This window comes from Enterobacter sp. 18A13, from assembly GCF_007035975.1.
GTDB lineage: Bacteria > Pseudomonadota > Gammaproteobacteria > Enterobacterales > Enterobacteriaceae > Enterobacter > Enterobacter vonholyi.
The window spans coordinates 2856039-2911479 of the sequence record NZ_AP019634.1 but is presented as its reverse complement, the minus strand read 5'-3'; the positions used below and the strand labels follow the sequence as shown (position 1 = coordinate 2911479).

General features: G+C 53.7%; 58 protein-coding genes, 3 tRNA genes and 2 pseudogenes (1 of these 63 running past the window's edge). 33 read left to right on the top strand and 30 right to left on the bottom strand.

All coding sequences use genetic code 11. From position 1 onward, the window contains the following. Window positions 1-40: 40 nt before the first annotated feature. Window positions 41-904, top strand: coding sequence for an N-acetylmuramic acid 6-phosphate etherase (locus tag FOY93_RS14205; RefSeq protein ID WP_136195812.1), 864 nt, complete (start codon window positions 41-43; stop codon window positions 902-904). Between the two features lie 53 nt (window positions 905-957). Here the strand turns inward: FOY93_RS14205 and ompC are convergent, their stop codons facing one another. Next, on the bottom strand, window positions 958-2064 hold the full coding sequence (gene ompC, locus FOY93_RS14200) for a porin OmpC (RefSeq protein WP_136195811.1): 1107 nt from the start codon (window positions 2062-2064) through the stop codon (window positions 958-960). A 284-nt stretch (window positions 2065-2348) separates the two neighbouring features. Between ompC and FOY93_RS14195 the strand changes: the two genes are divergently transcribed. From FOY93_RS14195 to FOY93_RS14185, 3 genes are all read left to right on the top strand, one after another. Further along, window positions 2349-3050 carry a phosphohydrolase gene (locus tag FOY93_RS14195; RefSeq protein WP_133294730.1) on the top strand — a complete coding sequence of 234 codons (702 nt, stop codon included), beginning with the start codon at window positions 2349-2351 and terminating at the stop codon, window positions 3048-3050. Window positions 3051-3111: 61 nt separating this feature from the next. After that, on the top strand, window positions 3112-4527 hold the full coding sequence (locus FOY93_RS14190) for a DNA cytosine methyltransferase (protein WP_136195809.1): 1416 nt from the start codon (window positions 3112-3114) through the stop codon (window positions 4525-4527). Next, window positions 4508-4999: a very short patch repair endonuclease gene (locus FOY93_RS14185; protein WP_127731524.1), complete on the top strand. Its 492-nt coding sequence runs from the start codon at window positions 4508-4510 to the stop codon at window positions 4997-4999. Before FOY93_RS14190 ends, FOY93_RS14185 begins: the two co-directional genes overlap by 20 nt. Here FOY93_RS14185 and yedA read toward each other — a convergent pair. Continuing rightward, window positions 4971-5885: a drug/metabolite exporter YedA gene (gene yedA, locus FOY93_RS14180; protein ID WP_136195807.1), complete on the bottom strand. Its 915-nt coding sequence runs from the start codon at window positions 5883-5885 to the stop codon at window positions 4971-4973. The two genes, FOY93_RS14185 and yedA, sit on opposite strands and share 29 nt — an antisense overlap. A 178-nt stretch (window positions 5886-6063) precedes the next feature. Between yedA and FOY93_RS14175 the strand changes: the two genes are divergently transcribed. The 3 genes from FOY93_RS14175 (at window position 6064) to dgcQ (ending at window position 9010) form a co-directional block, all read left to right on the top strand. Further along, window positions 6064-6975, top strand: a complete 912-nt coding sequence (locus tag FOY93_RS14175) for a DUF808 domain-containing protein (protein ID WP_008500306.1) — start codon at window positions 6064-6066, stop codon at window positions 6973-6975. Window positions 6976-7053: 78 nt separating this feature from the next. Next, on the top strand, window positions 7054-7236 hold the full coding sequence (locus FOY93_RS14170) for a YodC family protein (protein WP_008500307.1): 183 nt from the start codon (window positions 7054-7056) through the stop codon (window positions 7234-7236). A 73-nt stretch (window positions 7237-7309) separates the two neighbouring features. Then, window positions 7310-9010: a cellulose biosynthesis regulator diguanylate cyclase DgcQ gene (gene dgcQ / locus FOY93_RS14165; protein ID WP_143345277.1), complete on the top strand. Its 1701-nt coding sequence runs from the start codon at window positions 7310-7312 to the stop codon at window positions 9008-9010. On the opposite strand, the gene FOY93_RS14160 is transcribed toward dgcQ, so the two are convergent. Both FOY93_RS14160 and yodD read right to left on the bottom strand, forming a co-directional pair. Next, on the bottom strand, window positions 8995-9795 hold the full coding sequence (locus FOY93_RS14160) for a mannosyl-3-phosphoglycerate phosphatase-related protein (protein WP_133294725.1): 801 nt from the start codon (window positions 9793-9795) through the stop codon (window positions 8995-8997). The two genes, dgcQ and FOY93_RS14160, sit on opposite strands and share 16 nt — an antisense overlap. A gap of 301 nt (window positions 9796-10096) precedes the next feature. After that, window positions 10097-10324, bottom strand: a complete 228-nt coding sequence (gene yodD, locus FOY93_RS14155; protein WP_008500310.1) for a YodD family peroxide/acid resistance protein — start codon at window positions 10322-10324, stop codon at window positions 10097-10099. A gap of 136 nt (window positions 10325-10460) precedes the next feature. Here yodD and dsrB point away from each other — a divergent pair, with 136 nt between their 5' ends. Then, on the top strand, window positions 10461-10649 hold the full coding sequence (gene dsrB, locus FOY93_RS23550) for a protein DsrB (protein WP_008500312.1): 189 nt from the start codon (window positions 10461-10463) through the stop codon (window positions 10647-10649). Window positions 10650-10750: 101 nt separating this feature from the next. On the opposite strand, the gene rcsA is transcribed toward dsrB, so the two are convergent. From rcsA to fliF, 14 genes and pseudogenes are all read right to left on the bottom strand, one after another. Beyond that, window positions 10751-11374, bottom strand: a complete 624-nt coding sequence (gene rcsA, locus FOY93_RS14145) for a transcriptional regulator RcsA (protein WP_143345276.1) — start codon at window positions 11372-11374, stop codon at window positions 10751-10753. Window positions 11375-11661: 287 nt separating this feature from the next. Beyond that, a pseudogene (gene fliR, locus FOY93_RS14140) lies at window positions 11662-12454 on the bottom strand (flagellar biosynthetic protein FliR); the annotation flags it as partial. Between the two features lie 7 nt (window positions 12455-12461). Next, the gene (gene fliQ, locus FOY93_RS14135) at window positions 12462-12731 is read right to left on the bottom strand and encodes a flagellar biosynthesis protein FliQ (protein ID WP_008500315.1); all 270 of its coding nucleotides are present in this window, start codon (window positions 12729-12731) and stop codon (window positions 12462-12464) included. Between the two features lie 9 nt (window positions 12732-12740). Further along, complete coding sequence (gene fliP, locus FOY93_RS14130; RefSeq protein ID WP_023619313.1) at window positions 12741-13478, bottom strand: flagellar type III secretion system pore protein FliP; 738 nt, start codon at window positions 13476-13478, stop codon at window positions 12741-12743. Continuing rightward, window positions 13478-13852 (bottom strand): flagellar biosynthetic protein FliO, encoded by a 375-nt coding sequence (gene fliO, locus FOY93_RS14125; protein ID WP_032658659.1) that lies wholly within the window; start codon window positions 13850-13852, stop codon window positions 13478-13480. Before fliO ends, fliP begins: the two co-directional genes overlap by 1 nt. A 2-nt stretch (window positions 13853-13854) precedes the next feature. Then, window positions 13855-14268: a flagellar motor switch protein FliN gene (gene fliN, locus FOY93_RS14120; protein WP_008500318.1), complete on the bottom strand. Its 414-nt coding sequence runs from the start codon at window positions 14266-14268 to the stop codon at window positions 13855-13857. Further along, window positions 14265-15269 carry a flagellar motor switch protein FliM gene (fliM, locus tag FOY93_RS14115; protein WP_008500320.1) on the bottom strand — a complete coding sequence of 335 codons (1005 nt, stop codon included), beginning with the start codon at window positions 15267-15269 and terminating at the stop codon, window positions 14265-14267. Before fliM ends, fliN begins: the two co-directional genes overlap by 4 nt. Before the next feature lie 4 nt (window positions 15270-15273). After that, on the bottom strand, window positions 15274-15744 hold the full coding sequence (fliL, locus tag FOY93_RS14110; protein WP_023312306.1) for a flagellar basal body-associated protein FliL: 471 nt from the start codon (window positions 15742-15744) through the stop codon (window positions 15274-15276). Between the two features lie 106 nt (window positions 15745-15850). Continuing rightward, window positions 15851-17083: a flagellar hook length control protein FliK gene (fliK, locus tag FOY93_RS14105; RefSeq protein WP_143345275.1), complete on the bottom strand. Its 1233-nt coding sequence runs from the start codon at window positions 17081-17083 to the stop codon at window positions 15851-15853. Next, window positions 17080-17523: a flagellar export protein FliJ gene (gene fliJ, locus FOY93_RS14100; RefSeq protein WP_023312304.1), complete on the bottom strand. Its 444-nt coding sequence runs from the start codon at window positions 17521-17523 to the stop codon at window positions 17080-17082. The genes fliK and fliJ overlap by 4 nt, the downstream gene beginning before the upstream one ends. 21 nt (window positions 17524-17544) lie before the next feature. Continuing rightward, the gene (fliI, locus tag FOY93_RS14095; protein ID WP_023336182.1) at window positions 17545-18915 is read right to left on the bottom strand and encodes a flagellar protein export ATPase FliI; all 1371 of its coding nucleotides are present in this window, start codon (window positions 18913-18915) and stop codon (window positions 17545-17547) included. Continuing rightward, window positions 18915-19622, bottom strand: a complete 708-nt coding sequence (gene fliH, locus FOY93_RS14090; RefSeq protein ID WP_111964865.1) for a flagellar assembly protein FliH — start codon at window positions 19620-19622, stop codon at window positions 18915-18917. Before fliH ends, fliI begins: the two co-directional genes overlap by 1 nt. Beyond that, a complete protein-coding gene (gene fliG, locus FOY93_RS14085) occupies window positions 19615-20613 on the bottom strand; it encodes a flagellar motor switch protein FliG (RefSeq protein WP_059346984.1) in 999 nt (332 codons plus the stop codon). Before fliG ends, fliH begins: the two co-directional genes overlap by 8 nt. Further along, window positions 20606-22285, bottom strand: coding sequence for a flagellar basal-body MS-ring/collar protein FliF (gene fliF / locus FOY93_RS14080; protein WP_143345274.1), 1680 nt, complete (start codon window positions 22283-22285; stop codon window positions 20606-20608). The genes fliG and fliF overlap by 8 nt, the downstream gene beginning before the upstream one ends. A 228-nt stretch (window positions 22286-22513) precedes the next feature. Here fliF and fliE point away from each other — a divergent pair, with 228 nt between their 5' ends. Together fliE and yedD are read left to right on the top strand one after the other, a co-directional pair. After that, the gene (gene fliE, locus FOY93_RS14075) at window positions 22514-22828 is read left to right on the top strand and encodes a flagellar hook-basal body complex protein FliE (RefSeq protein WP_008500329.1); all 315 of its coding nucleotides are present in this window, start codon (window positions 22514-22516) and stop codon (window positions 22826-22828) included. Window positions 22829-22902: 74 nt separating this feature from the next. Next, on the top strand, window positions 22903-23316 hold the full coding sequence (gene yedD / locus FOY93_RS14070; RefSeq protein WP_143345731.1) for a lipoprotein YedD: 414 nt from the start codon (window positions 22903-22905) through the stop codon (window positions 23314-23316). 102 nt (window positions 23317-23418) lie between these two features. Here yedD and amyA read toward each other — a convergent pair whose 3' ends face one another. The 4 genes from amyA to fliD are packed head-to-tail and all read right to left on the bottom strand — an operon-like array spanning window position 23419 to window position 27188. Continuing rightward, a complete protein-coding gene (amyA, locus tag FOY93_RS14065) occupies window positions 23419-24906 on the bottom strand; it encodes an alpha-amylase (protein ID WP_133295442.1) in 1488 nt (495 codons plus the stop codon). A gap of 51 nt (window positions 24907-24957) precedes the next feature. Then, window positions 24958-25332 (bottom strand): flagella biosynthesis regulatory protein FliT, encoded by a 375-nt coding sequence (gene fliT / locus FOY93_RS14060; protein WP_033145899.1) that lies wholly within the window; start codon window positions 25330-25332, stop codon window positions 24958-24960. A gap of 5 nt (window positions 25333-25337) precedes the next feature. Next, on the bottom strand, window positions 25338-25742 hold the full coding sequence (gene fliS, locus FOY93_RS14055) for a flagellar export chaperone FliS (protein ID WP_033145898.1): 405 nt from the start codon (window positions 25740-25742) through the stop codon (window positions 25338-25340). Window positions 25743-25763: 21 nt separating this feature from the next. Next, complete coding sequence (gene fliD / locus FOY93_RS14050; protein WP_133294722.1) at window positions 25764-27188, bottom strand: flagellar filament capping protein FliD; 1425 nt, start codon at window positions 27186-27188, stop codon at window positions 25764-25766. Between the two features lie 401 nt (window positions 27189-27589). Here fliD and FOY93_RS14045 point away from each other — a divergent pair, with 401 nt between their 5' ends. The 9 genes from FOY93_RS14045 (at window position 27590) to sdiA (ending at window position 35500) form a co-directional block, all read left to right on the top strand. Beyond that, complete coding sequence (locus FOY93_RS14045) at window positions 27590-28414, top strand: flagellin N-terminal helical domain-containing protein (protein WP_088544828.1); 825 nt, start codon at window positions 27590-27592, stop codon at window positions 28412-28414. Between the two features lie 62 nt (window positions 28415-28476). After that, on the top strand, window positions 28477-29682 hold the full coding sequence (gene fliB / locus FOY93_RS14040) for a flagellin lysine-N-methylase (protein ID WP_143345273.1): 1206 nt from the start codon (window positions 28477-28479) through the stop codon (window positions 29680-29682). A 129-nt stretch (window positions 29683-29811) separates the two neighbouring features. Beyond that, a complete protein-coding gene (locus tag FOY93_RS14035) occupies window positions 29812-30531 on the top strand; it encodes an RNA polymerase sigma factor FliA (protein ID WP_014170714.1) in 720 nt (239 codons plus the stop codon). A 54-nt stretch (window positions 30532-30585) separates the two neighbouring features. Then, window positions 30586-31137, top strand: coding sequence for a flagella biosynthesis regulatory protein FliZ (gene fliZ / locus FOY93_RS14030; RefSeq protein WP_008500339.1), 552 nt, complete (start codon window positions 30586-30588; stop codon window positions 31135-31137). Between the two features lie 86 nt (window positions 31138-31223). Continuing rightward, window positions 31224-32024, top strand: coding sequence for a cystine ABC transporter substrate-binding protein (gene tcyJ, locus FOY93_RS14025; RefSeq protein WP_133294720.1), 801 nt, complete (start codon window positions 31224-31226; stop codon window positions 32022-32024). Between the two features lie 106 nt (window positions 32025-32130). Beyond that, a complete protein-coding gene (gene dcyD / locus FOY93_RS14020) occupies window positions 32131-33117 on the top strand; it encodes a D-cysteine desulfhydrase (RefSeq protein WP_133294719.1) in 987 nt (328 codons plus the stop codon). 21 nt (window positions 33118-33138) lie between these two features. Continuing rightward, window positions 33139-33807 (top strand): cystine ABC transporter permease, encoded by a 669-nt coding sequence (gene tcyL / locus FOY93_RS14015; RefSeq protein WP_028013677.1) that lies wholly within the window; start codon window positions 33139-33141, stop codon window positions 33805-33807. Next, entirely contained in the window at window positions 33804-34556 is a 753-nt protein-coding gene (gene tcyN, locus FOY93_RS14010) for an L-cystine ABC transporter ATP-binding protein TcyN (protein WP_008500343.1), read from the top strand. Before tcyL ends, tcyN begins: the two co-directional genes overlap by 4 nt. Before the next feature lie 221 nt (window positions 34557-34777). Next, window positions 34778-35500, top strand: coding sequence for a quorum-sensing transcriptional regulator SdiA (gene sdiA / locus FOY93_RS14005; protein ID WP_133294718.1), 723 nt, complete (start codon window positions 34778-34780; stop codon window positions 35498-35500). Between the two features lie 66 nt (window positions 35501-35566). Here sdiA and FOY93_RS14000 read toward each other — a convergent pair whose 3' ends face one another. After that, window positions 35567-35791: a DUF2594 family protein gene (locus FOY93_RS14000; protein ID WP_008500345.1), complete on the bottom strand. Its 225-nt coding sequence runs from the start codon at window positions 35789-35791 to the stop codon at window positions 35567-35569. A gap of 25 nt (window positions 35792-35816) precedes the next feature. After that, window positions 35817-35885 (bottom strand): annotated as a pseudogene (locus FOY93_RS24070) (hypothetical protein); the annotation flags it as partial. 372 nt (window positions 35886-36257) lie between these two features. Between FOY93_RS24070 and uvrY the strand changes: the two are divergent. From uvrY to FOY93_RS13970, 6 genes are all read left to right on the top strand, one after another. Next, window positions 36258-36914 carry a UvrY/SirA/GacA family response regulator transcription factor gene (uvrY, locus tag FOY93_RS13995; RefSeq protein WP_111964857.1) on the top strand — a complete coding sequence of 219 codons (657 nt, stop codon included), beginning with the start codon at window positions 36258-36260 and terminating at the stop codon, window positions 36912-36914. Further along, window positions 36911-38743: an excinuclease ABC subunit UvrC gene (uvrC, locus tag FOY93_RS13990; protein WP_133294717.1), complete on the top strand. Its 1833-nt coding sequence runs from the start codon at window positions 36911-36913 to the stop codon at window positions 38741-38743. Before uvrY ends, uvrC begins: the two co-directional genes overlap by 4 nt. Before the next feature lie 56 nt (window positions 38744-38799). Continuing rightward, window positions 38800-39348 (top strand): CDP-diacylglycerol--glycerol-3-phosphate 3-phosphatidyltransferase, encoded by a 549-nt coding sequence (pgsA, locus tag FOY93_RS13985; RefSeq protein ID WP_008500348.1) that lies wholly within the window; start codon window positions 38800-38802, stop codon window positions 39346-39348. Between the two features lie 152 nt (window positions 39349-39500). Further along, window positions 39501-39576: transfer RNA gene (locus FOY93_RS13980), tRNA-Gly, on the top strand. Window positions 39577-39622: 46 nt separating this feature from the next. Continuing rightward, window positions 39623-39696 (top strand) — tRNA-Cys (locus FOY93_RS13975). An 11-nt stretch (window positions 39697-39707) separates the two neighbouring features. Continuing rightward, a tRNA-Leu gene (locus tag FOY93_RS13970) sits at window positions 39708-39794 on the top strand. A 494-nt stretch (window positions 39795-40288) separates the two neighbouring features. Here FOY93_RS13970 and FOY93_RS13965 read toward each other — a convergent pair. After that, window positions 40289-40744 carry a hypothetical protein gene (locus FOY93_RS13965; protein WP_232057351.1) on the bottom strand — a complete coding sequence of 152 codons (456 nt, stop codon included), beginning with the start codon at window positions 40742-40744 and terminating at the stop codon, window positions 40289-40291. 273 nt (window positions 40745-41017) lie between these two features. Between FOY93_RS13965 and FOY93_RS13960 the strand changes: the two genes are divergently transcribed. Next, on the top strand, window positions 41018-41695 hold the full coding sequence (locus FOY93_RS13960; protein WP_136195799.1) for a DUF2076 domain-containing protein: 678 nt from the start codon (window positions 41018-41020) through the stop codon (window positions 41693-41695). A 280-nt stretch (window positions 41696-41975) separates the two neighbouring features. Here FOY93_RS13960 and FOY93_RS13955 read toward each other — a convergent pair whose 3' ends face one another. The 5 genes from FOY93_RS13955 to FOY93_RS13935 form a co-directional block, all read right to left on the bottom strand. Next, window positions 41976-42692 (bottom strand): ABC transporter ATP-binding protein, encoded by a 717-nt coding sequence (locus FOY93_RS13955; protein WP_111964853.1) that lies wholly within the window; start codon window positions 42690-42692, stop codon window positions 41976-41978. Then, window positions 42689-43564, bottom strand: a complete 876-nt coding sequence (locus FOY93_RS13950) for an ATP-binding cassette domain-containing protein (protein WP_133294714.1) — start codon at window positions 43562-43564, stop codon at window positions 42689-42691. The genes FOY93_RS13955 and FOY93_RS13950 overlap by 4 nt, the downstream gene beginning before the upstream one ends. Continuing rightward, window positions 43561-44835 carry a high-affinity branched-chain amino acid ABC transporter permease LivM gene (gene livM, locus FOY93_RS13945; protein WP_133295441.1) on the bottom strand — a complete coding sequence of 425 codons (1275 nt, stop codon included), beginning with the start codon at window positions 44833-44835 and terminating at the stop codon, window positions 43561-43563. The genes FOY93_RS13950 and livM overlap by 4 nt, the downstream gene beginning before the upstream one ends. Before the next feature lie 11 nt (window positions 44836-44846). Continuing rightward, window positions 44847-45761: an ABC transporter permease subunit gene (locus FOY93_RS13940; protein WP_111964850.1), complete on the bottom strand. Its 915-nt coding sequence runs from the start codon at window positions 45759-45761 to the stop codon at window positions 44847-44849. 99 nt (window positions 45762-45860) lie between these two features. Next, window positions 45861-46982 carry a branched-chain amino acid ABC transporter substrate-binding protein gene (locus tag FOY93_RS13935; protein WP_133294713.1) on the bottom strand — a complete coding sequence of 374 codons (1122 nt, stop codon included), beginning with the start codon at window positions 46980-46982 and terminating at the stop codon, window positions 45861-45863. Between the two features lie 425 nt (window positions 46983-47407). Here FOY93_RS13935 and FOY93_RS13930 point away from each other — a divergent pair, with 425 nt between their 5' ends. The 7 genes from FOY93_RS13930 to FOY93_RS13900 all read left to right on the top strand — a co-directional run. After that, complete coding sequence (locus FOY93_RS13930) at window positions 47408-48076, top strand: YecA/YgfB family protein (protein ID WP_133294712.1); 669 nt, start codon at window positions 47408-47410, stop codon at window positions 48074-48076. Window positions 48077-48453: 377 nt separating this feature from the next. Continuing rightward, on the top strand, window positions 48454-50964 hold the full coding sequence (locus FOY93_RS13925; protein WP_143345272.1) for a type VI secretion system Vgr family protein: 2511 nt from the start codon (window positions 48454-48456) through the stop codon (window positions 50962-50964). Beyond that, a complete protein-coding gene (locus FOY93_RS13920; protein WP_133294710.1) occupies window positions 50964-53099 on the top strand; it encodes a T6SS effector phospholipase Tle3 domain-containing protein in 2136 nt (711 codons plus the stop codon). Before FOY93_RS13925 ends, FOY93_RS13920 begins: the two co-directional genes overlap by 1 nt. A gap of 9 nt (window positions 53100-53108) precedes the next feature. After that, a complete protein-coding gene (locus tag FOY93_RS13915) occupies window positions 53109-53804 on the top strand; it encodes a T6SS immunity protein Tli3 family protein (protein ID WP_133294709.1) in 696 nt (231 codons plus the stop codon). A gap of 3 nt (window positions 53805-53807) precedes the next feature. Further along, window positions 53808-54503 (top strand): T6SS immunity protein Tli3 family protein, encoded by a 696-nt coding sequence (locus FOY93_RS13910; RefSeq protein ID WP_133294708.1) that lies wholly within the window; start codon window positions 53808-53810, stop codon window positions 54501-54503. Window positions 54504-54506: 3 nt separating this feature from the next. After that, window positions 54507-55223 carry a T6SS immunity protein Tli3 family protein gene (locus tag FOY93_RS13905; protein ID WP_143345271.1) on the top strand — a complete coding sequence of 239 codons (717 nt, stop codon included), beginning with the start codon at window positions 54507-54509 and terminating at the stop codon, window positions 55221-55223. An 18-nt stretch (window positions 55224-55241) separates the two neighbouring features. After that, on the top strand, window positions 55242-55441 hold the beginning of the coding sequence (locus FOY93_RS13900) for a YidX family protein (RefSeq protein WP_133294706.1). 505 nt of this gene lie beyond the right edge of the window; the window shows 200 of its 705 coding nt (coding positions 1-200); it begins with the start codon at window positions 55242-55244; its stop codon lies off the right edge, out of view.

Sequence of the window (55441 nt, the reverse complement as noted above, 5' to 3'; positions counted from 1 at the left end):
ACTTTATAGTGTATGGGTACTCATAATAAGGAGGCTGTTTATGAGCGTTATGCTTACCGGTTCGGTCAGGGAAAGACGGCACGCCAGCACGATGAATATTGATAGATTGTCCACGCTGGACATGCTGAAAGTCATTCACCAGGATGATGCACTCATTTCTGCTGCTATTACCCCCTGTTTAGATACTATTGCACGCGTGGTAGACAACGCCGCCGCGGCGCTCAGCCACGGCGGTCGCCTGGTCATCGTTGGCGCGGGGCCGTCTGGGCGCGTTGCGCAACAGGTTACCGATGAGTATGCGCCGGGCAAAACCCCGGTGATTGCCGTTACGGCACAAGAAGGGGAAGGGAGCTACGAGCGCGGCGTTGCCGATCTGCAGGCCATTAAGTTTGGTGAACACGATATGATGCTGGCCGTGACCGTCAGCGGAAAAACGCCGTGGGTCTGGGGGGCAATGCGCCATGCATGGTCGCTGGGTTCGCCGGTGGCCATCATTACCGGCGATGCGCAAAGTGAAGCCGCGCATCTGGCGAGCATGGTTATCGCTCCGGATCTGGGTGCCGATGTCGTCGCAGGCTATATCAACACCAAAGCGGGGATTGCGCAGAAAATGATCCTCTCAATGATCGCTACAGGGCTGGCCGTTCGGACCGGACGGGTTTACAGCAACCTGCGCGTGGATCTTGAGGCAAGCAACACCAAATGGGCCGAACGCCAAATCGCCATTGTGATGGAAGCGGGGGGATGCTCCCGGGCGGAGGCTAAAGCCGCGCTGGAGAGCTGTAACCATCACTGTAAAACGGCGGTATTGATGGTGCTCACAGGGCTGGATGCGTGGAAGGCCCATGAACTGCTGGCGCAGAATAACGGGTTTATTCGGGTGGCGCTGCAGGAAGCGCCATAATAAAAATGAAGAAATAAAAAAGGCCGCAATTGCGGCCTTTGGTATTTTGGGGATTAGAACTGATAAACAAGACCGACTGCTACGATGTCATCGGTGCTGATGCCATTCGCGTTGTAGAAATCGTCATCTTCATCCAGCAGGTTGATTTTGTAGTCAACATAGGTGGACATATTTTTGTTGAAATAATAGGTCGCACCCACGTCAGCATATTTCACCAGATCTTTATCACTTCCGTAGAAGGAATTCAGATCCTTACCTTTAGACATCAGGAAAGAGATCGCAGGGCGCAGGCCGAAATCAAACTGATACTGTGCTGTCACTTCAAAGTTCTGAGTTTTATTAGCAACGCCGAAGTCACCGTAAGGCGTCATATTGCGGGTTTCTGCATACATGGTTGCCAGATAGATATCGTTGGCATCGTATTTCAAGCCAACAGTCCAGACGTCAGCCTTGTCACCACCGGCTGTTGTTTTGGTAACCTGGTCGTTGGTACGGTCAGATGAAGCATATGCAGCGGCGGCGTTGAATCCCATACCGAAATCGTAGGAGGTTGAAATACCCCAACCGTCTCCGTTTTCTTTGCGGATATCACGGCCATTGTTGGTACCTTCCTGATCGTTAGAGGCGCTTTCGTTATTGCCTTGATACTGAATAGCGAAATCCAGGCCCTGAGCCAGGCCAAAGAAATCATTATTACGGTAGGTTGCAACACCGTTTGTACGGCCGGTCATAAAGTTATCGGTATAGGTATAGGAATCTCCGCCGAACTCAGGCAGCATATCGGTCCAGCCTTCAACATCGTAAACCACGCCGTAGTTACGACCGTAGTCGAATGAACCGTATTCACCAAATTTCAGACCAGCGAAGCCAAGGCGTGTCCATGACTGATTGCCTGAGTTCTCTGTTTTGTTAGCCTTAATATTATATTCCCACTGGCCATAGCCGCTCAGCAGGTCGTTGATCTGCGTTTCGCCTTTGAAGCCCAGACGAACGTAGCTTACGTCGCCATCTGAACCCGTGTCGTCAGAGAAATAATGCAGACCATCTACTTTACCGTACAGGTCGAGTTTATTGCCATTGCTGTTGTAAACTTCAGCCGCATTTGCTATGCCTGCAATTAATAATGCAGGTGCAATAATTGCCAAAACTTTTCTTTTCATTATATATTCCCTTGAAAGATAATTTATATGAATATATGTAATCACTCTCCGCAATTACAGGGTGGATACTATTCCAGGATGTGTTATTTAGTTCTAAAAACAAATGTAATTAAAACCTTTTAAATATTGCAAAATATTTCATTTGCTCTCTTTATTTTTCCCGTGAATTAGTTGCTTGAATTTATAGGGTGTAATTATTATTAAGTATTTCGAATTTCTATTTTTTAATTGGTTTAATTTGCCTGTGTTATAATTCTTTCTCTTTTAGACGACAGGACATGACGATGGAACTTGCCCGGTGGCAGCAACGATTTGAGCACTGGCTCGAGGAGAATCACAGCACCGACGATACCGCACATGATATTTCGCATTTTCGTCGGGTCTGGATGACGGCGCAAAAAATCATGGTTCACCACATGGTCGAGCCGCTGGTGATTCTGACCGCATGCTATTTTCACGATATTGTCAGCCTGCCGAAAAACCATCCTGAACGCAGCCGGTCGTCACGGCTCGCGGCGCTTAAGACGAGCGACATTCTGCGCCACGACTTCCCGGACTTTCCGCCAGAGCATATTGCCGCCGTCGGGCACGCGATTGAGGCGCACAGCTTCAGCGCCGGGATTGCGCCGCAGATCATGGAGGCCAAAATTGTGCAGGATGCAGACCGGCTGGAAGCGTTAGGCGCTATCGGCCTGGCGCGCGTTTTTGCCGTCTCGGGCGCGCTGGGCGTGTCGCTTTTTGATGCTAACGATCCCTTCGCCGATGCGCGTCCCCTCGACGACCGTGCGTTTGCCCTCGACCATTTTCAGACCAAGCTGCTGCGATTGCCTGATACAATGCAAACGGACATGGGCCGCGAACTGGCACGTCACAATGCCGATTTCCTGATCCAGTTTATGGCGAAACTCAGCGCCGAATTACACGGCGACTGCCTCGGGCTGGATAGCCAGGTGCTGAGCCGTTTCCGTCGCAGTTTGCGCAACTGAACTGTGGTAATCTGTTCCCAGTCTTTATTCTCCGGTTAAAAGAATGCAGGAAAATCGATCAGTGACAGAGCCCGCGCCCGCGCAGGCTGAGAAAACAACGGCAACGGTGCAGGCCTTACTGCGCCAGCTGTTGGATATCTATGATGCTAAAACGCTGGCCAGCCTGCTGGTGGCGCACGGCGAGAGCCACTGGAGCCCGGCGATCCTTAAACGCCTGCTGACCAGCGAGCGAGCAGGGCGTCGCCTGAGTGAAGGCGAGTATCGTTATCTGCAAAATCTGCTTCCGCGTCCTTCTGCCGCGCACCCGAACTATGCCTTCCGCTTTATCGATCTTTTTGCCGGTATCGGCGGCATCCGGCACGGTTTTGAAGCCATCGGCGGACAGTGCGTGTTTACCAGCGAGTGGAACAAACATGCCGTACGAACCTACAAAGCTAACTGGTACTGCGATCCGAACGAGCATCATTTCAACGCGGATATCCGCGATGTGACCCTGAGCCATAAAAGCGGCGTGAGCGATGAACAGGCCGCCGAGCACATTCGTCAGACGATCCCGGCGCATGACGTGCTGCTGGCAGGCTTCCCTTGTCAGCCGTTCTCGCTGGCTGGCGTCTCCAAAAAGAATGCCCTTGGACGGGCCCACGGTTTCGCGTGCGATACGCAGGGAACGCTTTTTTTTGATGTGGCGCGCATTATTGACGCCCGCCGCCCGCCCATCTTTGTGCTGGAAAACGTCAAAAATTTAAAAAGCCACGACGGCGGGAAAACCTTCCGCATTATCATGCAAACCCTGGATGAGCTGGGTTATGACGTGGCCGATTCACAGGACATGGGCGCGGACGATCCTAAAATTATTGATGGGAAACATTTCCTGCCCCAGCATCGCGAACGTATCGTGCTGGTGGGCTTCCGTCGCGATCTCAATCTGAAAGGCGATTTTACCCTGCGGGATATACCCTCTCTGTATCCCGAGCGGCGTCCCACCGTGGCGGACCTGCTGGAACCGGTCGTCGACGCGAAATTTATCCTGACTCCGGTGCTGTGGAAATACCTCTACCGCTATGCCAAGAAGCACCAGGCGAAAGGCAACGGCTTCGGCTTTGGGATGGTAAACCCTAACGATCCGCACAGCGTCACCCGCACGCTGTCTGCTCGCTACTACAAAGACGGCGCGGAAATCCTGATCGACAGAGGCTGGGACAAAGCGCTGGGTGAAAAAGATTTCGACGATCCGCACAACCAGCGTCACCGTCCGCGACGCTTAACGCCGCGGGAATGCGCCCGGTTGATGGGTTTTGAAACGCCGCAAGGCTACGGTTTCCGCATTCCGGTTTCGGATACCCAGGCGTACCGCCAGTTTGGTAATTCGGTGGTCGTTCCCGCGTTTGCGGCGGTCGCAAAGCTGCTGGCCTCGCGCATCAGGCAGGCGGTGGCGCTCCGCCAGAGTGAGGCCGTCAATGACGGACGTTCACGATAAGGCGACGCGCAGTAAAAACATGCGTGCCATCGGCACGCGTGACACCGCGATTGAAAAGCGCCTGGCCGCGCTGCTGACGCAGGCGGGGTTTGACTTCCGCGTCCAGGATCCCGCCCTGGCGGGGCGTCCCGATTTCGTCATCGACGCCTGGCAGTGCATCATCTTTACTCACGGCTGTTTCTGGCACCATCACGACTGCTACCTGTTTAAAGTCCCCGCGACGCGCACCGATTTCTGGCTGGATAAGATTGCTAAAAACGTCGAGCGCGACGAGCGGGACCTCTCGACGCTTATTGAGCAAGGCTGGCGGGTGCTGATTGTCTGGGAGTGTGCGCTGAGAGGCAGATTAAAGCTGAATGATACCGATCTGACCGAACGGCTTGAAGAGTGGATCTGCGGCGGCGGCCAGACCGCGCAGATCGACACGCAGGGCATTCACCTGCTTACGGTTTCTCCGCCTCGCAAGGCGTGACTACCGGTTTTGCCGGCAGCAAATATTTGCCCAGCGTGACCAGCACGACGGCAAACACAATGATCCCTAATGCAATCCATTCCACTGGCGAGAGCGTTTCTCCCCCCAGACCTGTCCCGAGCAGCACGGCCACGACCGGGTTAACGTAGGCGTAGCTGGTGGCGACAGCCGGAGAGACATTGCGGATCAGGAACATATAGGCGTTAATGGCGATGACAGAGCCGAACAGCGCCAGGTAGCCTACCGCCAGCAAGCCCGACAGCGGCGGCAGGGTTGTCAGCTTTTCTCCCGTAAGCATGGAGGCGAGCAGCAGTACAATCCCGGCGGCAAGCATCTCGATTGCGCCCGCCATCATGCCGGTAGGCAGTTCGATACGCGAACCGTACACGGAACCAAACGCCCAGCTCATCGAGCCAATCAGGATGATGACTGCACCCCACGGATTCCCGCTCAGGTTACCGCCGCTATTCAGCAGAATGATGCCGGCAAGGCCAATCCCAATACCCAGCCACTCCAGCTTGCGGGTGCGGATACCAAAGAGGCGGCTGAAGCACAGGGTAAACAGCGGTACGGTGGCAACGACCACGGCGGCGATCCCGGACGGTACGTTCTGGTGCTCGGCAATCGTCACAAATCCGTTCCCCACAGCCAGCAGCAGCAGGCCGATCAGGGCGGCATTTAGCATCGGACGCAGCGGGGGAAGCTTATGCCCGCGCAGCAGCAGGAAGGCAAGCAGCAGGATGCCCGCCGAGAGAAAACGAATGCCCGCCATCATCAGCGGCGGCCAGCTTTCCACGCCGATGCGAATGACAAAGTAGGTTGACCCCCAGATGATGTACAGCGAAAAGAGTGCCCCGATGAGCGGTAGCAATTGCCGGAAACGCATAATCCCTCACGACGAAATAAAAAGTTCGCTGATAGTAAACGCGAAAACTATCTCGCTGGCGAGCCCTTTAATTGTGTGGCAGATGTGAATTTTTTGTTGACGTAAGGTGCCTGTTTCCGGGTTGGCGCTTTTGCTCCATACTATTCACTTAATTACCAAAAAATGAAGGATTAAGATTTTGGCAGGAAGTAGCTTATTAACATTGCTGGATGATATTGCCACCTTACTGGACGACATTTCAGTGATGGGGAAACTGGCGGCGAAAAAAACCGCAGGCGTGCTGGGCGATGATTTATCGTTGAACGCCCAGCAGGTGAGTGGGGTGAGGGCAAACCGTGAACTGCCGGTGGTGTGGGGCGTGGCGAAAGGCTCTTTCCTGAATAAGGTGATCCTGGTGCCGCTGGCGCTGCTGATCAGCGCCTTTATCCCCTGGGCCATCACGCCGTTGCTGATGATCGGTGGGGCATTTCTCTGCTTCGAGGGTGTGGAGAAGGTGCTCCACTCCTTTAGCGCGCGCAAGCAGAGCGATACGCCGGAGGTACGCCAGCAGCGTCTTGAAGCGCTGGCCGCGCAGGATCCGAAAACCTTCGAGCGTGATAAGGTCAAGGGCGCCATTCGGACCGACTTTATCCTGTCTGCGGAAATCGTCGCGATTACGCTGGGGATTGTCTCTGACGCGCCGCTTCTGAACCAGGTGCTGATCCTCTCCGGCATTGCGATTCTGGTCACCGTGGGCGTGTACGGTCTGGTGGGACTAATCGTCAAGCTGGACGATATTGGCTACTGGCTGGAAGAAAAGTCGAGCGCGGTAGCAAGAGGCATCGGCAAAAGCCTGCTGGTGCTGGCGCCCTGGCTGATGAAGAGTTTGTCGGTGGTGGGCACGCTGGCGATGTTCCTCGTGGGCGGCGGAATTGTGGTTCACGGTATTGCGCCCCTGCACCATGCCATCGAGCATTTCTCCTCCACGCAGGGGGCCGTTATCGCGGCGATTCTGCCCACCCTGCTGAATCTGGTGCTGGGCTTTATCATTGGCGCTATCGTCGTTGCGGCGGTGAAGCTGGTTGAGAAAATTCGCGGCACGTCGCACTAATTGTTACCCGCGGCAGGATGCAAAAAGACCATTCCTCGTCTAAATTGAAACAGTTTCACCCTGATACAGGAGGCAGGTATGGTCTTTTTGGTCAGTGATGAAGTTAAGCCTAAAAAGGGCGGCCCACGTATGATCGTCACCGGGTATTCCAGCGGAATGGTGGAATGCCGGTGGCACGATGGCTATAGCATCAAGCGGGAAGCATTTCGTGAAGATGAGCTTCAGCCGGGTGACGGGCAGCACAAGCGGGACAAGGCTTAATCACATAACGCCCGGCTTTGCCGGGCGTTTTTATCTCAAGTACTGGGTGTTAGGTAGCGATCATGGAGTGTGTGTGCAGCGCGATACCTTTGTTGTAAGACAATCTTTTTTGCAATGGCTGCATAAGCGTAGCAATCCGGGGCGGATTGTTAATCTCTGTTTTATGATCGTTCTGGTATTTTCCACTCTACTTACCTGGCGTGAGGTGGTGGTGCTGGAAGAGGCATACATCTCCAGCCAGCGCAATCATCTGGATACGGTGGCCAGTTCTCTGGACAGGCAGTTACAGAACAGCATCGACAGGCTGCTGTTATTTCGCCAGGGCATGCATGACGCAATCGAGACGCCGCTGGCCTTTGAAGTCTTACAGGATGCGGTGTCACGCTTTAATACCGTCCGCATGCTCCCCACCTGGCAGCTTGCCGTTGATAAAAAACGTACCCTTCCCATTAACGGGGTCTCGGACGCCTTTGTCGAAAAAACCACGCTTCTCAATCGGGACGCTGAACGCATAAGCCATGAAATTTCTGCCGCGCTCGAAGTGGGCTATTTGCTCAGACTGGCGTCGTCGAGAGCGCAAACGGAAGCGCGAGTGATCTACGTCTCCCGCGCCGGATTTTTCCTTTCCACGGATACGCCGGATCGGGCGGGTGATATTACTGCCCGCTATTATAATCTGGTCACGCAGTCCTGGTTTACCCAGCAGTCAGAACGTAACAACCGCGCCCGCGCCGTGCGCTGGTTTATCTCCACGCCTTCATCCTGGACCGGGGATGAACGAACGATCACCGCCAGCGTCCCCATCTATTTCGATCGTTACTGGTACGGCGTCGTGGCGATGGACTTTACATTGAGCACGATGCAGCGTCTGCTGGCCGATGCGACGGAAGATCGAACGGAGGGAGAGTATCAGCTGTACGATACCCGGCTAAATATGATCGCCACCTCAGCCCACGCGGGAAGCCCGGTTAACCATTTTGACGAACGCGAAGCGGCGCAGATTGCCCAGGCGATTGAGCATGATACCGGCGGCGGTATCCGCCTCGGGAGCCGGTTTATTACCTGGGAGCGGCTCGATCACTTCGATGGCGTCGTCCTGCGGATCCACACTCTGCATGAAGGGGTACAGGACGACTTCGGTAGCATCAGTATCGTACTGGCGCTGCTGTGGGCGCTCTTTACCGCCATGCTGTTGATCTCGTGGCTGGTGATCCGCCGGATGGTGAGTAACATGTATACGCTTCAGCACTCCCTCCAGTGGCAGGCCTGGCACGATCCGCTTACGCGACTGAATAATCGCGGCGCGCTGTTCGACCGCGCAAAAATGCTGGCAGAAACCTGTCGCCAGCAGTCGCTGCCGTTCTCGGTGATTCAGATCGATCTCGACCATTTTAAAAACATCAACGACCGCTTCGGCCATCAGGCCGGTGATAAGGTGCTCTCCCACACGGCAGGACTGATTGCCAGCGCGTTACGCAAGAATGATGTGGCAGGGCGTGTGGGCGGGGAAGAGTTTTGCGTCGTCCTGCCGGGGATTGGTCTGGAGGAGGCGAGAGGCGTCGCGGATCGCATTCGTTGCCGAATCAACAGTAAGGAGATTCTGGTGAAGAAGAGCACGACCCTGCGCATCAGCGCGTCGCTGGGGGTCAGCAGCGCGGATGAAGCGGGTAACTACGATTTTGAGCAGCTGCAGTCCGTGGCGGACGTCCGGCTCTATGAGGCCAAGCAGAGCGGGCGTAACCGGGTCATGTGGCGAAATCAGGACAGGAAGTGATCCAGCCCCTCCCGCCAGCCTGCCGGGCCGGGCTGCTGGGTGTGATAAACGCGGGCAGGGTTATCATCCCGTAGCGTGATGCCCTGGCGGTTAATCCCCTTGATGACCACCGCGAAGTCAACGCTGTCGAGCAGCGGCGCATCGTTAGGACCGTCGCCGAGCCCCAGCGTGGTGGGCTCGATCTCGTCCTGCTCGCCATACTGTTCAATCAGCCAGTTCACCGCTACGTCTTTGCCGCAGCGGGCGTCCAGAATATGCCAGAACCGCGCACCCTGCAGGCATTTCAGGCCGATATTCGCCAGTTCCTCTTCAAACTGAACCATTTTCTCGTCGGTATCGCGCCAGATGAGCGTGACGGACGCTTCATGCTTGCGGGCAAGCGACGAACGGTAGCGCGTCAGCCCGGTCCACTCGCTGATAACGTGCTCATCCACATCGTCAAAGGTGGTGAATTTAAAGCCCGTCTGCAGACGAATCTGCTCGATCCGAGGACGAATATCCCGGTGCGTCATCCCTCTGGTCTGGCGCTGAACCTTATCCCAGCGCACGTCAGGCTGAATCACCGCGCCGTTCTCGGCAATAAAAGGCAAGCCTTCAAGCCCAAGATCCTGCTGGATATCCAGCATCTCTGCCGCGGTCTTGCTGCTGCAGAGAATGACCGGAATCTGATTATCCAGCAGTTTGTCCAGCCAGGGCATGGCGGGTTGCCACTCATAGGTATGAATATCCAGCAACGAGCCGTCCAGGTCAGAAAAAATCAGCAAGTTATCCCGCAGTGAAGGCATAGTGGCTCCCGGTAACGGCTGCGTCCTTATCTAAGAAAATTCCTAAAAAATAACCGAATTGTTAACAGGAGAAATGAGAGTATTCCCTGGCAAACCCGCATTCGGCGTATGTTATTGCTCATAGCGAAAAGCATTATGTTAAAAATATTATATTCATCATAAGAATATATGCTTGTCAGACAAATTCGTTGGGGATAGTGTGGCTTGTACATCAGATTTCCTGGTGTAACGAATTTTCAAGTGCTTCTTGCATAAGCAAGTTTTGATCCCGGTCATCCCCATGACCGGGATTTTTTTCGCCCTAACGATTGGCTTCAGACACGCTAAAGTCGTGAATATCGAGCTCGAAGGCCTCCGCCAGCTCACGATAGGTGTGATAATCCCTTCCGTTGACAATGACGCGGTCCGAATTGTCGTCCGACCGGCGGACTTCTGACTCACTGATCTCATTGATGGCGGCCAGCAGGGCATCGACATCCACCTCGACTTCGCGCTTGATGGTGTCGCTGTACTCTTTATCGGTCTTCATTGCGGGACTCCTCTTTCAACCTGCAAACGTGTCCAGGGTTAAGTATAGCCTGTGTATAAAAACGCCATTCACGCCGGGCGGCGATGTGTGTTTTTGCGTTTTGTTCTACACTGGCTCAAAACCAGAGGAGGAATGTATGAAGGTCAACGATCGGGTAACCGTTAAAACGGACGGTGGGCCGCGCCGCCCGGGTGTGGTGCTGGCAATTGAAGAGTTTAGTGAAGGGACAATGTACCTGGTATCACTGGAAGACTACCCGCTCGGCATTTGGTTTTTTAACGAACTGGGGCATCCTGACGGTATCTTTGTTGAGAAAGCAGACTAACATGGCGTCGGGTAGCACATCGCGGCCCGACATCCTCTGCAGAAGCAAAAATCTCTGGCCAGGCCAGAGATCAAAGGTAGGGTGCACAGGGTCTTAAGCGACTAACGCATGTTAACGAAAATCCCGTTCGTCACATTATCGGTCAGGCGTACCACATGGTAGATCACTTGCTTATTATGCGTTTTAATTTTCCGTTTAATATTTCCTTTGTGTGACGAAACGGTTTTCGCTTTAATATTCATCTGGTCGGAGATCTGAATAGTTCCTTGTCCCGCCATCCACATTCGCAGCATACTTGATTCAGTCCTGCTTAATGATAGGGTGGGTAAGTTAACCGCTCCTACATTTTTAACTTCTTTATTCAAATAATCACCCAAAATGTCATCCAGCGACTCGGGTTTAATCGATTTAGAACTGATCAATAAATTTTTACGGACCAACAAATACTCATCGAAATGGATATTCGCGATCGCCATAAAAACAATAAACAGGGTTTTTGGATGCTGATTAATGATTTGCTTAATGTGCTGACTGTTGGCTGGATCGTGAATGAAACAGTCCTCATTAATAAACACCACGCCTGGTTTTAGTTTGTCACAAGCGGCTGCGAGTTCGTCAACGGTGTGTGCATCGTTGATGTCTCTCTTTCTTACCCCTCTGCTTGCCAGGTACCCGGTTAACCCTAGCCGGGTGTAGCTGCATAAATCCATAATGATCGTTGACATGGCATACCCTCACTCAATGCGTAACGATAATTCACCATCTGCCTGAGAGCTCAAAACAGCCATACGGGATGGAAAAAAATAATAAACCTGTGAGCATGACAAAGACTTTCAGGCGGACTCACTATCCCGTAAAGTTACGTATAATTTGCCAGGAATCTTCTTAAAGTAAAGTAAATATTAAGTATTGTGAGGTGGTTAGAAACAATTAAACCGCGTCAGATATATCCTGGAAGATGTTTTTCGCATTTTATTTTAGGAATATCCTCAGAAAGACAATAGCAACAGTGAGGGATATTATTTACGTGGCAGCTCGCTGACAATATCCGCTAACAGGTTGAATATCTCGCCGAATAAATGTTCACAGAAGGGAGCGATCAGTGGCATCAGTAATGACATTAATAAAATTCCGACCGTCAGCGTCAGCGGAAAACCAATGACAAACACCGAAAGCTGCGGCGCCATTCGGTTGAGTAAACCTAAAGCCAGGTTGACGGTCAGCAGCAGGGTGATGATAGGTAACGCCAGCATCAGCCCGTTCAGGAAGATCAGCCCCGCCGCTCGGGTGAGCGCCAGGAAAGCGTTGCTGTTCACCGGGTTTTCGCCAATCGGCAGGGTATGGAACGTGTCCACCAGCATGGAGATTAGCCACAGATGGCCGTTGAACGACAGGAACAGCAGCATGGCGAGCAGATCGATAATGCGCGCCAGCACGGGCATGTTGAGATGACTGCCGGGATCGACAAACGTGGCAAAAGATAACCCCATCTGCAGGCCAATCAGTTCCCCCGCGGTACGCACGGCGGCAAAGGCCAGCTGCATGGTAAAGCCGACGGCGACGCCAATCATAACCTGCTGCAAGGCCACCCACACCGCGTTCGCCGAGAAGATCGGAATATCCACGGGGGGCAGAGAGGGCGCGACGATAATGGAGATAATAATCCCCAGTCCCACCTTGACGCGTTTGGGTATCGATTTCTCGCTGAGAATGGGGGCGGTGGAGATCAGCGCCATGATGCGCAGCATCGGCCAGAAGTAGACGCCGAGCCACTGAACCCACTGGTCGCTGGTGAAGTGCAGCATCGTCAGGTCAGCCGATGATATACGGCAGGTTGGTAAACAGGTTGCGCATATAGTCCAGCAACAGGTTCAGCATCCACGGCCCGGCTACGATGATCGCCACGAACACGGCGATGATTTTCGGGATGAATGACAGCGTCATTTCGTTTATCTGGGTGGCGGCCTGCAGAATACTGATAATCAGACCGGTAACCAGCGCGACAAGCAGCAGCGGCGCGGCAACGGCAATCGCGATTTTCATCGCCTCCGTGCCCATCATCATGACCGATTCGGGTGTCATTGCCGTTCCTTAACTGTAGAAACTCTGCGCCAGCGAGCTGACCAGCAGCTGCCAGCCGTCGACCAGTACAAAGAGCATGATCTTAAAGGGCAGGGCAATGGTCGCGGGCGGCACCATCATCATCCCGAGCGCCATCAGGACGCTGGCGATCACCAGATCGATAATCAGGAACGGAATAAAAATGGTAAAGCCAATCTGGAACGCGGTTTTCAGCTCGCTGGTAACATAGGCGGGCAGCAGAATACGCATTGGCACCGCTTCCGGTCCCTGCAGCTCGCCGGTGTTGGACAGGCGGGCGAAAAGGGCCAGGTCGGCTTCGCGCGTCTGGCGCAGCATAAATTCCCGCAGCGGCTGTGCGCCTTTGTCGAGCGCCTCCTGCATGGAGATTTTGTCTTCGCTGAACGGCTGATAGGCGTCGGTATAAATCTTATCGATCACCGGTGACATAATGAAAAAGGTCAAAAACAGCGCCAGCCCGAGCAGAACCTGGTTTGGCGGAGCGGAAGGGGTGCCCAGCGCGTTTCGCAGCAGACCGAAAACGATGATGATGCGGGTGAAGCTGGTCATCATCAGCAGGATGGCCGGAATAAACGTCAGCGAGGTGATGAACACCAGCGTCTGAACGGGAAGTGACCAGCTTTGCCCACCACCCGCGAGAGGGGTTGAGACCAGACCGGGCAGCTGTGCATAGACCGCGGGAGCAAACAGGGCAACGCCCGCAAGCGTCAGGGATAACAAACGGCGCATCAGGATCTCCCGGAACGCTTAAGCAAACTCTTCATGACGGACTGAAAATCCGCAGGGGCCTCTGCGCGCTCGTCCACCACAACAGGAGCGGGCGGCAGCTTGTGTAATACGCTGATGTTTGAGGCCGTTACGCCCAGAACCAGACGCGCATCGTCCACCTCGACGATGACCACGCGTTCGCGTGGACCCAGGGTGGTGCTGGCGCTAACCTTCAGGCCGCGGGCACCGGCGGTTTTACCCGCCAGGCCAAAGCGTTTTGCCAGCCAGGCGGCGATAAGAATAAAGGCAATAATACCGAACAACGCCCCGCTCACCTGGAGCAGAGGTGAGCCGGGAACGGCAGAAGGCTGTGATATTGTTGCCTGGGTTTTCATGCTTAACGGCTCAGACGACGCATACGTTCAGACGGGGTAATGATGTCGGTGATGCGTACGCCGTATTTATCGGCAACCACTACGACTTCACCCTGGGCAATCAGATAGCCGTTGATCAGGATATCCAGCGGCTCACCGGCCAGACCGTCAAGGGCCACCACGGAACCCTGCGTCAGGCGCAGCAGCTCTTTAATGGTCATACGGGTGCGTCCCAGCTCAACGGTCAGCTTAACCGGGATATCCATGATCAGGTCGATGTCCTGAAGCGTGCCGCTGACGTCACCGCCGCCGAGCTGCTGGAAGACGGCATCCGCTGCGCTTTTGGCCGGGGTCGCTTTTTGCTCGTTTAACGCGTCAGCCCACAGATCGTCCAGTGCTCCGCTGTTTTCATCGGACGGATTGTTCATGTCACTCATTTGGGCTGTTCCTCATTCAGCGAATTCAAAATCGGGTTGATCAAGTGCTCAACGCGTAACGCATACTGACCGTTAATCGTGCCGTACTGGCTTGTCAGCACGGGGACACCATCCACATGGGCAATAATGCGGTCGGGTTTTTCTATCGGCAAAACATCGCCGGGTTGTAATTTCAGGATCTGAGATAACCGCAGCGGGATATCGGCGAAGCTCGCCACCAGTTCAAGCTGCGAATGCTGGACCTGGCGGACCAGGTTTTCACGCCAGTTCTGGTCTTCGTTGCGGGAGTTCTCCAGCGGCGGGTTAACCAGCAGCTCGCGCAGCGGTTCGATCATGCTGAACGGCAGGCAGATGTTGAACTCGCCGGTCAGGTTACCGATTTCCACGTGGAACGGCGTGTTAACAACGATATCGTTCGGAGAGGTGGTGATATTGGTAAATTTCACCTGCATCTCAGAACGGACGTACTCCACTTCCAGCGGGTTAATCGCTTTCCACGCGTCGCTGTATGATTCCAGCGCCAGCTTCAGCATGCGGTTAATAACGCGCTGTTCGGTGTGGGTGAATTCACGACCTTCTACTTTGGTCGGGAAACGCCCGTCGCCGCCGAACAGGTTATCCACCGCGATGAACACCAGGCTTGGCGAAAACACCACCAGACCGGTGCCGCGCAGCGGCTTCAGATGAATCAGGTTAAGGTTGGTTGGCACCGGCAGGTTGCGGGCAAACTCATGGTACGGCTGAATGCGGATCGCACCGACCGTAATATCCGGGCTACGACGCAGCAGGTTAAACAGCCCCATACGGAACTGACGTGCAAAACGTTCGTTAATGATCTCCAGCGCCTGCAGACGTTCACGTACCACGCGACGCTGGGTATTCGGGTCATAGGGACGAATATCGCTATCGCCGCCAATACCCGGTTGCGGATCATCACTTTTATCGCTGTCGCCGTTGAGCAGCGCATCGATTTCTGCCTGAGAAAGAATACTGTCGCCCATGTCGTTACCGCAGAATGAATGCTGTATACAGAACGTCAGTGACTTCCTGCTTAGGTTGGCCGTTTACCAGCGGGGTCGCCAGCGTTTGTTTAATAGCGTCGACCAGCTTTTGCTTACCCACATCGGTGGCCAGCGCCGAAGCGTCCTGACGAGAGAACAGCAGCAACAGACGGCTACGCACTTCAGGAAGGTAATCGTTCAGACGTGAACGGGTGGCTTCATCTTTCAGGCGCAGCGTAATGCCAACGTAAAGCACGCGATCCGCATCACCGAGATTGACGGTGAAGGTATCCAGCGGGAAGAACACTGGAGCCGGCGGAGGAGGTGCTTCAGCTTTGGCCGCAGCGGTGGTCGGTTCCTGCTGCATACGCCAGTAACTATAGCCCGCGGTAGCGCAGGCGGCGAGCGTGATCAACACCAGCAGCGGGATCCAGATGGAACGCTTACTTTTTTTGGTGATAGCGGAGTCAGTCATCTGATACGAGCTTCCTGTTTCGGTACAGCTTAATAAGGTGATTATCCCGTGTCCTGCTGTCGTCAAAGCGTGGAAAAGACGGGGATAATCACGCTACCTCTGGCGTTTAGGCGAAGATGTCTACGGCACTGTTACCGCGCGCTGCGGACTGCAGGGCGGAAGGAACAGGCAGCAACTCATCGCTCTCTTCATTAAAACCGCCGGTGTTGCCGGAACGCGAAGCCTGGTGCTGCTGCTGGGATGAGGATTGCTGCTGCCCGGCGAAGCTCTCGCTGCTGACGCTACTCTGTGCAAGCTGAATGCCGTTTTCCGCCAGTGAGGTCCGCAGTACCGGCAGCGCGGCTTCCAGCGCTGCACGAACATGGCTGTGCGCTGAGACCATCTGTAACTGCGCCTGGTTATCATCCAGCTTAAGCGAAATTTGCACCTGACCCAGATCTTCCGGGTGCAGGCGCAGCTCTGCCGTCTGCTGGCCCTGCTTAGTGAACAGGGTGATGTGCTGGCTCAGAGACTGCTGCCACTCGTGGGTTCCCAGAGGCTGGCTTAACACCGGCGCGGTGGCAACGGTAGCGGCCGTCTGGCTGGTCGTATGGCTGGACATAATCGGTGCCAGGGTGGCCGTTGGTGATGATGAGGAGGACGAACTGGCGAGCTCCTGCTTCTCTGCTGCTGCGGCCACGGCCGGTGTAGCAGGCACGTTGCCCGACAGAGCGGGTTCGTTGGTTTTCGCCTGGCTCTGATAAGGCGTAGAACTCTGCGCTTTATCGTGGCTTCCCGCGGACGCGTTCAGGGACGGCTGGCCCACGCCGTTTTGCGAAAGCGTCGCGGAACTCAGCGTTGAGGTGGCGGAAACGCCCTCACTGCCTGCCGCGCGAGAGGCTGTAGTTTGCTGGTGAGGCAGCATCGCCATCAGCGCGCTTAATCCGGCCAGTTCTTCTTCGCTAAGCTCGCTTTTACCGTCATCTTTGCTGTTCGCGGCATTGATCGTCTTCAGCGCGTCGCCCTTAGACAGCGGCACCAGCCCGGAAACCAGCGTATCAAGCGACGTGACGGGCGACGTTTCATCGCCATTCAGCGCCGTCTGGCGCGAGAGCAGGTCGGCAATTTTGGCCTGCAGGGTGGTATCACCTTTTGCGTCCTGGGCCACTTTTGACAGTTTACTGCCGGCGGCTTTCAGGTCAGCCAGGGTCAGCGGCGCATCTTTGCCCTTGCCCGTTGCGTCCGACAGGGCGCCCGCCAGCAGAGAGAGAAAGTCCTGAGCACCGTCGGTGCCTTTCCCTGTTTGCGTGCCGCCTGACAGGTCGCTGTCGCTCATCAGCAGTTGTTGCAGTGTGATCATTCCGGTTTCCTCATTGATGCGCGCTGGGCAAACTCATCCATTTTCTTCTGATCCAGACGGTTTTCCGCCAGGGTCGTTGCCGCGATCTGTCGGTCCTGTAAAGTCTGCCAGGCCTGCAGCCGCTGCTTCTTCTCGCGCCAGAAATTCAGCGCGGTATCGACTTTCTGGGTCCACTGGTTAAGCTGCTGGCGATGCTGATCTATCGCCTTCTCCAGCGTCTGGATAAACTGCTGATAGTTAATCCAGCGCTGGCTTCCAATGCCCTGTGTCATATCGGTATTGAGGTTGGTGCGATATTCATGCTGATAGTCGATTAACATCTTCAACTGTTCTTCAGCCTGCTGGCACCCGCGTCGCATTGCGCCAAGCTGCAATGCGGCATCATCAACTTCTTTCTCAGCCAGATCTTTCAGCGTTGATAACGCGCTGTTTTGCGCCATGACCTTCGCCCTCCACCTGTGTTACACCTGCGGGAAAATCAGCTCAAGTGCCTGAATTGAATCTTCCCAGTCGGCGCGTTCAAAAATGCCTTGTTGCAAAAATGCTTCCAGCTGCGGCCACAGGCTAATCGCCTTGTCGAGCATCGGGTCGCTGCCTTTGGCATACGCCCCCACGCTGACCAGATCGCGGTTGCGCTGGAAGCTGGAAAGCAGTTGTTTGAAGTTACGCACGCGAGCGTAGTGCTTCTCGGTTATCAGCGCCGTCATTGCGCGGCTGATAGAGGCTTCAATATCGATGGCCGGGTAGTGCCCGGCTTCGGCCAGACGACGCGACAGCACAATGTGACCGTCAAGAATTGCGCGCGCGGAGTCGGCAATCGGGTCCTGCTGGTCATCGCCTTCCGTCAGAACCGTGTAGAACGCGGTGATGGAGCCGCCGCCGCTGATGCCGTTCCCCGCGCGTTCCACCAGCGCAGGAAGTTTGGCGAAGACCGAAGGCGGGTAGCCTTTGGTCGCCGGTGGCTCACCGATGGCCAGCGCGATTTCACGCTGCGCCATCGCGTAACGGGTCAGGGAATCCATGATCAGCAGCACGTGCTTGCCGCGGTCACGAAAATCTTCGGCGATGCGGGTGGCGTACGCGGCACCCTGCATACGCAGCAGCGGCGACACGTCCGCCGGCGCGGCAATTACCACCGAGCGGGCACGGCCTTCCGCACCCAGAATGTTTTCAATAAAGTCTTTTACTTCACGACCACGTTCGCCAATCAGCCCCACGACGATCACATCGGCTTGGGTATAGCGCGCCATCATGCCGAGCAGAACGGATTTACCCACGCCAGACCCGGCGAACAGGCCCATACGTTGTCCACGTCCCACGGTGAGCAGGGCGTTAATCGGGCGCACGCCGGTGTCAAGCACATGCTCGATAGGGGTACGCTGCAGGGGGTTGAACGGTTGGGTGATCAGCGCACCGGTTTCGGTGGTGTCCGGGGAGGGCAGGCCGTCGAGCGGTTTACCGCTGCCGTCCAGCACGCGGCCCAGCAGGGCAGGGCCAAGCGGCAGCTGTTTCCCACTTTGCAGCCCATCGCCAGAAATGTTTTTGGCGTAGACGCGCGCGCCGGGCAGAATGCCTTCCACCTCTTCAAGCGGCATCAGGAACAGGCGCTGGCCGTTAAACCCGACCACTTCGCTTTCAACTTCGCGCGTTTCCAGACCGTCCTGACGCTCAATCACGCAGGTCGCGCCCAGCGGCAGCTGCAGGCCGGTGGCTTCGAGAACCAGCCCGGTGGCGCGCGTGAGTCGCCCATAACGACGAACAGATGGCAGTTGCGCCATCTTCGTCTCAAAGTTGTCGAGCGTGGTGAGCCAGCGGGTGAGGCGAGCGGTCATCAGACGACTCCCGGTGCCGCCAGGCGGCACAGTTCCTGCCAGCGGGTAGCAACGCTGGCATCCAGGTCGCCTTCATCAGCAGAGACTTTGCAGCCGCCGTGATGTAACGACGGGTCGCCGCGCAGACGCCAGCCGTGCAGGTTCAGCGTCGCGCCCAGGCTCTCTTCCACGCGCTGCAGATCGTCCGGATGGACGCGCAGCTGAGGTTTCCCGCTGAACAGCGGCTCCTGCTGAAGCAGACCCTGAATTTGTTTGATAAGTGCGGTATTATCCACCACGGGCGTCTGGCCGATCACCTGACGCGCGGCTTCCAGCGCCATCTGCATCAGTCGTGAGGCAATCACGCTGTCCAGCGCGTCAAGAGTGTGCTGGAACTCGCTGACCAGCTGCTGCATGCGGGCATGGATCGGCGCCTGCTGCTGGCGCGCCTGATCGATACCGTGCTCTAACCCTTTCGCCAGACCTTCCTGATATCCCTGCTCGTGGCCTTTCTGCCGGCCTTCGTTCAGACCGGCATTGTAACCCTGCTCGTGCGCCTGCATTTGCAGCTGAGCCAGCATTTGAGCTTGCTGCTCTTCTTCGCTCAGCTCGGGCTGCTCGACGTCCGGGTCAAGCTCCTCGGTCGGTATCACGGCTGGCGTGAACTCGGAGAGGGGAGGAGCCAGATCGTCCGGCGTCCAGCGTTTCCACGGCAGCTCATTAGACATAGGTGTCGTCTCCGCTGCCAATCACCATCTCGCCGGTTTCCGCCAGACGACGAACAATAAGCAGAATGGCTTTCTGTTCGTTTTCCACCTGAGACAGACGAACCGGGCCGCGGTTGGCAAGGTCGTCGCGCAGGATATCTGCCGCGCGCTGAGACATGTTGCGCAGGAACTTCTCGCGCAGCGGCTGCTCGGCGCCTTTGAGTGCGATAAGCAGCGACTCGGAATCCACTTCCTGGAGCAGGCGCTGGATGCTGCGATCGTCCACCTCGACAAGGTTTTCGAACAGGAACATCTCGTCGATGATTTTCTGTGCCAGCTCGCCGTCGAATTCGCGAACCGCCGTAATGACGGCCTCTTCCTGCTGCGTTTTCATCAGGTTGATGATTTCCGCCGCCGTTCTCACGCCGCCCATTTTGCTGCGCTTGAGGTTCTGACCGTCGAGCAGGTTGTTCAGCACCTCGGTCAGCTCCGCCAGTGCGGCCGGCTGGACGCCGCCGAAGGTGGCGATACGCAGCATCACATCGTGACGCAGACGCTCTTCGAACAGCGCCAGAATATCGGCCGCCTGACCACGTTTGAGGTGGACAAGGATGGTGGCGATAATCTGCGGGTGCTCGTCGCGAATAAGGTCGGCGGCACTCTGCGGTTCCATAAAGTTGAGCGTTTCGATACCGCTTGCGGTATCGCGGGTTTCCAGAATGTCTTCCAGCAGGCTGGAGGCACGCTCTTCGCCCAGCGCCTTGACCAGCACGGAACGGAGGTAGTCGTTGGCGTTGACGTTCAGCGCGGCAAACTGTTCGGCTTCCTGTTCAAACTCTGCCAGCACTTCGGTCAGCTGCTTGTTGGAGATCTGACGCACGTTGGCCATGGCCGCACTGAGAATTTGCACTTCTCGCTGGGAGAGGTGTTTAAACACCTCTGCCGCGCGATCTTCGCCAATGGTCATCAGCAGGATGACGCTTTTATCGGTGCCCGTAAGCGTATTACTCATGTTCGTTACCCATCCACTGGCGGATGACCAGCGCCACGACGCGCGGATCGTTATCTGACATTTCGCGAATGCGCTGGCTCATGACCTCAGCGCCCATGCGCTGGTTAGCACGACGCTGCTGCATCTGTTCATCTTTGCTGAGGCGCACTTCAACCGCTTCTTCCGTTTCCTGACGCGCATTCATCTGCTCGCGAGCCGCTTTTTCGGCTTCAGCACGGCGCTGGAGCTGCGGACGAACGCCCTTACGCCACAGCAGCCACGCGACAATCAGCACCAGCAGCCAGCGTCCTGCGGACATCAGCTGATCGATAAACGCCTGCTGTTGCCAGAACGGCAGTTCACCGCCGGTCTCGTCAACCGAGTTGAACGGTGAGTTCACCACGTTGAGGGTATCGCCGCGCTTCTCGGAGTAACCCATCGCTTCGCGGGTCAGGTTTTCAATCTGCTTCATCTGCTCGGCGGTCAACGGCAACGGTTTGCCATCCGCCAGCGTTTTGTAGTTCACCACCACCGCAACGGAAAGACGCTGAATATCGCCCACGTTCAGCTTAGTGTGGCGAATCGTTCTATCCACTTCGTAGTTCGTGGTTTCATTACGGCTGGTGTTTCGTGGGCCGCTGTTATTCGCCGTTGAGGTGGTCTGCTGGTTAGTCTGCTGACCGTTCTGCTGATTAGCCGGCGGCGTAGAGATCGGCGCCGCGTTAGCCGGGGCAGGCTGGTTAGACAGTGCGCCCGGCACGCCGCCCGGGTTTGCACCGCCAATCTGCTCGCTGGTGTTGATCTGGCGCGAACGCATCACCGCCTGAGCCGCATCGCCGTTCGGGCTGTATTGTTCTTCAGTTTGTTCTTTATTCGCGAAGTCGATCTGGGCGGTTACCTGCGCGTGCACGTTGCTGTTGCCCACTACCGGGCCAAGGATCGCTTCGATACGACGCTGGAGACGGCTTTCGACATCGGCGGCATATTTCAGCTGCGCGTCATTCAGATCGCGACCGGCGGTATTGGATTGCGTCAGCAGGTGACCGCTCTGGTCAACCAGCGTCACGTTACCCGGCGGCAGACCGGCCACGGCGCTGGAGACGAGGTGCGTCACCGCGCTGATTTGCCCTTCGTCCAGCGCACGGCCGGGTTCGAGGTTCACGGTCACGGAAGCCGAAGGTGATTTCTGTTCGCGGACAAATAAGGAAGGCTTAGGCATCGCCAGATGCACGCGGGCACTCTTCATCGGGCCTAATGTTTCAATGGTGCGGGCCAGTTCACCTTCCAGCGCGCGCTGGTAGTTCACCTGCTCGCTGAACTGGCTGATACCGAATTTTTCCTGATCCAGCAGCTCAAAGCCCACCGCGCCGCCTTTCGGCAGCCCCTGCTGAGCCAGACGCAGACGCAGTTCGTGCACCTTATCTGCCGGTACCTCAAGCGCACCGCCATTATCGGCAAAGCGATAAGGGATGTTCATCTGGGTAAGCTGGGTGACGATGGCGCCGCCATCCTGATCGGAAAGATTGCTGTAGAGCGTCCGGTAATCAGGGCTTTTCGCCCACAGGACCATCGCTACAAGGATCGCAATTGCGGCAGCGCCTGTCACGATCAACGGGATTTTAGGATTCGCGCGAAGGCGGTTCATCCACTCGAGTGATTTATTCTGCGGCGCTGTCGATGCTGTTGCACTCATTGCGCACCTCTTAAATCCTGGTGGTTTACGTTATTCGTGTAGAGAAACAAAACTGACTCCCGGGTCGGCAAACACGACAAAAGTTCCATATTGATGGCCCTGCCATTATTTGATGATTCGTGATTTTCTATGCGTCAAATAACCTGGTTTTTTCATGCTATTTACCGCCATTATCTTATTGACAAGCTGTTAGTCTTGACCGCGTAAAAAACCATCCAGGGGAGAGTCATGGCTATACAGGGCATTGAAGGGGTAATCAGTCAGCTGCAGGCAACGGCAATGACGGCCCGTAATCAGAATGTGGCAGATCAGCAGCCGAGCATCAGCTTCGCAGGGCAACTGCATGCCGCTCTTGACCGTATCAGTGATACCCAGACCGCTGCGCGCACTCAGGCCGAGAAGTTCACCCTCGGCGAGCCGGGCGTGGCGTTGAATGATGTGATGACCGATTTGCAAAAAGCCTCGGTTTCCCTGCAGATGGGGATCCAGGTGCGTAATAAGCTGGTGTCGGCCTATCAGGAAGTGATGGGGATGCAGGTTTAAGACCTGTCGATCTCCGCTGGCAGCCGCAGCGCTTTAATGCCACAATATTTTTTTCTTCGAATGCAGGAAAGATGATGAAAAAAATAGCAATTGCTGGCGCGCTGCTGGCACTGACCGGGTGCGTTCAGGTCGATAATTATAAAGACGTGATCAAGCATCCTGTCCCGGCGCAGCTGGCGGGATACTGGCAGTCGAAAGGGCCGCAGAGCAACATGGTCAGTCCGAAGGCGATTGCCACGCTGGTGGTGACGGAGGAGGGCGATACGCTGGACTGCCGTCAGTGGCAGCGCGTGATTGCCGTGCCGGGTAAAATCATGCTGCGTTCAGACAGTTATTACAACGTGACGCGTAAGCTGGATATCTATCCGCTGGAGCGCGATGGCTCGACGCTTGAGTACGACGGGCTGGAGCTGCAGAAGGTCGATCGCCTAACGGTTGAGTGTGCCGATTACCTGAGCAAGAATCCGCTGGAGAGTAAGCTGCCCTAAGGGTAAAAGCAAAACGGCAACATCGTTGCCGTTTTTGGTGTTTGCGCCCTCTCCCTGTGGGAGAGGGACGGGGTGAGGGCATCAGGCCGCACGTTTCCCGTTCTACAGCGCTTCCTCTATTACCCACACGCTCACGCTTCCGCCTTTGCATGTAAACGTCCCTTCGCCATCCGCCGCCGTGGTGATGGTTTCTTCGCGATTGCCGAGAAAATCCCGCCACGTTTTGTTGCCGTAGTTTTCTCCAAGACAAATTACTTTTTCACCATCGTCCCCGTTCGACAGCACCACCACGCAGCCGGGATCGTCTTCCGTACCGCTGCGGCTGAAGGCGATGCAGTTTGGATGGTCGAAAAACAGCGTTTGCACGCCGTGGGCAAAACGCTGGCGCGCGAGGATCAGCTCGTGAAGCTGCTCAATGACCGGCATATCAATATGGTACGTTTCACCGTCACCTCCCGCGTCGTCATAGCTGGCGCCGAAGAGATCCGGATAAAAGACGCTGGGCACGCCATTTTCCCGCAGCAGGATCAGCGCGTAGGCCAGCGGCTTAAACCAGGCTTCGACCGGCGCTTCCAGCGCCTGCAGAGGCTGAGTATCGTGGTTCGCGACGAGGGTGACCGCATGAAACGGATCGGCTTCCACCAGGGTACCGGTGAAGATTTGGCTCATGTCGTAATCCCGGCCCTGACGTGACGCCTCGTGGAATTTCATCTGCAGGGGGGCATCAAACAGCATGGTTTTGCCTTCGACCTGGTCAATATAGGCCTGAAGTTTATCCACCTCATGGGACCAGTATTCCGCCACGATAAACAGCGGCTGGTCGGCAACTTCCTGGACGTGCTCAATCCACTCTTTGTAGAACCAGGCGGGAATATGCTTGACGGCGTCCAGACGAAAACCGTCGCAGCGCGTCTGTTCCATGACCCAGCGGGCCCAGTATTTGATCTCCTCGGTCACGGCGTGGTTGCGAAAGTCGATATTTTCGCCCATCAGGTAATCGAAGTTGCCCATCTCATCATCAACCTGATCGTTCCAGCCTTCGCCGGTGTAGTCGTTGACGATTTTAAAGATGCCGTCTTCATCGGGGTTTTCAATGTGGTCGACGCCGCTGAAGCATTTGTAGTCCCAGATAAACTGCGAATACTGCCCGGCGCGGGCAGGGAAGGTGTAGCGGGTCCAGGCTTCACACTCGATGACCTCGTCATCGATTTGCGTGCGGTCCTGCTCGTTCACGCGCTGAACGCGCACGGGCTCTTTTTCATCGGCGCCCATTTTGTGGTTGACCACCACGTCCAGCAGCACGGCAATGTCGTTGCTCTTGAGGGCATCAATGGCCTCCAGCAGCTGTGCTTTGTCGCCGTATTTCGTGGCGATACTGCCTTTCTGGTCAAACTCGCCAAGGTCGAACAGGTCATAGGTGTCATAGCCGACAGAATACCCGCCGGATGCCCCTTTACAGGCGGGCGGCAGCCAGATCATGTTGATGCCGATTTCGTTAAGATTGGGAGCTAACGCCGTGACCTCTCGCCACAATTCACCGCCAGCAGGGTAGTACCAGTGAAAACATTGTAACAGGGTGGGGTTTTTCATCATCCTTGCTCCAGAAGCCATTGGCAGACTTCTGGAGTATGGATGAAGAAATCATAGTTGTGTGTCGCGGGTCAAACTTTCTGGATAAAGAATATTCCCGGACAGCTTTCCATAGGTAGACGTGATGGATTGCTGTTTACCGGTTTGATCAATCAGATTACGCAGTTCGTCCATCCGGACTTTCAGCAGAGCCTTTAGCGCATTCTCATTTTCAAGGATCATTTCCAGCAGCGCACGCGCTTGCTCAACCTGAGCCGGAGGGCATGACATGATGGGCGTTTGCGAAATTTTTTCCACCAGTTGAACGTAATGCATTTCCTGCTCGATAAGCGCATCCCATTGACCAGAATGTGCGAGATTGAGCATAGCAATGCTCTGAGCATGTAACGCCTGCCAGTGGCTAAGCGCTGCGCTGGGATTATTCATCAAAATTATCCTGAAATAGAGGACGCATTGGGGCCGATTTGCTTCCACGCATCCGCAATGTTGTTTAATAAACCCTCGACTTCAACAATTGCGTCTACGTCGTTACTGACATTTGCCAGCAACAAACGTCGAACCATATATTCGTACAAGGAGGCAAGATTACCGGACAACTCGCTCTCAACCTCCATGTTCAGTCCTGCTTTTAAACCGTTGTCGATGATGTTGATGGCTTTCGTTAACGCTTCGCCTTTCTCACGAATTTGTCCGGCTTCCATGAACAAACGCGCGCGAACAAGGGCGCTATGCGCCCCGTCGAATAACATGACAATCAGCTGGTGTGGACTGGCATTCATGACTGCACTTTCGACTCCTATCTGCTGATAGGATTGAACACCAGAGGTCTTATACATATCCACTCCTGAAGGCTACGACTACTTTTGTGAGAACTGTTGGGTCAGGTAGTTGGCTGTATTGGTCATTTTGGTGACTAATACGTCCAGACTGGTGAACTGGGTTTTGTAACGCGCCATGGTGGCATCAATAGTGGCTTCCATAGCATCGTAACGCTCACCCAGCGTTTTTAGCGTTTTGTTGATCCCGTCTTTCGCGTTCTGGATCACCCCGGCGCTGCCGGTACTGGTGCTGAGCATGGTGGTCAGCGTGTTGTTCATCTGGGTGGCCATACCGGTTTTCTTTCCGTCACCGACAAAATACTGCTGTACGGCGTTCGGGTTATCGGTCAGCGCTTTTTTCAGCTTATCGGTATCGACTTTCAGGTTACCGACGGTACCGTCAGAACCTTTTACCGGGTCCTGGGTAATCCCCAGCTGGGCCATGATCTGTACCGAGCCGCTCTGCACTTCGGTCAGCAGACCGCGCAGCTGAGACTGGATCCCGCGCACGTTCGCATCACCAACAAGTGCCCCGTTGCTGGCTGACTGGCTGCCGGAGCCAGCATCAACCGGAACATATTTCGTCAGGCTGTTAATGGTGGACTGCAGCGAGTTATACGCCGTGACCCAGTCCGTGATCGCTTTCTGGTTAGCATCCGTTGCGCGAGTCACCTCTAATGTTTCATCTGCCTTGCTTTCTGCTTTCAGCGAGAAAGTCACGCCAGGCAGGGCATCGGTAATGGTATTCGACTGGCGCTCGATGGAGATGTTGTTCACTACCACAATCGCGTTCTGCGCGTCGGTGTTCACCGTCAGCGCGCCCGTTTTGGTGGCGGAATCGTAGCCAATGGCGCTTTGCAGCTTGGCGTCGCCAGTGACGCTTACCGTCATCGCACCATCCGTACCGGTGGTTTTAGATGACAGCATCAGGCGATAATCACCGTCTTTCGCTTTAATGACGCTGGCGGTGACGTTGCCGTTCGCTTTATTAATGGCGCTCGCGATCCCGGCCAGAGACGTATCGCCATCCGCCAGGGTGACCTCTAAAGGCGTTTTCGTGCCCGGCTGGGTGATGGTGATTTTACGCGTCGTACCTGTCGTATCGCCCAGCAAATCCGTGTTGTTTGCATAGGAGCCGGTAGTCAGTGCCTGTGCCTTGGCAACCTGGTTGACGTTTACAACAAAGGAACCGACAGATGCGTCAGCCGTTGTCGTGGCGGTAAAGGCCGTGTTGGTGCTGCTAACGGACGTTGAGTTCCAGGTGGTTGCTTTACCCAGCGCAGCGGTGGCAGTCTGCAGCGATGTCATGGCGCTCTGCAGTTTGCCGTAAGCGCTTAACTGTGCGTTATACGTTGATTGCTGGGAAGTAATCGTCGTCAGCTTGGTTCTTTCTGCTGCATCCAACTGATTATATAAATCCCCGAGTCCTGCAGAACCTATCCCGAGGTTACTGATAGTAGCCATGCATATTTTCCTTAAAATACGAAAGTAGTTCAGGACTCTTATCGGCCTCTTAACGTAAAAGTTTACGATGGTGAGAAAAAAATAATCCAAAGAATAGGCACGTCCTGGCGGGGTAAATGAAAGGATTGCACTTTAGGATCATTATCTGCGCTTTGAAAACACGAATAAGTGTGTGCCTTTTTAGTCATCTCTTTGCGCGTTAAAAAAGCATAAATAATAACGCTCTGTTGGACCTTAATTGATTTTTTAAAAATAAAACCCTTAATAATCAATTGGTTGTAATTTTTTCAAAATTGATTCTAAAGTCTTTTGGGGACCCGTCGATAACCTTGTTGACGGTGAGAGACGCTGTGAGTGTTAGGCACCGGACCTAAAACCCAATTTTTGAAGGAAAGAAAATTATGGCAGTTATCAATACTAACCTGTTGTCCCTGACCACTCAGAACAACCTGAACAAATCTCAGTCTTCTCTGGGCACTGCTATCGAGCGTCTGTCTTCCGGTCTGCGTATTAACAGCGCGAAAGACGATGCTGCTGGCCAGGCGATTGCAAACCGCATGACCGCTCAGATTAAAGGTATGAACCAGGCTGCGCGTAACGCCAACGACGGTATCTCCATGGCGCAGACTGCTGAAGGCTCTCTGAACGAAATCAACAACAACTTGCAGCGCGTTCGTGAACTGGCTGTTCAGGCAAGCAACGGCACCAACAGCACCTCTGACCTGGCTTCTCTGCAGGATGAAGTTACCGCTCGTCTGGCTGAAATCAACCGCGTTGCGGGCAAAACTGATTTCAACGGCATCAAACTGCTGGACGGTTCTGCTGGTGCAGCTGGCGTGGTTAAAATTCAGGTTGGCGTTAACGATGGCGACACCATCGATCTGGACCTGAGCGGTGCTAAAGCTGACACCACTACCCTGGGCGTGAACGCAATCGACCTGAAAACGATGACCGCTACCGACCTGAGCACCATCGACGCAGCTATCGCTAAAGTTGATAAAGCACGTTCAGGTCTGGGTGCTGTGCAGAACCGCTTCACTTCTGCAATCAACAACCTGAACAACACCTCTAACAACCTGTCTGCTGCTCAGTCCCGTATCCAGGACGCTGACTACGCAACTGAAGTTTCCAACATGTCCCGCGCGCAGATCCTGCAGCAGGCTGGTACTTCTGTTCTGTCTCAGGCAAACCAGGTTCCACAGACCGTTCTGTCTCTGCTGCGTTAATTTTACGCGTGAAACCCCGCTTCGGCGGGGTTTTTTTATCTCTGCTATTTGAGAATCCGCCTGTGAAACAAATCAGTGTCACTCAACCAAAGCTGGTCGCAGATTTTTCATGTGTCGGTGGGGAATGCCGTGAACATTGTTGCCAGGGCTGGACCATCGCGTTTGATAAATCCTCCGTTAATCGCTATCTGAACAGTAAAAATGCCGCGATTCGTCAGACGGCGAAAACGGCGATAAAAGTCACCAAAAAAAACTATGACCACTGGGGGGAAGTGATTTTCCATACGGAAAGTAAAAACTGTCCGTTTATGGATACGGAAAAACTCTGTTCTGTTCATGGCGCCATGGGCGTCCAGGCCTTAAGCCCAACCTGTTCGACATTTCCACGGACAAGCCGGGTCTATAAAAATGAAATCGAAAAATCGCTGAACCTGTCGTGTCCGGAAGTGACCCGACTTCTGTTGAACGATCGGGAGTCTATGTCGTTGATGGAATCTGTCATTGTTCAGCAGGACGTCAATAATGCGCCGATGATTGATTTGAAGGCCAAGGTCATCAATCTCTTCTGCCAGAATATTTTCAGCGTTGAGGGCGTCAGCGTTGAAGAACAGGTTTACGCCGTAGTGAAATTCCTCATGGTGGCGGAAAAGCTCGATAATATCGCAGAGAATATCGGCACGCTCGAAACGGTCTATTTCTCACTGGTTAACGAACTGGTGAGCGGTAAAATCAAAACGGAATTAGGCGGCTTTAATCAGAACTATAGCCTGAAGTTCGCGTTAATTTCGCTCATCCAGAGCTACTTCACGAAGAAAGTAACAGCCCGCGGCGGTGCGGTATTAAACCGTTATTTTACCCAGCTTTATCAACAATTTGAGTCTGCGGGTGACAGCGTGCCGGCAGAGAAGGTCATGGAAAACATCGAGTCCGTCTGGCGCGATGTGGCGGGCAGTTATCTGGCGACCAATGACCATTTATTCAAGAACTTTTTTAAATACAAACTGTGGGAGCAGGGCTTCCCGCAGAACAACGGCCGCAGCATGTTGAATAACCTTTATTTAATCGTTGCGGAGTTCTATTTCCTTAAAACGTTACTTGCCGGTCAGGCACTCGTGGCGGGGAAAATTGAACAAGATAATATCATTGATGTTATTTACAGCTTCCACTCCCTTAGCCAGCATAATCAGGAAGCAGGAAAGCTCTTTCATCAACATATAGATAGCGTCAAACTGGGCGACGATCTTTCATTGTTACAACTGTTAATTTAGACAGAAAAGTTGCCCCTGTTGTGGGCAACCTCAGAATAACCTCACTTTATCCCCCTTTTTCATCCAATTGAACGCCCTGCAGAATCGGATAATCATGCCGATAACTCAACTAACGCAGGGCTGTTTATCGTGAATTCACTCTATACCGCTGAAGGTGTAATGGATAAACACTCGCTGTGGCAGCGTTATGTCCCGCTGGTGCGTCACGAAGCATTGCGCCTCCAGGTGCGCTTGCCGGCGAGCGTGGAACTCGACGATCTGCTACAGGCGGGCGGTATCGGGTTATTGAATGCAGTTGACCGATACGACGCTCTGCAAGGAACGGCATTTACGACTTACGCAGTTCAGCGTATTCGTGGTGCGATGCTGGACGAGCTGCGCAGCCGCGACTGGGTGCCGCGCAGTGTTCGCCGCAACGCGCGCGAAGTGGCGCATGCGATGGGGCAGCTGGAACAGGAACTGGGACGTAACGCAACGGAAACCGAAGTGGCGGAACGTCTTGGCATTGCTGTTGAAGAGTATCGTCAGATGTTGCTCGATACCAATAATAGCCAACTCTTCTCTTATGATGAGTGGCGCGAAGAGCATGGCGATAGCATCGAGCTGGTGACGGACGAGCACCAGCAGGAGAACCCGTTACACCATTTAATGGAAGGGAATTTACGCCAGCGCGTCATGGAGGCTATTGAAGCTCTGCCTGAACGCGAACAGCTGGTATTGACCCTTTATTACCAGGAAGAGCTTAACCTCAAAGAGATTGGCGCTGTTCTGGAGGTGGGAGAGTCGCGGGTGAGCCAGCTGCACAGCCAGGCCATTAAACGCTTACGAACCAAGCTGGGTAAGTTATAGGTGATTGATTCACCTTAAAAATGCCGCACAACGTATTGACAACCAGGAGTTATCATGACGGTGCAGCAATCTAAAAGACGGCCTTTAAGCCGCTACCTGAAAGACTTTAAACACAGCCAGACGCATTGCGCCCACTGTAACAAGTTACTCGATCGTATCACGCTGGTTCGCCGGGGCGAAATCGTCAATAAGATTGCGATTTCGCGTCTCGACACGTTGATGGACGAAGCAGCATGGCTCGAAGAGCAAAAAGAGTGGGTGGCGCTTTGCCGTTTCTGTGGGGATCTCCACTGCAAAGAGCAAAGCGACTTCTTCGATATTATCGGCTTCAAACAGTTCCTGTTTGAACAAACGGAGATGAGCCACGGCACCGTTCGCGAATATGTCGTTCGCCTGCGCCGCCTTGGGCAACATCTGACCGTAAACAATATTTCTCGCGATCTGCTGAAAACCGGTTATCTGGATGAAAATCTTGAGCCGTGGCTGCCTGCGACCAGCACCAACAACTACCGAATTGCGCTGCGCAAGTATGCGCAATACAAGGTACAAATGCCGGGTGCCATAAAGCAGAAAGCCCACGCCGGAACAACTTCTGATATATATTAAAAAAGAATAAGATGTAGCGCAGTCGCCTTTGACGTTGCAGGCGATTTCTCTACACTACGTAAAAATTCCACTATATCGGGGTATTTATGAAATTTGCACTTCTGGGTCGTCAGGCGCTGATGGGTGTTATGGCCGTTGCGCTGGTTGCGGGCATGAGCGTGAAAACGTTCGCCTCAGAAAACCTGCTGAATAAAGTAAAAGAGCGCGGTACGCTGCTGGTCGGGCTGGAAGGAACCTATCCTCCGTTCAGCTTCCAGGGCGATGACGGTAAGCTGACCGGTTTTGAAGTGGAGTTTGCTGAAGAGCTGGCGAAGCACCTCGGCGTGAAAGCGTCCCTGAAACCGACCAAGTGGGACGGTATGCTGGCGTCGCTGGATTCCAAACGTATTGATGTGGTGATCAATCAGGTGACCATTTCTGACGAGCGTAAGAAGAAATATGACTTCTCTACGCCGTACACCGTGTCCGGTATTCAGGCGCTGGTGAAGAAAGGCAACGAAGGCGGAATTAAAACTGCCGCGGACCTGAAAGGGAAGAAAGTCGGTGTTGGTCTGGGTACTAACTATGAAGAGTGGCTGCGCCAGAACGTGCAGGGCGTTGATATCCGCACCTATGATGATGACCCGACGAAATACCAGGATCTGCGCGTGGGCCGTATCGACGCCATTCTGGTTGACCGCCTGGCCGCGCTGGATCTGGTGAAGAAAACCAACAATACCCTGGCGGTAGCGGGTGATGCGTTCTCTCGTCAGGAATCAGGCGTTGCCGTTCGTAAAGGTAACGAAGACCTGGTTAAAGCGATTGATTCAGCGATTGCTGACATGCAAAAAGACGGTAGCCTGAAAGCGCTCTCCGAGAAGTGGTTCGGTGCAGACGTCACGAAATAAGTTTCTGCCGTAAAAAAAGGCGCTTTTAAAAGCGCCTTTTTTATTTCTTTCGCGTCTGCGTGCATAATGAAAAATATCACATTTTGTCAGAGTTACCGGAGAACCCATGTCACTACAGAATTTAACGCGCTTTCCCCGCCTGGAGTTCATCGGCGCGCCGACGCCGCTGGAGTACCTGCCGCGATTTTCTGATTATTTAGGGCGCGATATTTTTATTAAGCGTGATGACGTGACGCCGATGGCGATGGGGGGCAACAAGCTGCGCAAGCTGGAGTTTCTGGCTGCTGACGCCCTGCGCGAAGGCGCGGATACGCTCATTACTGCCGGGGCCATCCAGTCCAACCACGTTCGCCAGACGGCGGCCGTGGCGGCAAAGCTTGGGCTCCACTGCGTGGCATTGCTGGAAAACCCGATTGGCACGCTGGCAGAAAACTATCTCACCAACGGTAACCGTCTGCTGCTGGATCTGTTTAATGTGCAGGTAGAAATGGTGGATGCGTTGACCGATCCGGCCGCCCAGCTCGACGAGCTGGCGACGCGTCTGGAAGCGCAGGGGTTCCGCCCCTACGTTATTCCTGTCGGCGGTTCGAACGCGCTGGGCGCGCTGGGGTATGTGGAAAGTGCGCTGGAAATTGCGCAGCAGTGCGAGGGCGCAGTGAGCCTCTCCTCCGTGGTTGTCGCGTCCGGAAGCGCGGGCACGCATGCCGGGCTGGCGGTGGGGCTCGAACAACTGCTGCCGGACGTCGAGCTTATTGGGGTGACGGTGTCCCGCAGCGTCGCGGATCAAAAGCCAAAAGTGGTTACGCTACAGCAGGCGGTCGCAGAGCAGCTGGAGCTGAAGGCAAAGGCCGATATTCTGCTCTGGGATGACTATTTTGCGCCGGGTTACGGTACGCCTAACGAAGAGGGCATGGAAGCGGTGAAGCTGCTGGCGCGCCTCGAGGGCATACTGCTCGATCCGGTCTATACCGGCAAAGCGATGGCCGGACTGATTGACGGCATTGCGCAGAAACGCTTTAAGGATGAAGGGCCGATTTTATTTGTCCATACCGGCGGGGCGCCTGCTCTGTTTGCCTACCATCCTCATGTCTAAAAATCAGGTCGAAAAATAATAATGCAAGAAAGTATTCAACTGGTTATTGATTCTCTGCCGTTTCTGCTGAAAGGTGCGGTATTTACGTTACAGCTCAGTATCGGCGGGATGTTCTTTGGGCTGGTTCTGGGATTTGTGCTGGCCTTAATGCGCATGTCGCCCATCCTGCCGGTGCGCTGGCTGGCGCGTTTTTATATCTCCGTGTTTCGCGGTACGCCGCTCATCGCCCAGCTCTTTATGATCTACTACGGCTTGCCGCAGTTTGGTATCGAGCTGGATCCGATTCCGGCAGCGATGATTGGTCTGTCTCTCAATACCGCGGCGTACACCTCTGAAACCCTGCGTGCGGCCATCTCCTCCATTGACAAAGGGCAGTGGGAAGCGGCGGCCAGTATCGGGATGACGCCATGGCAGACGCTGCGCCGGGCCATTCTGCCTCAGGCGGCGCGCGTGGCGCTACCGCCGCTCAGCAACAGCTTTATTAGCCTGGTGAAAGATACTTCCCTGGCAGCAACGATTCAGGTTCCGGAACTTTTCCGTCAGGCACAGCTTATTACTTCGCGCACGCTTGAAGTCTTTACCATGTATCTGGCCGCCTCGCTAATTTACTGGGTGATGGCGACGGTACTGTCTGCTCTGCAAAACTACTTCGAAAACCAGCTTAACCGCCAGGAGCGTGATCCAAAATGAGTGCTATCGACGTCAAAAACCTGGTGAAAAAATTCCACGGTCAAACGGTGCTCCACGGGATCGATCTGGAAGTAGAGCAGGGGGAAGTGGTGGCGATTATCGGACCGAGCGGTTCGGGAAAGACGACGCTGCTGCGCAGCATTAACCTGCTTGAACAGCCGGAAGGCGGCACCATCCGGGTAGGCGAGATAACGATTGATACAGGGAAATCAATCAGCCAGCAGAAAGGTTTAATTCGCCGCCTGCGTCAGCATGTCGGTTTCGTTTTCCAGAACTTTAATCTCTTCCCGCACCGTACGGTGCTGGAGAACATTATCGAAGGGCCGGTTATCGTTAAAGGTGAGCCAAAAGAGGAGGCGACGGCGCGCGCGCGCGAACTGCTCGCCAAAGTCGGGCTGGCGGGAAAAGAGACCAGCTATCCGCGCCGTCTGTCGGGCGGCCAACAGCAGCGCGTGGCGATAGCGCGCGCGCTGGCGATGCGTCCTGACGTGATCCTGTTTGATGAACCGACCTCCGCGCTCGATCCTGAACTGGTGGGTGAAGTGCTGAACACCATTCGCCAGCTGGCGCAGGAAAAAAGGACGATGGTGATCGTAACGCATGAAATGAGCTTTGCACGCGATGTTGCTGACAGAGCCATCTTCATGGATCAGGGTCGGATTGTTGAGCAGGGGCCGGCGAAAAGTCTGTTCGCCAATCCTCAACAGCCGCGAACCCGTCAGTTCCTTGAAAAATTCCTCATGCAGTAGCATTTATGCACTAATTTGCTCCAGAAATTTAGGCTGGAGCAAATTATTCTCCCTACGGGCGCCGTCCTTTGATTTTTTATTCCGCCCAGCTCGGATAAACCTTATGAATACTAAAGTTAATTGGGCTATTGCCGATATTTTGCAGTTAGAAAAAAGTTTTATGTGTTAGTTTATATTCACCATAATAATGATTATCTTTTCAGAGGCTTCATTTAGTAAGTATGAAGGATTCAGACTTTTTCAACTGGCGACGGGACTGCTCACTCCGGTTTCAGCAATTGACGAGTACCGATGAGGTATATCAGGAGCTAGAGAGGCAAACTCAGGCGCTGGAATTCGATTATTACGCGCTCTGCGTGCGGCATCCCGTGCCCTTTACGCGCCCTAAAATCTCTTTGCAGACTACTTATCCAAAGCCGTGGATGGCGCAATATCATTCCGCGAACTATTTCGCTATCGATCCGGTTTTAAAAGCGGAAAATTTCATCCAGGGTCATCTACCCTGGACAGACGCATTATTTGCCGAGGCGCAGGAATTATGGCATAGCGCCCAGGACCACGGTTTACGCGCGGGAATAACGCAGTGCCTGATGCTGCCTAACCACGCGCTTGGCTTCCTGTCAGTATCTCGTACGAGTCTTAAGGAAGGGCCATTTGCCCATGAGGAAATAGAACTGCGGTTGCAAATGCTGGTGCAAATGGCTTTAACCTCTCTGACGCGTTTTGAAGATGAGATGGTCATGCCACCAGAAATGAAATTCAGTAAACGCGAGCGCGAAATTCTGAAATGGACTGCGGAAGGGAAGACGTCAGCGGAAATAGCGATCATTCTCTCTATCTCAGAGAATACCGTTAACTTCCATCAGAAAAATATGCAGAAGAAATTCAATGCGCCTAACAAAACCCAGATTGCGTGTTACGCGGCGGCAACGGGGCTGATCTGACAGGATAATACGTTCTGCGTGACAGACGAGGGAACGGCTGAATGCACTGCATCCAGCCGTTTTTTGTTACTGGCGGTAGGCTTGTTTGATTTGCTTAACGGTGTTAGCAAATACCGCAGATTCAGCCTGGTCTTCCATCTCCGCGATTTGTTTTTCCATTTTAATGATCACACGACCGGCATCAGCCTGGCCCATCGCCTGCAGCATCAACGTTAGCAATGCTTTCAGGCAGTTTACTTCCTGTGCCAGTTCCTGGTTATTCTCCGCAGTGGCAAATTCAGGTGTGCTCATTTATTTTCCTCATTATTAAACGGCGCTAAAGCGCGACGACGAAAGTCAAGGCGGCGGAGTATACCACAAGCTGAAGCAAAAAATGCAGTGGTTGTTTTTTGTACTTTTACGTGGATGTTTAATTGCGTAAACAGAACGTACCGGTAAACTTAACCGCCGTTAAAGGCTATTAATTGTTTATGCCCGGTTCGCTTGCCGTTAATTATTGTTACAAAAATTTGAGATCTGTTTTTTTGCAGGAAAAGCCTGCAAGTTTTTTGTAACTTTTTGAATACAGATGCTTAAAAAAAGCTGCAAAAGCCCTGACTGCATGGTCTCTCTTTCCACGGACTGTACAGCCTAATTTCCAAAAACGAGAGCAAAATCGAATAGCCGGTTTTTTAACGTTTTAATCTTGTGAGGAAAACCGTTAATATAAACCAAATTATCACTCAGTAGCGTTATCCCTATTCTGGAGACATTTCCTTTGATCAACGTCCTTCTTGTTGATGACCACGAACTGGTGCGCGCAGGGATACGACGCATTCTTGAAGATATTAAAGGTATTAAAGTTGCCGGTGAGGCGTGCTGTGGCGAAGATGCGGTAAAATGGTGCCGCACAAACTCGGCAGATGTGGTACTGATGGATATGAACATGCCCGGTATCGGTGGTCTTGAAGCAACACGCAAAATCGCGCGTACTTTTGTTGATACAAAAGTCATCATGCTGACCGTGCATACCGAAAACCCACTGCCCGCGAAAGTGATGCAGGCGGGCGCCGCGGGCTACCTGAGTAAAGGTGCTGCGCCGCAGGAGGTCGTCAATGCGATCCGTTCCGTGTATGCCGGACAGCGTTACATTGCTTCCGACATCGCACAGCAGATGGCCCTGAGCCAGATCGAGCCCGAGAAAACCGAATCACCGTTTGCCAGTTTGTCCGAGCGTGAATTGCAGATTATGCTGATGATCACTAAAGGTCAGAAGGTGAATGAGATCTCGGAACAGCTGAATCTCAGCCCGAAAACGGTCAACAGCTATCGTTACCGTATGTTCAGTAAACTGAACATTCATGGTGATGTGGAACTGACGCATCTGGCCATCCGGCATGGTTTGTGTAATGCGGAGACGTTGTTAAGTCAGTGAGTGATGTGTTCGATTCAATAACATTTCTGAAAACCGTAACCAGCCAGCCTGGCGTCTATCGCATGTATGACGCTGGCGGTACGGTTATCTACGTGGGGAAGGCAAAAGATCTTAAAAAACGTCTCTCCAGCTATTTTCGCAGCAACCTGGCCTCCCGTAAGACCGAAGCGCTGGTCTCACTCATCCAGAATATTGATGTCACCGTCACGCACACGGAGACAGAAGCGCTGCTGTTAGAGCACAACTATATTAAGCTCTACCAGCCGCGCTATAACGTCCTGTTGCGTGATGATAAATCCTACCCGTTTATTTTTCTGAGCAGCGACACCCATCCGCGCCTCGCCATGCACCGCGGTGCGAAACATGCAAAGGGTGAATATTTCGGGCCGTTCCCTAACGGCTATGCCGTGCGTGAAACGCTGGCGCTGCTGCAAAAAATCTTCCCAATCCGCCAGTGTGAAAACAGCGTTTACCGTAACCGCTCGCGCCCGTGCCTGCAGTACCAAATTGGTCGCTGCTTGGGGCCGTGTGTAGCCGGGCTGGTGAGTGAAGAGGAGTATGCTCAGCAGGTGGAGTATGTGCGCCTGTTCTTAGCAGGAAAAGACGATCAGGTCTTAACGCAGCTTATCGCGCGGATGGAAAAAGCCAGTGCCGCACTCGAGTTCGAAGAGGCCGCACGGATCCGCGACCAAATCCAGGCGGTGCGCAGAGTCACTGAGAAACAGTTTGTCTCGAATACCGGTGACGATCTCGACGTTATCGGCGTAGCCTTTGACGCCGGGATGGCCTGCGTGCACGTGCTGTTTATTCGCCAGGGCAAAGTGCTCGGCAGCCGCAGCTATTTTCCGAAAGTGCCTGGCGGTACCGAACTGGGTGAAGTGGTGGAAACCTTTGTCGGCCAGTTCTATCTGCAGGGGAGCCAGATGCGCACGCTGCCTTCTGAGATCCTGCTCGATTTTAATCTTGACGATAAAACCCTGCTGGGCGAGTCGCTCTCTGAGCTGGCGGGGCGTCGGGTCAATGTACAAACCAAACCGCGCGGCGATCGTGCGCGTTATCTGAAGCTGGCACGCACCAACGCGGCGACGGCGCTCACCACTAAACTATCGCAGCAGTCGACGGTGCACCAGCGTTTAACGGCCCTGGCAACGCTGCTGAAGCTGCCGGAAGTGAAACGGATGGAGTGTTTCGACATCAGCCATACGATGGGGGAACAGACGGTGGCGTCCTGCGTGGTGTTCGATGCTAACGGCCCGCTGCGCGCCGAGTATCGTCGCTATAACATCACCGGCATCACGCCGGGCGATGACTATGCGGCGATGAATCAGGTTCTGCGTCGTCGCTATGGTAAAGCCATTGAGGAGAGCAAAATCCCGGATGTGATCCTGATTGACGGTGGGAAAGGACAGCTCGGGCAGGCGAAAGCGGTATTTGAATCGCTTGATGTCAGCTGGGATAAAAAACATCCGCTGCTGCTGGGTGTCGCAAAAGGGGCCGATCGTAAGGCCGGGCTGGAGACACTCTTCTTCGAGCCGGAAGGTGAGGGCTTCAGCCTGCCGCCGGATTCGCCGGCGCTTCACGTCATCCAGCATATTCGCGATGAATCACACGATCATGCCATCAGCGGTCACCGCAAAAAACGGGCGAAGGTGAAAAATACCAGTAGCCTGGAAACGATTGAAGGCGTGGGGCCAAAACGTCGCCAGATGCTGCTGAAATATATGGGCGGATTGCAAGGATTACTCAACGCCAGCATGGAGGAAATTGCAAAAGTGCCGGGTATTTCGCAAGGGCTGGCAGAAAAGATCTACTACTCGTTGAAACATTGAGGGCTCTGTAGCAACATAGAGCTAAATTTTACTGACAACAAATAGTTACCGTCACTATGCAATATAATATCCCTACGTTGCTCACTCTTTTTCGTGTTGTACTCATCCCGTTCTTTGTGCTGGCGTTTTACCTGCCGGTTGTCTGGGCACCCTTTGCGTGCGCATTGATCTTCCTTATCGCAGCGGTAACAGACTGGTTTGATGGCTATCTGGCGCGCCGCTGGAATCAAAGCACCCGTTTCGGCGCCTTCCTCGATCCGGTGGCGGATAAAGTGATGGTCGCGATTGCCATGGTGCTGGTGGCCGAGCACTATCATACCTGGTGGGTGACGCTGCCTGCGGCAACCATGATTGGCCGTGAGATTATTATCTCTGCGCTTCGCGAGTGGATGGCGGAGCTGGGAAAACGCAGCAGCGTGGCGGTCTCGTGGATTGGTAAAGTGAAAACGACGGCGCAGATGGCGGCGCTGGTCTGGATGCTCTGGCGTCCGAACGCCTGGGTTGAGTGGGCGGGAATTGGCCTGCTGTGGGTAGCGGCAGTGCTGACGCTGTGGTCAATGCTGCAATATTTGAACGCTGCCCGAGGGGATTTGCTTGATCAGTGATCGTTTCGCCGTAATTTTCAGCAAACGATCCGGGGATGCAAAAAATAACGTTGACTCATAACGTCATATCAGTAGAATGCAACGCATCGAACGGCGGCACAGTCAGCCGGACGATAATGAAATCAAGTGGTTAGACATTTACTTGATGACATGCGGGAATAGCTCAGTTGGTAGAGCACGACCTTGCCAAGGTCGGGGTCGCGAGTTCGAGTCTCGTTTCCCGCTCCAGATTAAAGACATGCGCAGTAGCGGGTGTCAGTTTGAAAAGTTTTACGGCGCGTTAGCAAAGCGGTTATGTAGCGGATTGCAAATCCGTCTAGTCCGGTTCGACTCCGGAACGCGCCTCCACTTTCTTCCCTGGCCGGATGGTGGAATCGGTAGACACAAGGGATTTAAAATCCCTCGGCGTTCGCGCTGTGTGGGTTCAAGTCCCACTCCGGCTACCATGGGAAACAAAGAATAATCAAAGCAATAAGCAGTGTCGTGAAACCACCGAAAGGTGGTTTTTTTGTGCCTATCTTTCGCCATTCAACTTCGCCACAACAAGAGGGCACTACTGCCCAGCGACCACCACTTAAATGTGGACCACGCGAAAAGTTGCGGTTGATTTCATCCTATTTGATGCCTTTCCGTCATTCTATTATGACAGGAAGACGTTAAGCCTAAGTCTTTAACATCAAGCCCACCAATCGGTGGGCTTTTTGCTGGAGTATGAGCAATTGAGGTCTTCAACGTTCGTCAAAAACCTTGAGTATCGCGATTCGGTATATAAAGTAACCAAGGACAATGAGAGCACCAGACGCTGCACCCCAGATAAAACGGGATTCGTCTTTTGCAAATGAAAAGAAATAAATACAGGACAATAGGCCCGCAGAAGCAATTCCCATCCCCAACCCGCGCAGAATTCTGGATGCTATTAGTTTGATAATGTCCTGAGTGTTCATAACCCACCAAAAAAGTATTTACATACTTCGTTAAATTCATGCTTGTTTACATCTGCTACGCTGCATGCGTCAAGAAAAGGTTTCAATTTTTCTTCAACAAGAAAATACAGAAGATCTAAATCACCCATACTCTTAAGTCGGTAGTAGAGTACAGGGTTCTGGTTTTCAAGCTTTCTAGCCGTATAGATAGCTCTCGATGTTTCTGCACCAATCGTGAGAGCGCTTCCGATGACCACGCCAGCGGCGAACGAGGTCATAATGCGTGACGATACGGCAGCGCCTAGTTTTACTCCGGTTAACTCAGCGAATATGAATTTACCAGCCATTACGCCAGTAAAATTTTGTGCAATGCCCTGAATATTATCAATGTTCACTTTTGACATGAACTCTCTGATAACGGCGTTAACTATTTTTTGAGCTTCCTGATTAACCGATATTCCTCGTTTGAGCATGTTCGCCATCCTCACACGATCATCAAAATTAGCGTGGCGATGAGCTGTGTCTATAAAGTCATAACCGAGGTAATACATGCTAACCGGAAAAGAGAGCATTCCCTGCGCTACAGAAACCAGGAAGCCGGAATTCTCTAATATCAAGCCCGGAAAGCAGGGCGATTTTCAGATAACCTGCAACCAATCTTAAACAAACATTTCACTCGTCAGACACAGGTTGTCGCCGCTGATAAACTGGTTGATATCCACCCCGGAGAGCGGAAGGTTATTGTCATGCAATATGAAGAACAGCAGCTTATCAACGGCCTTTTCGAGCGTCTTAAACAGGCCGGACAACAAAACAGCCAACGGGATGCAGATGCGGAGCGTCAGATCGCTGAATTCGTCAGACAGCAGCCTGCGGCCCCCTACTATATGGCGCAATCGATTTTGATTCAGGAAGCGGCGTTGAAACGCCTGCAGTCCAGGGTTCAGGAGCTGGAAAGCGAATTAGCCGCGCAAAAAAGCAAACCCTCGACGGGCGGCAGTTTCCTCGGCGGCCTGTTTGGTGGCGGGAAAAGTAACCCGCAGCCTGAAAACAGCTGGAATGCCCAGCCGCAACAGCCGCCGGCGCAGGATTACTCTCGGGCGCCAGCGCCGGCTACTCGCGGCGGCGGTTTTATGGCTGGCGCGCTCCAGACAGCCGCTGGCGTGGCCGGTGGCATCGCGCTGGCCGAGATGCTTACCAGCATGTTCCATCAGTCGCGGCCGGAAGAGATAGTGAACATCATCGAAGAACCGATAATACCCGTCGGTGGTGAACCGTTTGTCGGTAATCAATACGGCGACTTCAATAACGTCTCTGACACCCGTTTCCTCAACCAGAACGATCCGCTCGGCAATAATAACGACGCCTGGCAGAACGACGATGTAGATGACGACTACAGCAATGACGACGACAGTTTTATTTAACGACGTTATCGTGTGACTACCGAAATGAAGTGAACCCCGAAAGTTGGATATCCTACGATTAGGGGTTTTGCGTTTCCGGGTCAAAAGAATCCTTCGACGCTACCCCTGAAGGCTCATAAATTAGATTCGTTTTACTACTTTCCTTACTAGCAAACCTGTAAGAATTGCCGGAAGCAATTTAAATAAAGAGGCGATATCGACTAAGGTATCCTCCAGTTCTTCTATTCCGTATGTGCCGAAATGGTCCATCACTGTATAAGCGCATTCGGCAGGTATCAAATCACACCCCGCCCAAATACGCCTTCCTCACCTCCTGATTCCCCAGCAGCTCCTCGCCGCTGCCGGTCAACCTGATCTGTCCGTTTACCATCACATACCCGCGGTCAGAGAGCTTCAGCGCGTGATGCGCATTCTGTTCCACCAGAAAGATAGTCATGCCGTTACGGGCCAGCTCGCGCAGCGTCTGGAAGATCTGTTTCACCACAATCGGCGCCAGACCGAGGCTCGGTTCATCCAGCAGCAGCAGCTTCGGACGGCTCATCAGCGCCCGGGCGATCGCCAGCATCTGCTGTTCGCCACCGGACATGGTCATCGCGCGCTGCTTGCGCCGCTCTTTCAGGCGAGGGAAAAGGTCAAACATGGTTTGCATATCTTCAGCCGCAAACTGGCTGCCGATGGGGATGGTCCCCATCAGCAGATTCTCTTCAACGGTCATATCCGGAAAAATTCGTCTGCCTTCCGGCGCCTGCGCAATGCCGCCGGACGCGACGTAGTGGGTGGATTTATGGCTGATATCTTCACCGCCGAAAAGGATCTGCCCGCTGCGAATACGCGGCTGGCCAAAGATGGACATCAGCAATGTCGATTTTCCCGCGCCGTTTGCGCCAATCAGCGCCACGGTTTCCCCCTTATTCACCTCGAGGGAGACCTGCTTCAGTGCCTGAATGACGCCGTAAAACACATCCACCTCGCGAAATGCCAGCAGCGGTTCGCTCATAGGGAGACCTCGCTTTCGTCCGTGCCCAGATAGGCGGCAATGACCTTTTCATCATGCTGGATCTGTTCAGGTTTTCCTCTGGCAATCACATCGCCGTGGTCGAGCACGATAATGTCGTCCGAAATCTCCATCACCATCCCCATATCATGCTCAATCAGCAATACCGTGATGTCATGATGATCCCGCAGAAAGCGAATAATGCTGCTCAGCTTATGCGTTTCAACCGGGTTCAGTCCGGCTGCGGGTTCATCCAGACAGATCATTTCCGGCCCGGTACACATTGCCCGCGCGATTTCCAGTCGCCGCTGCTGGCCGTAGGACATCTCTCCCGCCAGGCGATTGGCGTACTCCACCAGATCTACCACTTCCAGCCAGTAGAAGGCTCTGTCCAGGGCGTCGCTTTCTGCCCGCCGGTAGGACGGCGTATTCAGGATCCCGGCAAGCAGATTGCGGTTAACGCGCATATGCTGCGCCACCAGCAGGTTTTCCACGACCGACATCTCGCGAAAAAGACGGATATTTTGAAACGTGCGCGCCAGCCCGGCACGGTTGACCAGATGGGTTCCGCCGAACATTTTGTAGAAAAGACGCTGCCCGAGCTGCGCGGGGTTAATCCAGTCGCCGGGCTGGAATTTTTGCCCGAGGACCTGAATGACGTTGGTCGTTTTATGGCGGGTATTAAACAAAATGTTGCCGCCGGAGGCTCTGTAGAAGCCCGTCAGGCAGTTAAACACGGTGGTTTTTCCCGCCCCGTTTGGCCCAATCAGGGCGGTAATGGAGCCACGCTGCACGTCCAGGTTGACGTCGTTTAGCGCTTTAATCCCGCCGAAGTGCATCATCAGATGTTCAACGCGTAGTATCGTTCCGTTCATGGTGCGACGCCCTTACGCACGGCAAACCCGCTGCGGTTGATGCGGATCAAACCGCGTGGACGCCAGATCATCATCACCACCATCAGCATGCCAAACAGCAGGACGCGGTACTCGGCAAAACTGCGCAGCAGTTCCGGCGTTACCGTGAGCACAAAGGCGGCCAGCACCACGCCAAGCGTAGAGCCCATACCGCCCAGCACCACAATGGCGAGGATCAGTGCCGATTCAAAGAAGGTAAACGAGGTAGGATTCACGAACCCCTGATAGGTGGCGAAGAACACCCCGGCAATGCCCGCGGTCGACGCGCCCAGCGTAAAGGCGGAAAGCTTAACCAGAACATGATTCAGCCCCATTGAGCGGCAGGCAATTTCGTCTTCACGCAGCGCTTCCCACGCCCGACCAATCGGCATTCGCGTCAGGCGGTGCTTAATGTAGAGCACCAGCATCACCACCAGGAACAGCACCGCGTAGATAAAAATAAACTTCATGTTCGGGTTGTAGGTCAGGTGGAAAAATTCGTGGAAGGGCACGCCGCCTTCTTTCGCGCGTCGTCCAAATTCCAGGCCGAAAAAAGTGGGGGGAGGGGCCGACACGCCGTTGGGTCCGCCGGTGAAGGTCAGCCAGTTGTTCAGTATCAGGCGAATAATCTCCCCGAACCCGAGGGTGACGATGGCCAGATAGTCACCGTGCATGCGCAGTACCGGGAAACCGAGCAGGGCGCCTGCGGCGGCGGCCATGATCGCCGCCAGCGGCAGCATGCTCCAGAAGCCTAAGCCGAGATACTGGTACCCCAGCGCCAGACCGTACGCCCCAATCGCGTAGAACGCGACATATCCCAGATCCAGCAGACCGGCCAGACCCACGACGATGTTCAGCCCCAGACCGAGAAGCACGTAGATCAGCCCGAGAATGGCGACGGTCAGCACATATTTAGTGGCAACAAACGGAAAGCAAATCGCAAGAGCAATCACCAGAGGAATAATCCAGCGCATGCGGCTTTTGTATTCCGGTGGCCGGACATATACGCCTGCGCTATCGGCTTCGAAGCGTGCCTGGAAACGGGCGCCCGCGGCGGTACCTAAAAAGGCGCTCAACAGAAAACGTCCGAGCATTACGGTGCCAACCATCCAGGCCAGGCGCTGCCCGGCGAAGGTAAAGCTGTACCCGTCCAGCACCACGCCCGCAATGGGACCGAAGATAATCAGCGCAATCAGCCCGGAAAAAATCGCGTCCAGCATGCAGCGTTTAAGTGAAAAGCCGTGTGATGTCATCATTCTCTCCTTCACACCTTGGCCACAACCGGGCGCCCGAGCAGTCCCTGGGGACGGAAAATAAGGATCATGACCAGCAGGCCGAACGAGAAGACGTCTTTATAGTCCGAGTTCACCATGCCCGAGAACTGGGCTTCCGCCACGCCCAGGATAAGGCCACCGAGCATGGCGCCAGGGAGGGAGCCGATGCCGCCGAGTACCGCCGCCGTAAAGGCTTTTATACCGATCACGAACCCGACGTAGAAATCAAAAGTGCCGTAGTTCATGGTGATCAGCACCCCCGCCAGGCCCGCCATCGCCGCGCCGATAACAAAGACAAGCGAAATAATCCGGTCGGTGTTAATCCCCAGAATGGAGGCCATCTTACGATCCTGCTGGACCGCGCGGCACATTCGCCCCAGCCGGGTACGATTGATTATCCAGGTGAGCACCAGCATGCCGGCAAACGAGGCCACCAGAATAAACACTTTGGTGTAGGTTATCTGCACGAACCCGTCGCCCAGATGCAGGCGAATCACGCCGTCCAGCATGGTCGGCACCCCTTGCTGGCGCGGGCCCTGGCTCAGCTGCGCGTAGTTTTGCAGGATAAGCGACATCCCGATGGCGGAGATCAGCGGCGCCAGGCGCGTGGAGTTACGCAGCGGCTTATAGGCGATACGCTCGATGGTCCAGCCGTACACCCCGGTGACCACAATCGTGAACACCAGCGTCCCGAGGATCAGCAGCGGGAAGGACTGCAGTCCGAAGAACGAGAGCAGCGCCAGGCCAATGGCGCAGAGATAGGCGGAAATCATATACACTTCGCCGTGGGCGAAATTAATCATGCCGATAATGCCGTACACCATGGTATAGCCGATGGCGATCAGGCCGTAGACGGAACCCAGCGTTAAGCCATTGATTAACTGTTGCAGGAAGAATGTACTCATCTTAGCGCGCTCGTTTTATAGGCCGCGCGAGCCGCGCAGCCTGATGTTTATTACGCGCCGACGGGCAGGCCCGCCGACGTTGAGCGTGACTCCGTCCCGTTACTGCACTTCCTTATATTTTCCTTTGTCGTCCCACTGGTAAACCACGTAGTCAGAGACCTTCAGGTCTCCTTTGCTGTCCCAGGCTTTTTTGCCCATCACCGTGTCGACGGAATTGGCCTTTAGCCACTCGCTGGCTTTGGAAGAGTCCTTGCCGCCGGTGGCCTTGAAGGCCGCGGCAATGGCCTGTACGGAGGCATAGGAGTAAAGGGTGTAACCTTCCGGCTCGAATTTACCGGCGCGGAATTTCTCGATAACCGCTTTGCCGTCCGGGATCAGGCGCGGGTCTTTACCAAAGGTCATGTAAATGCCGTTGGTGTACTGTGGGCCGCCCGCCGCGGTCACCATCTCCTCGTTGACGATACAGTCACCGGAGAAGAATTTGGCCTGCACGCCCTGTTCACGCATCTGGCGAACCAGCGGACCGGCTTCCGGGTGACAGCCACCGAAGAATACGACGTCCGGTTTTTGCGCGCCGATCTTGGTGACCAGCGCGTTAAAGTCTTTTTCACCGCGGGATAACCCTTCGTACATCACATCCTGAACCCCGCGTTTCGCCAGCGCCGCTTTGGTGGCGTCAGCCAGACCCTGACCATAGGTGTCTTTGTCGTGAATAATCACCACGCGCTTGGCTTTCAGCTTGTCGATGATGAAGTCGCTGGCAACCTGGCCCTGCTGGTCGTCGCGGCCGCACATGCGGAACATGTCGCTCATACCGCGTTCGGTAATCAGCGGGTTAGTGGAGCCGGGGGTAATCGCAATAATACCTGCGTCGCTATACACCTCGGAGGCGGGCATGGTGGAAGAGGAGCAGAAATGGCCGACCACGGCGTTGACTTTATCCTGGTCAACTAAACGGTTAGCGACGGCCACGGCCTGCTTGGGCTCGCAGGCATCATCCCCCTGAACCAGTTTGATCTTCTCGCCATTAATGCCGCCTGCGGCATTAATGTCTTCAGCGGCCTGCGTTGCGCCGTGCCAGTACTGATCGCCATAGGTGGCATTCGGACCCGTGAACGGCCCGGCCACGCCAATCACAATATCTGCCCGGGCGGAAAACGCCGTCACCAGGCAACCGGCCAACACAAGAGAAAGAGGAGTTCTGATAAATTTCAGCGACATTATTATGTTCCTTAGCAAAGAGGTTTTTGCACCACGGCGTAAACCCGAACGCCCGACGGCGCAGCCAATCCGAAACACGAGCAAGAACAAAATGCACTAAACGAACAAGATACAGACGGCATCCTGCATATTACGGCGAGATTTCCCTGCGCAGAGACGCGCGAAGAACGTTAAGCAAAAACGTTGCCAGAATGGTTAACCCATTGACGGGCATGTGACATGTTTGAGTATAGAGCGCCGCGTTATGCCGCCTTAGGGGAGGAGAAGAAATTACAGCGGAGATCACATATCGTTAACAATAAAGCCCATAAGTTGTGCAAAGGTCACGGTTTGCACGTTTTTGCAGCAATAAAGACCTAAACTTCAGCCCGGAGAGGGGTGAGATATGTGTTAGGATCGTTTCCTTTTTTGCAGGAGTATCAGCGATGACTGAAGGCCCATTGAATGAAAGCGAAATGGCGTGGCTTGAAGAGACGTTAATGTCTTACGGTCATGATGACGCGTCCGTGATTGACGTGTCCGAACTGGACGGCATGCTTACCGCAGTGCTTTCCGGTCCTGTTGTCGTTGAGCCAGATGCCTGGCTGGTGGCGGTGTGGGGGGGCGAGAAGTACATTCCGCGCTGGAAAAACGATCGTGAGATGAACCGTTTTATCGATCTCTGCTTTAAGCACATGAACGATATTGCCGAGCGTCTGAGCGAATACCCGGATCAGTTCGAACCGATGTTTGGCTATAACGATGTGGACGGTGAGAGTTATACCGTGGTGGAAGAGTGGTGCTATGGCTACATGCGCGGTGTGGCTCTGACGGACTGGTCAGCCTTGCCGGAAGCCCTGAAGGCCGATCTTGATGTGATTGCGCTGCACGGGACGGAAGAGAACAGCGACAAGCTGGATGAACTGTCCGAAGAGGAATATATCGCCAGCATCGAGAGCATCCAGCCTGCGGCGCTGCGCCTGTATAATTACTGGGTAAACAACCCGCAGCAGCCGGAAGCGAAGAAGCCGATTGTGAACGGCACGAAGGTCGGGCGTAACGATCCGTGTCCTTGCGGCAGCGGGAAGAAGTTTAAGAGCTGCTGTTTGCACTGAAACATTTTTGTGGCTTTGGTTCGTTCACCTTAAGACCAGTAGAAGGTAATACGTTCTTAACCTGTGAACGATATAAGGGGCCGTCGAGGCCCCTTATATGGCAAGGCGTAGCAGACCGAGAATAAGCTGAATGTCTATTGTTGCTCATCGAATATCTTTGATCTATACACCCCGAAGTGCTTAGTTGTATTCTTGTATTGTCATATATCTTTCTGGTGTTTATCTTTTCATTTAATTCATGAATGTTTATTTTGCGCTTATTTATGCGTTGAATAAATTAAATCCTTTATCCCTTCCTGTGAAATAAGGTTTTAATGTTCGGCCTCCGGGCGTATATTTTGATTAATCTTATCGGTTGTTCAAAAGGATAATTGACGATGGCAGGACAATCAGACACGGTTCAATATCAGGATACACTGAATCGTTATTTACTTTATTTTCCCAGAAATAAAACCGTTTTATCTGATGTTCTCTCGTTTAGCGGGGAAGAAGAACTCAGTAAACCTTACCGTTATACTATTCGCTTTACCAGCTCAACACCGAACATCGCGGTTAAAGACGTCCTTAACCAGATGGCCGAGTTTATTCTGCGTGCCCCGAATCCGAGAGCAGGCTGGCATCATCAGGATCCCTGGCTGCCGGTGCGGCAGATAAATGGCGTAATCACGTCATTTTCCCGTCTGAAGTCGTCCGCCGATGAAACGCTGTATGAATGTGTGCTGGAGCATGAACTGGCCTTGATGGGCCGAAATTACCGTTCGGCCGTGTACATGGACATGACCGTGCCTGAGCTTGTCACGAAGTTAATGAAGGACAGCGGGTATTTTCAGGGTTACAACATCGATTTCGACCAGCTGGGCTTCAGCTATCCGCTGCGGGAAATGGTTATCCAGTGGAAAGAAACCGATCTCCAGTTTATCCGCCGCCTGCTGGCCGAAGTCGGGATCTGGTTTCGCTTTGAAAATCACGACAAGGTACCGGCCGAAACGGTGGTGATTTTTGGCGACGGGGGCCGTCGCTACGTATTCAGCGATAAAAAGCTGCCATACGTTCCTAATTCGGGCATGACCAGTCATGAAGAGTACGTTACCGAGCTTGAAGAGCGCTACCAGCTCATTCCCGAAAACGTGCTGGTCCGCACCTACAACTATCGCGATCCGTTTTCCCCGCAGGCGGATAAAACTCTTACCGACAACGACATTCCTGACGGGATAACCCGCGGCAAACAGTACCACTACGCCGATCATTTTCTGAGTGAAGGCGACTTTTATGGACAGGAGGCGGAAACGGCTACGTTTTACGCGCGCCTGCGCTATGAGCGTCTGCTGAACAATCAGAGCGTGCTGGGGGTGACGACCAGCGATCCGGAACTGCTGCCGGGCGTGATGTTTAACCTGACAGGCGATATTCCTGCCGGGTTTAAGCCTGGATTCGTTGTCACCACGATGACGTTCTCCGGCAGCCGCGCGGAGCACTATCGCGCCGTCCTGAAGGGCATTCCCTATCTGCACGGCTACAGCTACCGTCCGGACTATCTGCCGCGTCCGGTGATAGCCGGAACCGTGCCCGGCCGCGTAGCGGCCATTAATCGCGATCCCACGTATGCCGGAGTCGATGCGCAGGGTCGCTACCGCGTGAAGTTTGATTTTGACCTTGATGAAAAACGTGACGGCTTTGAAAGTGCGCTGATGCGTCTGGGCAGACCGTACGGCGGGGATGTGTTTGGGTTTCACTTCCCGCTGCTGGACGGGACGGAGGTGGTAGTCGCCTTTGAAGGCGGCGACCCGGACAGGCCGTATATCGCGCACGTCATGCATGACGGCAGCCATCCGGATTTGGTCACAAACCGCAACGATACCCGCAACGTGATCCGCACGGCCGCCTCGAACAAAATCCGCCTTGAGGATCGCCGGGGTGAGGAACATATCAAGATTTCCACGGAGCACGGCAAGGGACAGGTCAGCGTCGGCCACCTGGTCGATGCCACGGGGAAAAAACGCGGGCAGGGCGTGGAAGCCCGCACCGATGACTGGATGGCGCTGCGTGCCGCCAAAGGGGTACTCATTACCACAGAGGCCCAGCCCCGCGCGCAGGGCCAACAGCTGGATATGACGGCCGCCATCGCGCAGCTGGAAAAAGCATTGTCGCTGGCGATGACGCTGCAACAAAGCGCCTTAACGGCCGGTGCCGGGAATGTGGATACCGATCAGCAAAACCAGCTGGCCCGGGTGCTGAACCAGCTGACAGGGCCGGGCATTCTGGCGTATGCCGAAAAAGGTGCCGCACACGTCACCCCGCAGAGCCTGCAGCTGTCCGCCGGGAAAGACCTGATCGCAACAGCAGGTCAGGATGCCAGCGTGAACGTGGTGAAAAAATTCTCGCTGACCGTGGGGGAAAAACTCTCGCTGTTCGTCCGCAAGCTCGGCATCCAGATGATTGCCGGTGCCGGGGATATCACGACGCAGGCCCAGCGTGGTGCCATGCACATGCTCTCGCAGAAAGATTTCACGATGGCGAGCACCGCCGGGCAGCTGAACGGCAGTGCCAAACAGGGCATACAGCTGGTCTGTGGCGGCGGCGGGATCCGAGTCAGTCCGAACGGGCTGGTCACCATCTTTTCGCCAACGGGAATCGAACTTAAAGGACCCAACCTGAAGTATGACGGTCCGGAAAGCGCGCAGGTCACGGTCCCGCCGTTCAATAAGGGCGCATTCAAATTCCGCTACCAGCTGCACGCCGGAGATGACCCGGAACAAATTCTCGCAAACAAAAAATTCAGGCTGACCAGCTCGGCCGGAAACGTGGTTGAGGGTGTCACGGACAGCAACGGTCATTCATCGTTACTCGATGCCGATGACCTGGATACCTACAAAATGGAGTTACTGTAATGACGGAAGCGAGGAAAAGCCCGTATGCGCCACGGGTAATATCAGAAGGGGATATTCCTGTACACAGGGATTTGGGGGAAGTTGCTCAGACCTGCCGTGTGGGCGTACCGCGCCCGATGCCGGGGATCGTTATTCTGGTCCACGGCGTGAATGATGTAGGCGAAGCGTACCAGAACCAGGAGAAGGGCATTATCGCGGGCCTGAGTAAACGTCTTGGCCGCACAGACTTTTACACCCATGAATGGGGGGACTACAGAATCACCCGTCCCGGGCGTTCACCGGTTATCCCGTTTTACTGGGGGTATAAGCCTGTTACGCATGACGACTATAAAGCAGATCAGAAGCAGTACCGGGATGAAGTGGGTAAGCTGAAGGACCAGGCTCACCTGCCGTACGATGCCTATCAGGAAGATAATACTGATAAAAAAGCCGATCTGGGTAATGACGGAAAAGGTGCGTTTAAGTACCAGAACGATAACTTTGGTAATGCGCTGGAAGCGAACTTTGCCAAAGGGGGCGGTACCTTCGCGAACGCCACAACCAATATTCCCGACATGCTTGGGCCGGGGGCGGGTGGTGTGGCTCTGGCGGCTGCGGGATTTGCATCACTGCATATGAATGACGGGGATTACACTCACCCTATCTATGAAAACCCCCACCGAATCTATCAGTTTTTTGCTGCCCAGCGCCTCGCTGATTTGATTTTACAAATCCGAACCGAAGAGGCAACTAAACATGATGTTATTAACATCGTGGCGCACAGCCAGGGGACCATCATCACCATGCTGGCAAATATGCTGGTAAAACAGGCAGGACAGAATCCGGTGAACTGCGTCATTCTGAATCATTCCCCTTATTCACTGGAGTCCCGCGTGGCTGAAAATATTCAGCCCGGATACCAACAGACGGATGCCGCCAGACAGAAGACATTCAAAAATTTCTGTAGCCTGATGTATACCCAGTGGAAAGGGGGAGGAAAATTAGACGAGGATGAATTACTGACCCTGGAAGCCTCCTGTACGTTGCGTAAACCTTCAGATAACCCGCTGCGGGGTGATGATCGATATTGTCGGAACAACAACGGCAAAGTGTACAACTACTTCTGCCCGAACGATGGTGTTGTGTCACTTGAGAATGTGCAGGGGTTCGGCTGGGGTGGTATCCCCCAAAAAATAGCCAGTGTTATTCCTAACCTGTTCCAGCGAGTTTTTTATCAGCATGGCGAAGTAGGAAAAGCACCTGACACTAAACCCTTTGCGTTGCCACAACGAAAAGATGGGGATGCAAAATATTCGTTTCTCCCGAATGCCAGCTACCGAGCCCATGACGTAGTGATAAACGGTGAAGAATTGCCAGAGCCCTTTATTTTCAAACTACAGGGTCAGGATAACCATCCTGATAATGACCCTGAAACGAGTGACAAGCCGTATACGTATTATATCGACCCGGATAGCCCAGACGCCTACATATCCTATTCAGCTAAAGCCAGTGCCATTAAGCGCACGGATTCTGCGATGTATATGCTTAACAGTTATCAGCGTATTAGCTGGAAGCCTGGGCATGTTTTAACACCAGATGAGCTGAAGGGGGAAAGCCTTGACCGGGGGCATACCGTTATTCACGGGGAAGTAACTGGTTCAAAAGATTACCCTGTGTTGTCCATTACCTGGCTGAAAACCCGTGAAGAACTTGAAAAAGAATGGAAAAAAGTTGACCCGGTAAGCTACAGCCAGCATTCGTCAATTGTCATGAGCGAGTTTGCACCATCGCACGCGATGGCGTTCGACCTTGCAATTGGTCAGTGTAAGTCGTTTGACTACAAAGCCGGTAAATTCTGGGAAGGGTTGTTACACCGTGCAGACTGGCGTGATCCTCAAAGCGGTAATCAATATGCGAGGGAATATTACAAATCGGGTCGATTGCCAACGGCCTCTACAAAAGATTTTATGAATAAACCCGATGAGGTGCTGCCTGCGGGTGACTTCGGTGTGAAAAATGATTATGCCGGTATCCGGCCGCGATCACGTAACCTGATGGATATTGAGACGGGAACCGCCAGGCCGGAAGATTTCCAGGAAGTAAAATTATTGCAATGGGAAATGCCAAAACCTAAAAGTGACAGCCAGCTGGCTTAAGGATTAGATATGAAAGGATTATGTACAGGCTTGGCGGTCACAGCTATTTTTCTGGCAGCGGCTTGTCAAGCCCAGGAGCCGCCGACGCAGGTGGTTTACCGATTCAGTGACCATCGCTATCTGGAGCTGAAGGGCTGGGACTGCGAAGGTGAACTCTGGTACACCGATACGCAGAGGGCTATACATTCTCAGGTTTATTTTCAGTTTTATCGGATCTTCACGCGTAAATTTATTCATCCTTCAGAAAAATATATGTCTGTACCTATTTGGGGGACAGATGGTTTCAGGGTATCGAAGGACTATGGTCGGACATGGAAACTTGCACAGTTTGTCCCAGGAGAAAATGAACCCAATGGTGATGATAGTGCGCCTTATGAAGATGTTCTCTCTTTCACCGTAGTCAACGATCAGGGTTTTTTGCAGACCAAACACCGGCTGTATATGTCGTCAAAGCCGTTTGATGACCCGCGCATTTTGCCTGGTGGGTCGGGGATTAAATATCGTTTAGACAGCGGTGAAATGGATGAAATTACGCCAGATGCCCCAGGGTGGTCTTGGGGGATGGTTTATTTTACGCAGGAAGGTTTACAAGGAAAGGTTATGCGCCGTGAGGCCAATTATCAGGACCTCCCCGATAAAGTACCGGAAGTAAAAGGCTATACCGGCTGGGACCATATGTGGTGCGATATGGATGCGGGGCGATAAAGCATGAAAGGATTATGCATAGGTCTGACAGCTGCAGCTGTATTTATGGCAGTTGGTTGCCAGGCGAAAGAGCCGCCGACGCAGGTGGTGTACCGGTTCGATGACCATCGTTATCTGGAGCTGAAGGGATGGGACTGCGAGGGTGAACTCTGGTACACGGATACACAGCGGGGTATCCACACGGAGCCAGTCAGCCAGTTTTACCGGATATTTACCAAAAAATATGTGCATCCATCAGAACGTTACATTGCGCTTCCGACCTGGGATGTAAGTGGTTTTCTTGTTTCGAAAGATTACGGTCAGACTTGGCATGATGCACTGTTTTCCCCTGGTGAAAATGATCTTAATGGAATGAATGCCCCACAGCAGGAAGATGTTCTTTCTTTTACCGTCGTCAACGATCAGGGTTTTTTGCAAACGAAACACCGGCTGTATATGTCATCAAAGCCGTTTGATGACCCGCGTATTTTGCCTGGAGGGGCGGGTATTTTTTATAGCCTTGCTAATGGGGAAAAAGACAGTATTACTTCGGAAGCACCAGGATGGGCTTGGGGATTGATTTACTTCACGCGAGAAGGACTTGTTGGAAAAATAATGAGTCATGAAGCCAACTATCAGGATCTTCCTGACAGGGTACCGGAAATAAAGGGTTATACCGGCTGGGACCATATGCGGTGCGATATGGATGCGGGGCGATAAAGCATGAAAGGATTATGCTCAGGTCTGACAGCTGCAGCTGTATTTATAGCAGCGGGTTGCCAGGCGAAAGAGCCGCCGACGCAGGTGGTTTATCGGTTTGACGATCATCGCTATCTGGAGCTGAAAGGCTGGGACTGCGAAGGTGAACTCTGGTACACGGATACGAAGAGAGGTATTCATACCGAACCAGTCAGCCAGTATTACCGATTATTTACCCGCAAATTTATCCATCCGTCAGAACGATATATTGCAATAACAGGCTGGGGCGCTGGTGGGTTTATGGTGTCCAAAGACTACGGACAAACCTGGCATTCTGTAGGTATTGCACCCGGTCACAATGAGCCAAATGGTGATGATGGTCCTCCTTATGAAGACGTTCTTTCTTTCACAGTCGTCAACGATCAGGGTTTTTTACAGACGAAACACCGGCTGTATATGTCGTCAAAACCGTTTGATGACCCGCGTATTCTGCCCGGTGGTCCAGGGATTGAGTATACCGTGGATGATGGTATGGGGAGCAAAGTAAACGGCAAGCTGGAACCTCGATTTCCTGGCCCAGCTTGGGGGCTGGACTACATCACCAAGCAAGGTCTGAAAGAGAATACGGCGCAGTTTAAAACGAACTATCAGGGCCTCCCCGATAAAGTCCCGGAAGTAAAAGGCTACACCGGCTGGGACCATATGCGCTGCGATATAGATGCTGGGCGGAAAAGTTATTAACTTAAAAGGACGTAGGATATGAAATTTATTAAAATATATGACATTAACGTGTTAGCATGTAACATTTTGTTTTTACTGGTGGCTTGCACCAGTTTATCTGGATGTTTGACCTACTCGCTTTCCCAGAAAATTGGTGATGGAAAGGACGTATCAATATCATATAGCAATGATGAAATTATTGGCTTCTCCAAAGGTATTGACAGTAATAAAAAGGAAGG

What these genes read in the sequence shown, in the direction of transcription:
- FOY93_RS14205 (WP_136195812.1), top strand. Translation starts at nt 41, where the DNA reads ATGAGCGTTATGCTTACCGGTTCGGTCAGGGAAAGACGGCACGCCAGC.
- ompC (WP_136195811.1), bottom strand. Translation starts at nt 2,064, where the DNA reads ATGAAAAGAAAAGTTTTGGCAATTATTGCACCTGCATTATTAATTGCA.
- FOY93_RS14195 (WP_133294730.1), top strand. Translation starts at nt 2,349, where the DNA reads ATGGAACTTGCCCGGTGGCAGCAACGATTTGAGCACTGGCTCGAGGAG.
- FOY93_RS14185 (WP_127731524.1), top strand. Translation starts at nt 4,508, where the DNA reads ATGACGGACGTTCACGATAAGGCGACGCGCAGTAAAAACATGCGTGCC.
- yedA (WP_136195807.1), bottom strand. Translation starts at nt 5,885, where the DNA reads ATGCGTTTCCGGCAATTGCTACCGCTCATCGGGGCACTCTTTTCGCTG.
- FOY93_RS14170 (WP_008500307.1), top strand. Translation starts at nt 7,054, where the DNA reads ATGGTCTTTTTGGTCAGTGATGAAGTTAAGCCTAAAAAGGGCGGCCCA.
- FOY93_RS14160 (WP_133294725.1), bottom strand. Translation starts at nt 9,795, where the DNA reads ATGCCTTCACTGCGGGATAACTTGCTGATTTTTTCTGACCTGGACGGC.
- yodD (WP_008500310.1), bottom strand. Translation starts at nt 10,324, where the DNA reads ATGAAGACCGATAAAGAGTACAGCGACACCATCAAGCGCGAAGTCGAG.
- dsrB (WP_008500312.1), top strand. Translation starts at nt 10,461, where the DNA reads ATGAAGGTCAACGATCGGGTAACCGTTAAAACGGACGGTGGGCCGCGC.
- rcsA (WP_143345276.1), bottom strand. Translation starts at nt 11,374, where the DNA reads ATGTCAACGATCATTATGGATTTATGCAGCTACACCCGGCTAGGGTTA.
- fliQ (WP_008500315.1), bottom strand. Translation starts at nt 12,731, where the DNA reads ATGACACCCGAATCGGTCATGATGATGGGCACGGAGGCGATGAAAATC.
- fliP (WP_023619313.1), bottom strand. Translation starts at nt 13,478, where the DNA reads ATGCGCCGTTTGTTATCCCTGACGCTTGCGGGCGTTGCCCTGTTTGCT.
- fliO (WP_032658659.1), bottom strand. Translation starts at nt 13,852, where the DNA reads ATGAAAACCCAGGCAACAATATCACAGCCTTCTGCCGTTCCCGGCTCA.
- fliN (WP_008500318.1), bottom strand. Translation starts at nt 14,268, where the DNA reads ATGAGTGACATGAACAATCCGTCCGATGAAAACAGCGGAGCACTGGAC.
- fliM (WP_008500320.1), bottom strand. Translation starts at nt 15,269, where the DNA reads ATGGGCGACAGTATTCTTTCTCAGGCAGAAATCGATGCGCTGCTCAAC.
- fliL (WP_023312306.1), bottom strand. Translation starts at nt 15,744, where the DNA reads ATGACTGACTCCGCTATCACCAAAAAAAGTAAGCGTTCCATCTGGATC.
- fliK (WP_143345275.1), bottom strand. Translation starts at nt 17,083, where the DNA reads ATGATCACACTGCAACAACTGCTGATGAGCGACAGCGACCTGTCAGGC.
- fliJ (WP_023312304.1), bottom strand. Translation starts at nt 17,523, where the DNA reads ATGGCGCAAAACAGCGCGTTATCAACGCTGAAAGATCTGGCTGAGAAA.
- fliI (WP_023336182.1), bottom strand. Translation starts at nt 18,915, where the DNA reads ATGACCGCTCGCCTCACCCGCTGGCTCACCACGCTCGACAACTTTGAG.
- fliH (WP_111964865.1), bottom strand. Translation starts at nt 19,622, where the DNA reads ATGTCTAATGAGCTGCCGTGGAAACGCTGGACGCCGGACGATCTGGCT.
- fliG (WP_059346984.1), bottom strand. Translation starts at nt 20,613, where the DNA reads ATGAGTAATACGCTTACGGGCACCGATAAAAGCGTCATCCTGCTGATG.
- fliF (WP_143345274.1), bottom strand. Translation starts at nt 22,285, where the DNA reads ATGAGTGCAACAGCATCGACAGCGCCGCAGAATAAATCACTCGAGTGG.
- fliE (WP_008500329.1), top strand. Translation starts at nt 22,514, where the DNA reads ATGGCTATACAGGGCATTGAAGGGGTAATCAGTCAGCTGCAGGCAACG.
- yedD (WP_143345731.1), top strand. Translation starts at nt 22,903, where the DNA reads ATGAAAAAAATAGCAATTGCTGGCGCGCTGCTGGCACTGACCGGGTGC.
- amyA (WP_133295442.1), bottom strand. Translation starts at nt 24,906, where the DNA reads ATGAAAAACCCCACCCTGTTACAATGTTTTCACTGGTACTACCCTGCT.
- fliT (WP_033145899.1), bottom strand. Translation starts at nt 25,332, where the DNA reads ATGAATAATCCCAGCGCAGCGCTTAGCCACTGGCAGGCGTTACATGCT.
- fliS (WP_033145898.1), bottom strand. Translation starts at nt 25,742, where the DNA reads ATGTATAAGACCTCTGGTGTTCAATCCTATCAGCAGATAGGAGTCGAA.
- fliD (WP_133294722.1), bottom strand. Translation starts at nt 27,188, where the DNA reads ATGGCTACTATCAGTAACCTCGGGATAGGTTCTGCAGGACTCGGGGAT.
- FOY93_RS14045 (WP_088544828.1), top strand. Translation starts at nt 27,590, where the DNA reads ATGGCAGTTATCAATACTAACCTGTTGTCCCTGACCACTCAGAACAAC.
- fliZ (WP_008500339.1), top strand. Translation starts at nt 30,586, where the DNA reads ATGACGGTGCAGCAATCTAAAAGACGGCCTTTAAGCCGCTACCTGAAA.
- tcyJ (WP_133294720.1), top strand. Translation starts at nt 31,224, where the DNA reads ATGAAATTTGCACTTCTGGGTCGTCAGGCGCTGATGGGTGTTATGGCC.
- dcyD (WP_133294719.1), top strand. Translation starts at nt 32,131, where the DNA reads ATGTCACTACAGAATTTAACGCGCTTTCCCCGCCTGGAGTTCATCGGC.
- tcyL (WP_028013677.1), top strand. Translation starts at nt 33,139, where the DNA reads ATGCAAGAAAGTATTCAACTGGTTATTGATTCTCTGCCGTTTCTGCTG.
- tcyN (WP_008500343.1), top strand. Translation starts at nt 33,804, where the DNA reads ATGAGTGCTATCGACGTCAAAAACCTGGTGAAAAAATTCCACGGTCAA.
- sdiA (WP_133294718.1), top strand. Translation starts at nt 34,778, where the DNA reads ATGAAGGATTCAGACTTTTTCAACTGGCGACGGGACTGCTCACTCCGG.
- FOY93_RS14000 (WP_008500345.1), bottom strand. Translation starts at nt 35,791, where the DNA reads ATGAGCACACCTGAATTTGCCACTGCGGAGAATAACCAGGAACTGGCA.
- pgsA (WP_008500348.1), top strand. Translation starts at nt 38,800, where the DNA reads ATGCAATATAATATCCCTACGTTGCTCACTCTTTTTCGTGTTGTACTC.
- FOY93_RS13965 (WP_232057351.1), bottom strand. Translation starts at nt 40,744, where the DNA reads ATGCTCAAACGAGGAATATCGGTTAATCAGGAAGCTCAAAAAATAGTT.
- FOY93_RS13960 (WP_136195799.1), top strand. Translation starts at nt 41,018, where the DNA reads ATGCAATATGAAGAACAGCAGCTTATCAACGGCCTTTTCGAGCGTCTT.
- FOY93_RS13955 (WP_111964853.1), bottom strand. Translation starts at nt 42,692, where the DNA reads ATGAGCGAACCGCTGCTGGCATTTCGCGAGGTGGATGTGTTTTACGGC.
- FOY93_RS13950 (WP_133294714.1), bottom strand. Translation starts at nt 43,564, where the DNA reads ATGAACGGAACGATACTACGCGTTGAACATCTGATGATGCACTTCGGC.
- livM (WP_133295441.1), bottom strand. Translation starts at nt 44,835, where the DNA reads ATGACATCACACGGCTTTTCACTTAAACGCTGCATGCTGGACGCGATT.
- FOY93_RS13940 (WP_111964850.1), bottom strand. Translation starts at nt 45,761, where the DNA reads ATGAGTACATTCTTCCTGCAACAGTTAATCAATGGCTTAACGCTGGGT.
- FOY93_RS13935 (WP_133294713.1), bottom strand. Translation starts at nt 46,982, where the DNA reads ATGTCGCTGAAATTTATCAGAACTCCTCTTTCTCTTGTGTTGGCCGGT.
- FOY93_RS13930 (WP_133294712.1), top strand. Translation starts at nt 47,408, where the DNA reads ATGACTGAAGGCCCATTGAATGAAAGCGAAATGGCGTGGCTTGAAGAG.
- FOY93_RS13925 (WP_143345272.1), top strand. Translation starts at nt 48,454, where the DNA reads ATGGCAGGACAATCAGACACGGTTCAATATCAGGATACACTGAATCGT.
- FOY93_RS13920 (WP_133294710.1), top strand. Translation starts at nt 50,964, where the DNA reads ATGACGGAAGCGAGGAAAAGCCCGTATGCGCCACGGGTAATATCAGAA.
- FOY93_RS13915 (WP_133294709.1), top strand. Translation starts at nt 53,109, where the DNA reads ATGAAAGGATTATGTACAGGCTTGGCGGTCACAGCTATTTTTCTGGCA.
- FOY93_RS13910 (WP_133294708.1), top strand. Translation starts at nt 53,808, where the DNA reads ATGAAAGGATTATGCATAGGTCTGACAGCTGCAGCTGTATTTATGGCA.
- FOY93_RS13905 (WP_143345271.1), top strand. Translation starts at nt 54,507, where the DNA reads ATGAAAGGATTATGCTCAGGTCTGACAGCTGCAGCTGTATTTATAGCA.